The organism is Hugenholtzia roseola DSM 9546, from assembly GCF_000422585.1.
GTDB classification, from domain to species: Bacteria; Bacteroidota; Bacteroidia; order Cytophagales; family Bernardetiaceae; genus Hugenholtzia; species Hugenholtzia roseola.
On the sequence record NZ_KE383880.1, the window covers coordinates 1 to 57671 of the forward strand.

Genomic DNA, 57671 nt, shown 5'->3' on the forward strand with positions numbered 1-57671 from the left:
CCCCCGTTGGGCGTAGTCTCCGACTACGACCTATCAGTGCGGCAAATCTTTGATTTGCGTTGTAAGATACTGCAAAAATAGCAAAAAACAAGTACAAAATGCTATTTTGTCTATGTTTTAATAGTAGCAGCCCTGCAAAGCTAAGATTTGCGGAATTGATAAGTCTTAGTCGCAGACTAAGCCTAACATTTAGTTTTGTTTTTTAATTATGGGAACACTACGCACAGCAGAGGGCTATGACCAGCAAAGCTAATAAAAACGTCGCTTTGTTTTAGCCTCTTCATAAGGTAAAAGCCAATTTTTAGGGAAACATCTATAATGAATGTCTTCTATTTTTCCTAAATAACAAAATTTTCCACCAAGCGCACCAAGCGCACGCCAAAGTAACACCTCCATGTAACCCATTTTCATTGGATTGAAATACCTTAAATCTAGTATTGTGTTTTTGTTATAATAAACTATTGAAGCATAACTTTTAGTTTGATTTGATATAAATTCTATCGCAATCTTATTTTTTTCAAGAAAAATATTAGACCAATCTTCTGGCAATTTTTCTATGATAGAATATGCTTCTTCACTATACTTAGCTTCTTGGCAAATAATCTGCATACCTGATAGCTCTTCCATTTTACTTCTAAGAGTAAAAGGGTCTGGTGCTCCTTCTTCAAACCAAACAGCATCAACTATATCTGTAGGAGGTAGGTCGTTCATGATTTTTTAAGTTTATTGTTGTTTAAACCATTCAAAAAGAAGTTTTGGAACTTGATGTACTCCCCGTTGGGCGTAGTCTCCGACTACGACCTATCAGTGCGGCAAATCTTAGATTTGCGTTGTAAGATACTGCAAAAATAGCAAAAAACAAATACAAAATGCTATTTTGTAGATGTTTTAATAGCAGCAGCCCTGCAAATCTAAGATTTGCTGGATTGATAAGTCTTAGTCGCAGACTAAGACTAACATTTGGGCTATTTTTTGGTTATGGGAATAATACGCACAACGGGGGGAGTAGTTATTCATAAACTTTAATTTATGATATTAAAACTAATCTTCTCCCTCCCAACCCTTTGAAGGCACTCTCCACGAGCCAAAGTCAGGCGGATTTTCTCTTAAGTATTTTCTTTCAGTATACCCGTGATTGAATAGGCTATTATTAAAGCCACGAGTTTGCTCTCGCCAGCCGAAAGTAATAACTTCTATAACTTCAGGGTCTTCGGTGTCTGAAATTATGTAATAGGGAGTACGAGGGTCTAAGGTAAAGCCCTTTATGCGTTTTGTAGTTTGAACAATAGTATCGCTACCTATTACATAGGTAGAAACAACTGTATCTTCGCCTACATTATAAGAGCGTATAAGTATAGATTCTCCAACATATTTATCGTTTTCTTTGGCGACCTCCTTGTCTTCATAGTTTTTAAATATAAAGGCAGCAAGAGGAGTATAACCATGATAAATATCATGGCTATATAAATAGTATTTTTTTTGACTATTTTTCCACTTGCGCAATTCTCTGACCCTATATGCAGGATATTTTTTTGTATCCACTTCATAGGAGTAATACTTGCTTTCACAAGATGTAAAAATAATAATTAAACCTAATAGTATTAGGTTTTGTTTTATCAAATAGTTGATAATATTATTAATTTTGTGGTTTATCTCTTTGTCCATAATTTTTAGCTCTGTGTTTGTATTTTCCTGATTCCCAATAAGGAGAATGTGTATCATCCCGTTTATTATATTGAGAGTAAACCGTTATCCTTCTTTTGGGATTTTCGTTTCTGTTTGGTGTAACAATAGAGAAATTTCCCCTCCCCCGTTGGGCGTAGTCTCCGACTACGACCTATCAGTGCGGCAAATCTTAGATTTGCGTTGTAAGATACTGCAAAAATAGCAAAAAACAAATACAAAATGCTGTTTTTTAGATGTTTTAATAGTAGCAGCCTTCCCCGTTGGGTACAGCAATGTATAAGTTCTACAAAAAGCCTTGTTTTGTCAAATTAGAAACAAAATAAAATTTGGTTTTGACACCCTCCCTTTGGAGGAGGGCAGGGTGGGGTTCATTCCTTTTTTATTTCAATCCAACTTCGGAAAAGGCAATGCCTTGTCCCTACAAATGTCCGCAATTTTTAAAAAGTCCTGACAAAGAAAACCACCTAACCAACCCTATTTCTATTTCACTATTTCACAATGCCCTGCATCATTTGAGCGCAAATCAAAGCCCTATACGTACCCAAAGCGTACCCCAAGACCGCCAAAAGTGCGCCCACAGGAGCAAGAGCAGGGTGAAAAGCCGAGGCAACCACAGGCGCGGAAGCCGCCCCCCCCAATATTCGCCTGACTGCCCACCGCCACAAAAAAGAACGGAGCGCGTATGAGATATGCCGTAAGCAAAAGAACAAGAATATGCACCAACATCCAAATAAGCCCCAAACTAATTACCCCCCAATTTTTGGCTACCTCGCCCAAATCCATCTTCATGCCGATACTTGCTACTAAAATATAAATAAAAATACTACCAACTTTTGAAGCACCTGCCCCTTCGAGCTTGCGAATAGGTGAAAAGGAATAAAGGACACCGATTGTTGTTGCCAAAACGACAAGCCAAAAGAAACCATCGGCAAACGTTGTGAGTCGCCACTGTGAAAGGGTCTCGATGTGAGTCTGCATATAGGGAGCAATCAGGTCTGCGCCCCAATGCGAAAGAGCCGTTGCACCAAAGGCTGCCGCCAAAATCTGGAAGTAGTCGGTAGTAGTCGGATTTTTCGCCACCTGCTTTTGATAATTCGTCAGGTCGGCTTTCAAAGACTCAATGGCACTGTTATCAGCTTTTAGCCAACGGTCTATTTTGTCGCTAATGCTTGCCCCATACAAGACCACTCCCATCCAGATATTCGCCACAAAGACATCGACGACTATCATAGCGGCAAAAAGATTATCGCTCGCCTGATAAATTTCCTTCATAGCCGCCTGATTTGCGCCCCCTCCAATCCAACTACCTGCAATCGTCGCCATGCCACGCCAAAGTTCCGTACCACCCGCCTGCTCTACCACTTCGGGAAAAAAAGCGTGCATTACCCAAAGCGAAATAGGTCCTCCTATCATCACACTGACCGTTCCTGCCAAAAACATCACAATAGCACGCCAGCCCAAATTGAGAACGCCTTTCAAATCGATGCCAATGCAAAGCAGCACCAAAGCCGCAGGAAGCAGGTAGCGCGAACTCACAAAATAGAGTTTAGAACTTTCGCCTGAAATGACATTAAAATAGGTGAGCAAGGCAGGCAAGAAATAACAAAGTACCAAGGCAGGCACAAACTTGTAAAACTTCTGAAAGATAGGATGTTGGCTGCGTTCTGTGGTGAAAATGAAGGCTAAAATTGTTATCAAAATTCCAAGAACGATAGCGTCGTTGGTAAAATAAGGTTGATTTTCCATTTTTTCTAAAAAAGGGGCGCGGCAGAAAGCCTATGTTTAGGGTGTTGTTGGGTTAGATTTCAAAGTAAGAAATTTTTTTAACAATAAGCAAGCCTTCACAAAAAAAAGTGCGCTCGGATATGATTTTTTTTTGAGTTGTGATGAAAAAGTCGTTTTTTATTTGGCATAGACAGAAAAACAAGGGGTTATTTCCGTGTGTATTAGATGCTGGTCTACCTGAAACTAATAAGGAGATTGCTTTTTATCAAAATTTCCAGCGATTTACAGCAAAATCTATCAACTCTTTATTTCTTATATTTATTTGATTGTCATCCCAATTTTTATATTGTATAAGGTCGTGTTCAATAATAAGTTTTGATTTTTTGTAAATTTCTTTTTTTATGTTAAATTCTTTATTTGAAAGCACAGAATTATCATAGGTAATGGTGAGATTGCCCAACTTATGTAAATTTTTGGAAGGTTCTCGATTGAGTGGATTTTGTGGTTCTATGTGTTCAACACTTAATTTTTTAGTCTTAAAATCATTACAAAAATCAGTAAAACTAAAAGGAAAAAAGTCAGAGTTTTTATATTTATGTAAGTAACATTCATACTCAAAAAAGAAATATGCTATTTCATCACTTTGTTGGTCATTAGCAAAATTGATACTTTGTAATGCCAGCCTAAAATTTTGAGTTGTGGCATATTCATTATTACATAGCAGTTCCTTTATGGTTTTTAACTCAGCCTTTTGAGAGTAGATTTGAAAGGCTAATTTATGAAAAATTGTCTGGGCGGCTTGCCCTTTTCTATTTCCTATTTTGTAAACTCTAAAAGAAAAAACTTCTAATATACGCAATATTTCCAATAATTCTATTTCTTTATATCTACTAAATAAAGAAATTAATAAAGGAATAAAATTTGTATCATTTCCAAGCCATGTAATTTTGCTTACAATATTTTTAACTTCTTCACTATGAAATTCCTTTCTTATTATTTTAGAATAAAAAGATGTAACATTAAATAAAAAATCTACGTAATTTTTTACATCATTCTTAGTACAGTTGTCTTTTATATTTAAATCTGATTTAATTTGTGCATGAATATCTGAATCATTAACACCTTTATATATAATATAAGAATATCGTAGTATATCATTTTCTGTTGTTGGAGTAGCTTTAATTCGCATCATTTCTTTAAATATATTTCCAAATGTATTATTTATATAATATGATAAATTTTCATCTTGTAATCTTGCTGAAAGAAATATAAGATAGTTTTTAACTTTATCTATTTGAGTTAAAGGTAGTCCTCTATTATTCATAGTTTCAAAAACCACTCCTACATCAGAATCTTTTGCTAAAGTATAAAAATTAACTTTAAATTTTGTCATCAAACAACTATAGAATTTTTGCAATTTTGTTATATCTTTATGACTTTCTAAAAAACGACTAATTTGCTTTTTAGCTTCGGCAAGATTTTCTTGAGATTTATTTTCATACTTATTTGGTAAATTAGAAACAGTGTTATTAATTATGTATTTTTTATAAAAATCATCACTATCACTATTCAAAGTTAGTATAGGATTATTCTGATATATAATATTTTTTAGTATATCTTCTAAAACGTCTTTATCTACTTTTAATGCGTTAAATCTATTATAGATGGCTTGAACAAAAATAGTAAATGTTGTAAATCTTTGCTGTCCATCAACTACATCAAATAGTTTAAATGTTTTTGGAAAAATCTCTCTACTCCCTTTTTCAATCAAGGTAATTGTCCCAGTGTAGTGTTCCTTAACCTTGTCGTCTTCTGCCGCTTCTTGCAAATCTTCCAAAAACTCTTTAACTTGTTGTGCCTGCCAAGCATAACCACGCTGATAGTTAGGAACATTAAACATTCCTTGTTGAAAAAATGCCTGTACTGTTATTAAATCCATTTTAAGTATTTGAGTTAATTAAACTGAGTTGAAATAGTAACGTTAGAACATAATCTTTATGCAAGTTACAACCATTATCTCATTATTCCAAATAAAAAATCTAAAAGCCTCAACCCTGCTCGAAAGTAGCATTTTCGAAGAGGATTGAGGCAATTTTATTAAAATTTTAAAAACTTATGATTTTGTTTATTCTAATCTATTTTTTAAATCTAAATCAAACCTTTCAGCATAGTTTTGCGCAATTTCATAACCAGCATCTGCATGGCGGATAACGCCCATAGCAGGGTCGTTGTGCAACACTCTTTTAAGGCGTTTTTTGGCTTCCTTTGTGCCATCTGCCAAAATGACCATGCCTGCATGAATCGAGTAACCCATACCGACTCCGCCGCCATGATGCAAAGAAACCCAAGTTGCGCCGCCTGCGGTATTGATAAGGGCATTTAGCACTGCCCAGTCTGCAATCGCATCAGAGCCGTCCTTCATGGCTTCGGTTTCGCGGTTAGGTGAAGCTACCGAGCCTGTATCGAGGTGGTCGCGCCCAATGACAATCGGGGCTTTCACAATTCCCTTTTTCACGAGCTTGTTCAAAGCCAAAGCCGCCTTCTGACGCTCCCCCATGCGCAGCCAACAGATACGCGCAGGAAGCCCCTGAAAGGCAATGCGCTCCTGTGCCATTTTTATCCAACGGTGCAAAGACTCATCTTCGGGGAAAAGTTCTAATAGCACTTTATCACATTCGTAGATATCCTGTGGGTCGCCTGAAAGGGCTGCAAAGCGGAAAGGACCCTTGCCCTCACAAAAGAGGGGGCGAATGTAGGCAGGCACAAAGCCGGGGAAAGCAAAGGCATTGTCGATGTGGCGTTGGTCGTGCGCTTGTCCGCGTAGGTTGTTGCCATAGTCGAAGACCACAGCTCCCCTTTTTTGCAATTCTACCATCTGCAAGACGTGACGCGCCATTGTATCCAAAGAGAGTTTGACATATTGCTGCGGATTTTCATTTCGCAAAACTGCTGCCTGCTCTACACTGATATTTTCGGGAAAATAGCCATTCAGTGGGTCGTGAGCGGAAGTCTGGTCGGTAAGCACATCGGGGGTGAGATTTCTATCTAAAAGACGCTGTAGCAAATCCACAATATTGCAAACTACCCCAATAGAAAGGGCTTCGCCGTTGGCTTTTGCAGCTAAGGCAGCATCAATGGCAGCATCTATGTCGTGTATTTTTTGGTCTAAATAGCGCGTTTCAAGGCGTTTATCGATGCGCCACTCTTCCATTTCGGCTGCCAAACATACGCCGCCATTCATCGTAACGGCTAAGGGTTGCGCTCCGCCCATACCTCCTAAACCTGCCGTAACGCTTAGTGTATTTTTAAGGCTGCCGCCAAAATGCTGCTGCGCAACGGCAGCAAAGGTTTCATACGTGCCTTGCACAATTCCCTGCGAACCAATATAAATCCACGAGCCTGCCGTCATCTGACCATACATAATCAGCCCTTTTTTATCTAATTCGTGAAAAGTGTCCCAATTTGCCCATCTTGGCACGAGCATAGAATTAGAAATCAAGACACGCGGCGCGTTTTTATGAGTAGGCAAAATCGCAACAGGCTTGCCCGACTGTATCAATAAAGTTTCGTCATCTTCTAAATCTTTGAGTGCCTTGACTATCAAATCAAAAGCCTCCCAGTTGCGTGCCGCCTTTCCAATGCCGCCATAAACGATAAGGTCTTCGGGTTTTTCGGCAACTTCGGGGTCTAAGTTATTGTAAAGCATGCGCAGGGCAGCCTCCTGCTGCCAACCTTTGGTATTGAGCAGATTGCCTTTTGGGGTCGCACCCATTTTAGAGATGTCGGTGATAGTATTCGAATCTAATTTTGAATCTAAGGTAGTGTCCATTTGTTTGTGGTGTGAATGGGTTTTGGAATCTAAATTTTGGAATAGCCAAAAATACACATTTTCATTCGAACCCTCAAAATAGCGCAAAAGTTTTCCTACTGCACCCCAAAAGCCGAAACGCCTCCCAAAGCCCTGCAATCGGGTTTAGGAGGCATCTTCTTGTTTGCTTTTGTAAGAAACGCTAATCAAGTCTTACTTTTTAAAAGTTTTGGCAAACCACAGTTGCGCCTTCGAAGGCTTGTTTTCGGGTCTTAAAAGCGGCTCCTGCTCTAAGGCAGCTTGTTCGGTCAGGTTGCTCACTTTGGGCATCAAAAGCCAAAGTAAAAGATAAACAGGCAGCGTCGCACCTTTCACCAAAAGCCCCCCTAAGAAAAGCGCACGTACTAAGGTTTCATCTATCCCTAAATATTTTGCCAAGCCCGAAGCTACTCCTGCAATTTTGCTATCTGTGGCACTGCGGCGCAATCGCTTGACATTGAAATCGCCCAAATCGGCAGAGGAAGGCGCAGCCATCCAAGCTACCAAATACGCCAATAGTGCGAAGCCCCCTGTCATAAATAGCCCTCCCACAAAGGCGAGGCGCGTCCAGAGCGGGTCTATTCCCAAATAGTGCGCCAGACCAGAGGCTACGCCGCCCAACTTTTTATGGCTTCGGTCTAAATAAAATTTGGTATTTTGTCGCATAGGCTTTGAATATGCCTGCTGACTGTTTATCGCTTGTTTGCCTTTCCATTGACGTTGTCTTTCAAAATAGAGCGCGTCTAAATCTATGCCTTCTGATAGGGCAATTTCGCGCGGCGTGCCTACCTGCAAAATCATCAATTCTATATCCTGCGCATCGATGGTGTATTTGGGCGGATTGAGGCGCAAAAGGAAAATTTCGGCGATACGGTTTTCCAAATCTTCCAGAATATTATCCAAATCTCCGCCTTGCGAGCCTTCGATTTTTTGGAAGGCTTGTTGTAGGCTAAAAAGATAGTTTTTGAGCGTTTCGTAATCGCGTGGCTCTATGTAAAAAGTGATGCCACCAATTTGAATTTCGTAGGGCGTAGCGTCCATAAAAGAAGGGGAATGAGAGGTAGTAATGAGAGGTAGTGAGGAAAAAGAGTGTGAGAACTTTTTTTGGAATAAGTAGAGAAAAAAAGATTTTCTTACAAAGGGCAATTTTTTTATCCGAAATAGCGCACAAAAAAGCAAAAACGATAAATTGTTTGTTTTTTTTGGGCTTTCACCTAATTTTCTACTTCGAAGAAGGCTAATTGAAGCTCGACTTTAAACCGAATTTTATCCTAAAATTTAGCCTAAAATTCAAGCCAAAATCCTACTTAGTTTTGGGTCAGATTTAAGATGCAAACTTAGCCGCTCTTTCAGTGCTTGGTTCGCTTGCCGTTTGAGGGGTCAGAATTTGAGCGGTAGCATTTTGAAGTTGTGTCCAACTTTGCAGCAACCCCAGATATACGGCTCTGCCCTGCGGCGTAATTTGGTAATATTTGCGCGGCGGTGCGCCTACGGCTTCGCGCCAAGCGTATGTGAGCAAGCCTGCCTTTTGCAGCCGATTGAGCAATGGATAAAGCGTGCCTTCCACCACAATTAGCGTCGCTGCCTTCAATTCTACGAGCATATCACCTGCATAAGTTTCCTGTCGCGCCAAGATTGATAAGACACACAGTTCTAAAATGCCTTTGCGCATCTGCACTTGCGCATTTTCTAAGGTGTTTAGATTGGTGTTTAGGTTCGTCGGTTCGGTTGTGTTCATAAAAAAGAAAGGACAAAAGGTAGAGTAAGAAGGTGCGAAAAGCAAAGCCCCTTGCATTTTTGTACGCAACCTTGTATAAAAAGTTACTTGGCAATACAAGGTAGTGAAATTTTTTTTCTCTTTTTTTTGTTTTGATAAAAAAAGCTGCTACCTTTGCAGAACCAAAAGGGGAATTAGCTCAGCTGGCTAGAGCGCTTGCATGGCATGCAAGAGGTCGTCGGTTCGACTCCGATATTCTCCACTCTTTTAAATAAACTGAAAAAACTTCTTTTTTAGCTCCAAAGGCAAAAAAGAAGTTTTTTTTATGACTTTTTCCAAAGTTTTTTTCCAAAAATTAGGTACAAATGTAGGGACAAGGCACTGCCTTGTCCCTACAATACATTTGCGAAAAGCTACTCCGTTCCTAATTTAGATTGGGCAATTACTTGGCTCAAATTTGTGCCTTTTAGCAAATTGGAAAAGACTTCGGCAATGCTTTTCCCTCCTAAAATAGCAAGTGGGGACATAGATTCCGCCATTTTTTCGGCTAAGGCTTTATCGCCAAAGGCTTGCAGGGCTGCTACCAAATCGGGCGACACTGCCTCGGCTTTCGCCACTACCGCCTCTACTTCCGACTTGACTTTGAGCAACTGCTGTTCTAATTTGCGCTGTGCAATCGCAATCTCCAAATCGCTGGCTTTCTGCTGACGCAGAAGTTCGGCATCTTGGATAGTATTGAGCGACTCTTGCTCGGAAAGTTTGGCTTTTAGGTGCAATTCGTCTGTTTCTAAATCAGATTTGATTTCAGCTATCTGCACTTCCAACTGCTTTCGTATTTCCTGAATTTTCAAATCCAACTTATTTTGGGTCGTTTCCGATTGCGTCTGTGCAATTTGACGGTTGATGTGTTCGCTTTCCTGTGTAAATTCGAGTTTGCGCTTTTCGCCTGCAATGCGCAAGGTCTGTTTGACAACTTCCTGCTGCGAAGAAATAAGCAAGCTCTCTATTGCCGTATCAGTAAGGCGCAAATCCAGCACTTCTACGTCGTAGATGCGCATGCCATTTTCGGCAAAAGCGCGTCCTGCCCGCTTGCCCTCTTCGTTGGGCTGCCCCAAAATCGCATCTCTTAGAATGTTGATGCCATTGGCGTAAAATTCCATGATGGGGTAGCGTTTGACGATATTGCGGATAAAAGAGCGCAGGTGGTCGGTAAGGAATTTGACGTAATTTTCCACATCAAACCAAACATCTGGATTGCCCTCGAAATTAACGCGATAGGAAAGCAGGATATTCACTTGGGTAAAATCTGCCGACTCTGCCACTACCAAATCCGAAACCTTATTATACAAGACGCGCAAATAGACCGACTTTTCCGTAGCGGAGCTATTTTTCGGGATTCCTGTCGAAAATTCCATAGCCTCCAAACTCTCCTCATACTCCAAAGAATAGGATTGAGGACCTACAATGACCTTTCGCGTGCCTGTTTTGCTCACAACTAAAATGGCATATCCTGTCCAGACCGAAATCGTAACTGCACCTTCGTATTTGGTATCGAGCGTGATAGTGCGCGGCGGCATATATTGTGTGCCTCTGTTAAATTCATCACCTGCAATTTCGTCTGAAATGCGCTCTTTGCGCTTGGGTGCAGCTAAGGCGCGTTCGGAAGGGGCAGGCGGCGGAGTTTGTTTGAGTTGTTGGTCTTCTACAAAATTTTCCGAACCTGCCATCGCTTGTAGGGCTTGGTTGTAGGCTAAGGCTTCGTTGTTACCCGGAAACCAAAGGGCTACCTGTTTGGGCGAAAGCACCCTTCTGACCAAAACAAATTCCCTTGGGTCGGGCAAAAACATAGCGGGACCTTTCATGAGCGAAACCGTACCTGTTTTTCGGTTCAAATAATAACGCCCTTCACCCGCAGGAATCGCAATGGCATGGTAGCGTTCTTTGTTGCCGTACTTGATAAGGGCGTGTTCGGGGCGCGGATAGTACATCATTTGGTCTTTGCCTGTGATAAAAATTTCGTCGCCTTCTTTGTAGGAAACGCCATTTTCTTCATAAGGCGCGATAACCTTGATATAAAGACCGCTCATCTCATTTAGCTCGATGGCTCTAAACTTTCTTGCGCCGTCTTTGTGGATAAATTCTTCGGTAGGTTCGGGAAAAACCACTTTGGGACCTTGAATGTAGCGTTTGTTGCCGTCTTCATTCAAAAGAATACAATACTCTAAGCGTTCTAAGGTTACGGCTTCGCGCACATAACTGCCATTTTCGTCGCGCACTACCTCTATACCTGTGGGCGGAATGTAGAAAGACACCTCGTCGCCACGAATGACCAACATCTTGCCTAAGGTAAGGTCGGGAATTTCCTCCTGTACGGTATCTTCGGCAGGCTCACCCGTTTTGGTTTTCATAACGGCATTTGTCCAATTTTTTCGCGCCTCTATTTCATCATAGACGCGCACCAAAAGGTATTGATTTGAGCGCAAGTCGTGTCCCTGCACAACCCTTGCCATCTGCCCTGCCCAAAGTGCAAAGGAAACAGGACCGGGCAAATTCACCTTCCTACCCACATTGAGTTCCGCCAAATTATTAGAAGTGCCAATTTTAGGCGGCAAATTGTCCTTAGATGGATTTTTCAAAACTACATACCAGCCTTCAGGCGCAATCACAAAGGGGCGAATGGAATCCTCCAAATTGCACTTTTCAAAGCGTTTGGTGTAATCGTCGAACATCACAGGACGGTCGGTATTAGCAAGGCTCGTCTTGTAAGGACCGACATAAACATTGATATTGCCTTTGGTTTGGTCGGAAATAAAGGCGTATTCGTTGGGGGCAAGCACTAAATCGCGCTCTCGGCTATTTTCTGACATAAAGAAAGAGGGTTAAAAGTGTGAATAAAAAAGGTGGTCGCTTAGTGTATAAAAAACACTTTCCTTATTTTGCTTAACGTAAAAAATACACGAAGGTTTGTTTTCCGCCTTTAAAGTAGGGTTTTTTTTTCTATCCAAAAAATAATAAGCCCTGCCAATGACGACAAGAGATTTGTTTGGGCATTGTAGAATGGTTATTTTTTGCTCCTCGAGCTTGAAGACAAGCCTTTCTTAAATTATATTTTTCATATCTTTGTCAAAATGGGCTTACAGAAGCATCTTTTATGAGCTGGTAAGCAAGATACTTTATGTACGGAAAACGTATTATCTTATTTACAACTAAGTATTAGAAAAACGCCCTTGTGAAATTCTCGCACTGTTTGGACAAAGCAGACTTTGTCCCTACTAAGTAAGATTGGGGCAGGAGTTCCTAAGATAAGAGATTTCTGTATGTTCTCAAAAGTTTTTGTTTTTAAATAAAATATCTTTTTGCGCATTTATGACAAATGAGAAACCTCTTTTCCGTACATTTTTGCAGTCGCCACAGCAGTATGGCAGGTTAGAGGCGTGGTGGAAAAAGCAATTTGTAGCCTATTTTCCAGATTGTCCCGATTGTAAAATAAATTGGCACAAGGCTCAATATGCTAACGGCACACCACTACGCGACGGAAATCCTATTTTTACTGTTTATATTCCTAAAATAGGTAAAAATATTCGCATTGTGCAAGAAGCCCTCGAAGATGAACAGGATATTCACCTCGACACTTGGACTGATAAGAAATATTATCAAGACAAACTCGTTCCCGAACTCGTGATTGCGCTGACCCTTACCAAAGAAACCGCAAAAGAGGCTTTTGCTTGTATGGCAGAATGGCAGCGCGGACAATTCCAACAAGTATAGCACCAGTTTTGGAAACCAAAACCCAAATTCCCAACTTTACTACTCCCTTTATTATGGCTATTGCAAAACCTTTCAACTTACAAGCGTGGATAGACGAAAACCGCCACTTGCTCAAACCGCCCGTCGGCAATCAGCAGATTTATCACCAAAACCAAGATTATATCGTTATGGTGGTAGGCGGTCCTAATTCCCGAAAAGATTACCACTACAACGAAGGCGAAGAACTTTTCTACCAACTCGAAGGCGACATCGTGGTCAAAATTATTCAACCCGACGGCACACCTGCCGACATTGCCATCAAAGCAGGCGAAATGTTTTTGCTTCCTGCCAAAATCCCCCATTCACCGCAACGCCCTGCGGGGTCGGTAGGATTGGTCATAGAAAGATACCGAAAGGCAGAGGAAAAAGACGGTTTTCTGTGGTTTTGTGAAAATTGTGGGCATAAACTCTACGAGGAATATTTTACCCTGACCGATATAGTGGTACAACTTCCCAAAGTAATGCAGACTTTTTACAATTCCGAAGACCTGCGCACCTGCCAAAAATGTAATACCCAAATGCAAAAACCCTAATGCTTTTGCAGCCTTTCTATTCGCAAGTTTCGGAATAAAACAACTCTGTTCGGTTCTGTAATATCAATGGCTCACGTAGGGACAAGGCAGTGTCTTGTCCCTGCACTAAACAAAAACTTTTGAAGTCTAAACTTACTGCGCCCTGCCTTTTTGCGAGAACGACAGGAAGAAAAAATCAAAAACACAAAAAAAGCCTTCTCTTTTGGAGAAGGCTTTTAGTGGGCGCAATAGGATTCGAACCTATGACCCCCTGCTTGTAAGGCAGGTGCTCTGAACCAGCTGAGCTATGCGCCCGATTTAAACGGCATTTAAACTATGTTTAAAAGGTGAGAAAGGTTTTGCTAAATCAAGTTCGCTACGGCTATAATATCTGTGCTGTAATGCTTGCTTTTATTAGCGTCTGCCTTCTTTGTTCTGTTTTGGTGATGCAAAGATGCAGGCTTTTTTTCGAACTTCCAAATGAGAACGCCTTTTTTTTCGTCTTTTTTTTGATGTTTTTTCTAAGTGTTTCATTTTCAAGGCTCTAAAAAAGGAAAAAAATAGAAACTTTGGCTACTTATTTTTCAAATTGCGGAAAAATACGCGCCTCAATCGCATTTTCTATCCCCTCGTAAAAACAGAAATATTGAAAGTCGGCATCAAGATTTTTTTTCATGTCAGGCAAAACGCCTTTCCAAAAGTTGGCAAAGGGCGACACAAAGGTTTCCGCTTTCGTAGGGTCAATAAGGCACAAGACAAGGGCTTCTTGCTGCCACTGCATAGGATTTTGATTAAAATTTTGTGCAAGCATAGGCACTAAGCTCTCCAAAAAATGGGCTTTTTCGGGAAACAGCTCTTTGATTTTACCAAAAACAAAAAGTAGATAAAGGCGTAGCGTCTTGGCAGGTGCAAAATCGAGGTAGTCAGGGTTATGCCAAATGGCACTTTTTTGTCCCTTTTCGAGCCAAAAAAGGTAGGTTTCTGAAAAAGACGCGCCCTTTTCCAAGAGATGAAGTATCGCAAGCGAAAGCAATCCTATCCAGTCATAACCTTTCGGACTTTCCCATAGAAACATCAGGGCTGCAAAGGTTTGCTCAAACCGCACTTTTAGGGCTGCAAGTAGGGCTTTTTCCTGCACTACTTTTTCGGCATATTCGCCTTTTTGATAGTCATGACCCCACGACTCAAATATTTCTTGGTGCTGCAAATAGTAGGTGCTGCCCTTCGAAAAAGCATAAAGCAACTCGACAATTTCTTTGGCTTGCGGCTTTTCGAGGTGCCAAATAAGCCTTGTCAGAAAGGGAATAGCAGCAACAGAAGCCTCATAAATTGTACCCTGATGCACAAGCAGGGAGGCAAGCTCATTAAAATTTTTGTTGAAAACTTTTTCAACTTTTTTGTTCTTTTTAAACTCTAATTCCGTTGGGCTGCCTTGCAGATTTTGGTCTTTTTCGGGGCTAAGTTTCCAAAAAAGAAGCAAAATGTCGGCAATCTGTGAAGACTCACTTTGATAGGCATTGGGCAAATGCTGCCACGCAACGGCACGAAGGGCAATTTCAAAATCGGCAAGCAGGTTGGAAGGCAGGTCGGAAGGCAGGTCGGAAAGCATGAGCGCGTTTTCAAGGTTTTATAGTCGGAAAGGTGCAAGCTAAGAAAAAAAATGGTAACCCAAGCGCAAAATTGGTTAGGCTTTTCGAAGCAAACTAAGCCAAAACCAAGTGGATTTCGGCGTTTCCGAAGGGCGCGTTTGGCGTGCCTCCCTGACTAAATCGTCTATCAATTTTTCAGCCATCGCAGGATAGGGCGCGTGAACGCCTTTTTCCAAAGCCAACCAATAGTGGATATGCCCGTAGTGCTTTTTCTTCAAACTTTTCAAGACCTGCACCCCCATTTTTTTCAGGGCGGCGGCGTTGTAGTGCTGTTCAAGTTGGTCTTTCATAGGGACAACCAGCAACTTTTTGCCCAAAAAAAGAGCTTCGGCAGGCGTTTCAAAACCTGCACCAGCAATGACGCCGCGCGAAGTGCGGAGGCTTTCGGTAAAATTTTCTAAGTCGATGGGGAAGATAGAAAAATTATCTATCTTTCTGATAGTCAGGGCAGTTTTTGAGAAAATGTGCCACTTTTCAAAGGGAAAATGCTTGCACATCTTGACTACCTTTTCATCACTATAAGCAGGCAGATAGACCGTATAATGTTCACCTTCTTCAATTTGTGCTTGTCGGATTCCCTTTCGGATAAGAGGGGGATATATTTTTTCGCCCAAGTCTAAAAAATGGAAACCATACCGCTCGCGTGTAGGCGCGTAATTTTTTAGCACCCACTCGCCAATTTGCACCGCCCACCGCCACCGCTCTAAATCGGGTTTGGGAACTTCGGGGTGAAAAAGTGCCGCCTGATTGCTTAGGGCAAAGCAAGTTTTGCCACGCAGCCGCGCCGCCCAAGCGGAAATGGGTTCGAAGTCGGAAATGATAAGGTCGTACTGACCAAGTGGCAACCTTTGAATGTCGCGCCAAAGTCGCCATAATTTGGCTTTTTGCAGCGTTTTAAAAAGGTCGATGCCGCCCTTTTTGCCAAAGGCGAAACTTAGCCCATGCGCACGATAGCGCACCTGATAGGGTAGTACCAAATCGGAAGAAGTGCCACTTAGCAAAATATCTACTTCGCCTTTTTTTTTCAGAATCGGAATTAGCTCGCAGGCACGCGCAATATGTCCGTTTCCTGTGGCTTGGGTTGCGTATAGGATTCTCATTTTTTTGTTTTGGTCTAATTATTTTATTTTTTCAAATTCTGCACCTACTACCTCGCCTACCATTTGTCCGAATAAGACTTTTAAGTCCATATTTTCCATAAGCGGCTCTATATCAATCGCTTGCGTTTCCAAATCCTGCCCATATTGATAGAGATGCCAACTGCCCTGACGGTATTCCAAAGCCGTTAGGTTTTCTACCCAATCGCCCGAATTAAGATAGCAGACCTGTTTTCCTTCTCTTTGAAAAGTGCGCATCAAAGGCTGATGCGTGTGTCCGCAGATGACGTAATCGTAGCCCTGTGCTAAGGCGATGTCGGCGGCAGTTTGCTCAAAACTGTGTTTGATTTGTTTGGAAGATTTCACTCTTTTCTTGACACTTTCCTTGATTCTTTTGGAAAGTGAAATTTTGCCAAAGCCTAATTTTTTTGAAAAAAAATTGACGATTTTATTGAGAAAAATAAGAAAGGCATAGCCCTTTGCGCCCCATTGGGCAATCCACTTGGAATGTTGCATGGTTACGTCGAAGACATCGCCATGGAAAAACCACGCCGTTTTGCCGTCTAAATTGAGTTTGACTTTGTTGCAAATTTCTACATTGACTAAGCGCAAGCCAATAAATTTGCGCATCATCTCGTCGTGATTGCCTGCCACATAGTACATGCGCTTGCCCTGTGCAGCCCAATCCAAAAGTTGGCGCAAGACCTGCACATGGGCTTTTGGAAAATAACTGCGGCTAAATTGCCAGCCGTCGATAAGGTCGCCATTGAGGACTACTACCTGCGGCTCTATCGAGTGTAAATACTGCAATAGGGCTTCCGCCTTTGCGCCATACGTACCCAAATGGACATCGGAAAATACCAAAAGTTCTACCTTACGCCTCATAAAAGTTGTGTTTGAAAAGGTGATACGATAAACCGAATAAGTCTTTTAATAGAAGCAAGATAGGCTAAGGCTTTCAACGTGTAATGTAAAAAAAATGAAAAAGCGGTGAAATTTGGGCTTAGAAAGTGAATAAATTACAAAGGCTACGCTTTTTTTCGTATCTTGTCTTCCTTTTTCTCAAAATTTGAAGCTCATTTTCAACCCTATCCATTATGCCCGACATCAAGACTATCGTAAGCCTTTTCGAGGTATATGAGCGCGAAAACGACCTAAAAGCCGCCGACCTTGCCCTCTTGCAGGCAGCCCGCACTGCCAGTGCCACTGCTTACGCGCCCTACTCCCAATTTTGGGTAGGGGCAGCCATTCGCTATTCTACCCCTGAAAAAGGTTTGGATTTGACCAAAAGTCAGATTTTTATAGGCAGCAATCAGGAGAATGCCGCCTATCCTTCGGGTCTTTGTGCAGAAAGGACGGCGATTTTTGCACTTTCGGCACAGCAGCCACAAAACCATATTTGGGCGGTTGCGATTGCCGCTCGCAAGTCGGGGACAGAGGTATTTCTGCCGATTTCGCCCTGTGGCGCATGCAGGCAGTCGCTTTTAGAGTATGAAAAAAAACAAGGGCAGCCCATTCGCCTGATTATGGAAACAGAAGGGGGGCAGATTCTGATTGCGCCTTCTATTGCGAGCCTGCTGCCTGTGCAATTTTCGGCTGAAAGTTTGCACTAAAAGCGTTTTTTTTCGAAAAATAAACGATATTTGGGCTTTATCTGTCCTTTATCTGTCCTTTGCAGGGGGTAGGCTGATTTTTATTTCATACCTAAAAATTCCGATGCAAGCAACACGCCAATACGCACAACAAGCCGACGCAAACGATACTTTGCGCTCTTTTCGCCAAGCCTTCTACTTTCCACAATTTAAAGGGCGCGATGTCCTCTATTTTTGTGGCAATTCCTTAGGATTGCAGCCCAAAACGGCACTTTCCTACCTGATGCAAGAGATGGAAGATTGGAAAAACTTGGGAGTAGAGGGGCATTTTCAGGGACGCAATCCATGGTTTGAATACCACAAATTTGTAAGTCCGAAGGCTGCCCGTTTGGTAGGCGCAAAGGAGGTTGAAGTGGTGGTGATGAACAATCTAACGGTCAATTTGCACCTGATGCTTATCTCTTTTTACCGCCCTACTGCCCAGCGTTACAAAATTATGGTAGAAGGCGGAGCTTTTCCTTCCGACTATTATGCAGTGGAATCACAACTGCGCCTGCATGGATTTTCGCCCGAAACCGCCATGGTGGAATTAGAACCGCGTGCAGGCGAGCATACGCTTCGCACCGAAGACATCTTGGCGGCGATAGAAAAAGAGGGCGATTCCTTAGCCTTAGTCTTGCTTGGTGGTGTGAATTATTACACAGGGCAGTTTTTTGATTTAAAGCGCATTACCGAAAAAGCCCATCAGGTAGGGGCAAAGGCGGGCTATGATTTGGCGCATGCAGCAGGCAACGTGCCACTTTCGCTGCACGAGTGGCAGGTAGATTTTGCCGTCTGGTGTACGTATAAATACCTCAATTCGGGTGCTGGTGGCACTTCGGGCGTTTTTGTGCATGAAAAATACGCGCAAGACCCTACCTTGCACCGCTTGGCAGGCTGGTGGGGCTACGACGAAAGCAAGCGTTTTCAGATGCAGAAAGGTTTTATCCCCATGCAAGGGGCGGCAGGTTGGCAACTTAGCAACGCCCAAATTTTGCCGATGGCACTGCATTGGGCTTCCTTAGAGATTTTCGAGCAGGCAGGCATGGATAGATTGCGCCAAAAGAGCCTTGCCCTTACCGCTTATACCGAATTTTTGGTACAACAATTCAACCAAGAACAAGATAAAATCAGGATACAAATTATTACACCTGCCGAAAAAGAGGCACGCGGTTGCCAACTTTCCTTAGTGGTGGCGCAAAAAGGGAAAGACTTGCATCAATTTCTAACCGAAAATGGCGTAATTGCCGACTGGCGCGAACCTGACGTAATTAGAATTGCGCCTGTGCCACTCTACAATTCCTTCGAAGATGTTTATGATTTTTACCAACTCTTGCAGCAATATACACAATCATAAGCCGCGCTTTTGCAAAAAGTAGCGTTTGGGCGAGGTAGTGCCTTGTCCAAACGCAAAAATTTCTTAACTTAATGATTTGATTAGAAAAAGAACCTTCCGAGCCAACTTATTTTCCTGTTTCAATTTTTTCCTATGCAAGCCATTCTCGAAACTTTTCAAAAAGTAGTCATTCAAATCGCAACCCCCTACGGCGCAGGGACGGGGTTTTATTTAGCCGATTTTGAACTTATCGTAACCAACTATCACGTAGTAGCAGGCTGTCGGCAGGTGGCAATCAGTGGTAAGTATCTGAAAAAGAGCTTGGCAGAGGTAGTTTTTATCAATGTGGGGAAGGATTTGGCGTTTATTAAGATGCCAGAAGAAACCCGCTATGACTTTCCCAAAGTAGAATTGGCACATAAAAACGTGCAAGATGGGGACACCATTACGGCTATCGGACACCCCTACGGGCTTAGTTTTACGGCAACGCGCGGCATTGTTTCGAAGGCGAAACGTTTATACAAAAATACATACTACATTCAATTAGATGCGGCTATCAATCCGGGCAATAGTGGCGGTCCCTTAGTGAATGAGGCGGGAGAGATTGTAGGCGTAAATACTTTTATTTTGTCGGAAGGGAAAGATTTGGGTTTTGCCCTGCATGCGCAATATTTAAAAGAAGACCTCGAAGAGTTTGTCAAATTAGAAAGAAAGGAGAGTTTGCGTTGCCCCTCTTGTGCCAATATGGTGGTAGAAGCTACGCTTACGAATGATTATTGTCCGCATTGTGGCACAGCCCTAACACGCCTAAGTCAGGAGGATTTTCAGCCCACAGGCGTTGCCAAAATTATAGAAGATTTGCTCTATGAGTTGGGTAAAAATGCCGTTTTAGCGCGTGTAGGCGCAAATCGTTGGGAAATTGTAGAAGGCAGTGCCAAGATATTTCTGCACTATCAGCCCGAAACAGGCTATATCTTTGCCGACTCTCAACTTTGCAGCCTGCCCAAATCGAATATCAGCGATATTTATAGCTACCTTTTGCACGAAAATTATCAGTTACAGGGCTTGCGTTTTAGCGTGCATGAGCAAGATGTTGTGCTTTCGATGGCTCTTTTTGCCCAATATCTCGAACCTGCATCGGCGCGTAAGCAGTTGTATTATCTAATCAAAAAGTCAGACGAATACGATAACATCTTGGTACAAGACTACGGTGCGTCTTGGCGCGAATCGGAAGTCTTTTAAAGGGTGCTGGGCAGGGAAATTTGAAAATAAGGGTTAAAAAAGGGGTTTTCAGACCTTTTAAGGTACGTTATACGATTTTATTTGCTAATTTTGCCAAAGGTCTGATTTAGCACCTTGCGCCTGCAATTTTGCGCACTATGTTTTATAGAAAAATTTTGCTGCTTTTGCCTCTTTATTTGCCGAGTCCATTTCCAAACATCTTTACTCGAATGCGATACCTGCCCTATTTTGGCTTTGCGCTCTTGCTTATTCTTGCCGACCAAGCCCTCAAACTCTACATTCATTTCAATATTCCCTTAGATGGGGAGATTCCTGTTTTTGGCGACTGGTTCAAATTGCACCACACCCTAAACCCTGGCATGGCGTTTGGCATCGAATTGGGTTCGGAATATGGGAAATTGGGGCTTACGCTTTTTCGCACGCTGGCAGTCTTGGTCATTGGTTATTTCTTGGCACGTGCCGTCAGGGAAAAGCAGCCGCGCGGCTTGCTTGTGTCGGGCGCAGCGATTTGGGGCGGCGCGTTGGGCAATGTCGTAGATAGCACTTTTTATGGTGTTTTCATCGAGGGCAATGCCACACCAATCGGCGCGATAGAACCCCCTTTCTATCCTTGGTTTCATGGGCAGGTGATAGATATGTTCTATTTTGATATATGGAAAGGTTATTTTCCTGAATATGTACCCCTTTGGGGCGGCAAATACTTCTCTTTTTTCCCTATCTTCAATATCGCTGATGCGGCTATCTTCTGTGGCGTAGTGGCGGTGCTAATTTGGCACAAAAAGTTTTTCCCACACGTAACGGAAGAGGAGGAACGAAAAAAAGAAAATCAGCCCACACAAGAGGTAGAATAGAATTTGAAACCGCCATTTGAAAAAAGCATAGAAGCCTACAATCCTTCTGTGCTTTTTTCGAGCTATGCTTTTTTCGAGTTTGAAGCCCCAAAGACCGTTTTTTCAGATGTTATGATATTTTTACGCTTTTTCTTTTAAAAAGATGATAAAATATTTTTTCCTTTGCACGTTGTTTCTTTTGATGATGCCACTTTCGGCACAGCAATATCTTTTTAAAGAATACGGTTTGGGGCATGGGCTGCCTCAATCGGAACTTCCAAGCCCACAGGCGATTTGTGTAGATAGTCAGGGGCGCATTTGGGTCGTAACCAATGGGGGCGGCATGGCAATTTTAGAACAAGAAAAGTATCGCCTCTTCAAAGAAAAAGACGGACTCAATAGCAACCTTTTAATGGGACTTATAGAAAGCCCTGAAAAAGAACTTTGGATACTTTCACAAAACAAAAGCATTTCCCGATATGATGGGCATAACTTTTATTCCTACCCCGAATTAGAGGGCAAATTGCGCTTAGGTGGCACTCTCGCCTGCGATAAAAGAGGCAATGTTTGGGTCTTGGTCTTTGGTGGAGGCGTGGGTATCAATCAGACGCTCTATTGGAAACCGCGCCAAAGTCAGACCTTCGTACCTTTCGAGCAAGCCGATTCGCTTACTGCCCCTTCGCCTACGTTGGGTCTGACACATACCTTAGATTATGACCCAATTTTGTCGCAAAACGGGAAATTATATGCTTTTGATGGGAAAGTTTTTGTAGAAAAAAAATACCCTTCCGATTCGCTTCTGGTAGGCAAAAACCTGTTTTTCAATTACAAAGACTTCGAGGGAAATGAATGGCTCACCGCCATAGACCCTAACACAGGCAATGCGCACCTTCTTTTTTTCGAGGTAAGAAAAAAGCGTTTCACAAAAATTGAAGTGCCGCAGCCTTTTATTTGGGGTTTGGGGTGGCAGGTACGCTATTTTACAAATAAAAAATTGTATTTAGTAAATCCAAACCTAAACCAAATTTTAATATATCAAAACAAAAAATTTGTCAAATCTTATGGCTTTGCCAATGGTTTGCAGGGCGCACTAACGGGCTGTGGAGCAGTAGTGGAAGATTCGGTAGGCTCGGTTTGGGTAGGAACGCGCGGCGCAGGACTTATTAAATTGCCCAACGATTATTTTAGCAATTTTACCCAACAAGATGGCTTGCAAGGCAATATGACTTTTGGTATCTATGAAGATAGCAAAAAAAGAGTGTGGCTTGGCAGCAGTGCCGCAGGCATTACGCTTTACGAAGGCGGCAGGCTCAAAACCGTCCTTGCCAGCAACCAGCAAGCCGCCGTAGGGCGCGTATCGCATTTTTTTGAAAAGGGCGACACCATTTTTGCCGCCACAGGAGGAGGTATTATTTCAATTATAGAATCAGAAAAAGACAAATTTTCTTGGCAATTCAGCCATCAAAGGTTTCATATTCCTGCGGGCTATTACAGAACCATCAGGCGCATAGATGATATTGTTTGGTTTTGTTCGCAAGCAAATGGCGTTTTTGGGTACGATATAGTCGCCGATAGTTTGTTGTATCAATTCAATTTGAATGAAGTGGGTTCGAGTACGATACTCGATGTCAAGAAAGATAAAAAAGGCAACTATTGGTTTGCTACCTTCAACGGACTTAGCAAATGGGACGGCAAAAAGTTTGAACTTTTCAATACCAAACAAGGGCTTAAAAATAATTTTATCCTCCAAATTCATATCGATAGGAAAGACCACATCTGGGCAGTGGCTTACAATGGTGGCTTGGCGCGTTTCGATGGCAAAAATTTTACTACCTATCAAAGCGGCGAAGGGCTTTCTTCGGATATTATTTACTCTATTCTGCCCGTTTCGAAGGTTCAAAATCAATATTGGATAGGCACACAAAGAGGCTTAGACAAAGCCACTTTCGACGACAGAGGCAATCTCGTCAAAGTAGAATATTTCAACAAAGAACTTGGCTATTTGGGTGAAGAATCAAACGGCAAGGCGATAATGGAAGATAGCGAAGGCGGCATTTGGGTTGGGCATCTTACAGGGGTTACGAGGTGCGATTTTGGCTCTGCCGTTGCTCCAAAAGCTCACAAGACTTTTATCACTGCCGTCAATTTGTCGCTTAATCAGACCAACTGGCGCGATTCTACCTATCAGAAATGGTATGAAAGTCTGACCACTTGGGAAAATCTACCCCAAAAGTTGCGCCTGCCTGCCGAAGAAAATTCGCTCGTCATTCGTTTCTACACCACAGACTTTTCTAACCCCAAAGGCGCAACCTATCAATGGCAATTAGAAGGACTGCACAGCGATTTCCAACCGCCTACCTACCGCTCGGAAGCCAACTTTTCAAACCTGCCCGCAGGCACTTACACCTTCAAAGTGCGCTCTCGTGTGCAGGAGAATCAGGCTTGGAGTCAAACGGCTACTTTTGAGTTTGAGGTCTTGCCGAAATGGTGGCAAAAAATTGAGGTGCAGATAATTGGCTTTCTGTTCTCAACTTTGATGATTTTTGGTCTTATCAAATGGCGTACTAAGAGTTTGGAAGCCAGCAAGATTGCCTTAGAAAAGTTGGTAAAGGAGCGCACCCAAGAGGTAGTCAGACAAAAAGATGAGATTTTAGAAAAAAATAAGACCTTAGAAGTGCAGCAAGAGAAACTTTCACAGGCTTATGACGAAATTCAAGAGAAAAATCAGAACATTACGGCGAGCATTACCTACGCCAAGCGCATACAAGAGGCGATGCTACCTTCGCAGGAGCGCATTTGGCGCATTTTGCCACAAAGTTTCGTCTTTTATCAGCCGCGCGACATTGTTTCAGGAGATTTTTATTGGCTTTCCGAAATCGACCATCAGATTATTATTGCAGCCGTAGATTGCACAGGGCATGGCGTGCCGGGGGCGTTTATGTCGGTCATTGGTAGCAATATTTTGTATGAAGTCATTGAAAGTCAGCGCATTTTAGAGCCTGCCGCTATTTTATACGCCCTGCACGAAAATGTGCGCCGCCACCTCAATCAAGACCAAACACACAACCGCGACGGCATGGACATCGCCCTTTGTATCATCGACAAAAACGAGCGGTTGCTACATTTTGCAGGGGCAAAAAATCCGCTCTTGCATGTGCGCCAGGGCAGTTTTGAACTTATCAAAGGCAGCAAATATCCCATTGGCGGCATTGGCAGCAGCCAGAATCCTATCTTTACACAAAAATCTATTCCGATAGCCGAAGATAGCACCTTTTACATCTATTCAGACGGTTTTCAAGACCAATTTGGCGGCAAAGAGGGGCGCAAGTACATGTCCCAACGCTTTCAAGCCCTTTTGGTGAGCCTATCAAAGCGTCCGCTACAAGCGCAAAAAGAAGCATTGGCAGAAGAACTCACGCTTTGGCAGCAGGCAGGCAAAGAAGAACAGGTAGATGATATTTTGGTGATAGGGTTTAAATTTTAATTTTTTTATTTTTTAAAATTTGTTTTTGAAAATACTTAATTAAAATCTTTTTTTCACTTTAAAAAGACAAAATATGACCACTATCACCGAACTAAAACGTCCGAATTGGTATCTTGCTATCGGAATCCCCTTGCTTATCGCCATCAGTAGCTTTTGTATCACCCAAACAGAGGCTTTTAGCAACAACGCCGAACTACTTTCCCAAGCCATCTTGGTTGATATGCTCCTGCTTGCGCCTTTTCTCTACTACCTTGTGATAAGAAAAAGTACGGCAGGCAAGCATACCTTGTTAAGGCTTTGGTTGCTTAGTTTGTTGGTCTTAGAATTGATTTTAGGCAATCAGGCAGGAGAAAACCTAACGGCTTGGCAATATGTGAAAACTTTTGTCTATCCGCTACTCGAAATCGGCTTGCTGCTTTGGTTAGGATATAGTTTTTATGTGGCAAGGAAAGAGCTAAAAACGCAACAAGTAGATTTTCCAAATCTGACGCGCCAGATGTTGGGCAAAATTATGGGTCAGAGTAAAGCCACTAATTTTGTCGCTGCCGAAATAATTTGCCTCTACTACGTTTTTGCGTGGGAAAAAAAGGCAAAACCAAATTATCAAACCTCTTTTAGCACCTACCAAGAAAGTGGCGGTATCGGACTTTTGTATGGCTTACTCTTTATTTTGCTGGTGGAAACGCTTGTCCTGCACCTGCTTTTGGCACAGTGGAATCCAACAGTGGCGTGGGTTGCGACAGGGCTAAGTCTTTATGCTTGCTTGCAAATTTTTGCACACACAAGGGCTATCAAGATGCGCCCGATTGTTTTGGATACCAATAACCTACAAATTTACAACGGACTTGCTGCGGAAGCCATTTTTAGTTATGATAAAATAGAAAAAGTAGAACTTTCAAATGAAACTCCTTCTGACAAAAAAGCAATAAAAATGGTGCTGCTGCCTGATTTAGAAACCCATAATTGCGCTATTTTTCTCAAAGAGGAAGTAGCGGTAAGCAAGTTTTTTGGCATCAAACAGAAAACAAACCTGCTACTTTTTTATACCGACCGCCCCCAAGATTTTCTTCATCAGCTTGCACTTAGGAAAGCACAGATTTTGTAAAGTGGCGTTGTTACAACGGTCAGAATGTCAAAAAACGGGGTTTTGTGCTTCGCGCAAACCTCCTGAACCCCCACCCTGCCCCAGTGATGTTAAGTTCTGTGAAAAGTCTTGTTTTATCAAATTTGACACGAAATAAAATTTGGACTGAACCCTATTTTTGGGTCTGAAAATTCTTTTTTATTTCAATCTCACTACGGACAAGGCAATGCCTTGTCCCCACAACGGTAGCGCGAAGCTCCAGATTCGCCTTTGTACTGTGTTTTTTGGCATCTTCCCGTTTTGGGGCTTTTTAGAGAAGTGCCTAAAAGTTGAAATCGTAAATATTCGCCCCTTTATCGACAAATGCAGTGCCTTCATCTTTATGCCCTGATTTTGAGCAAAGAATTTGAAAAGAAGGGTACAACACTATCCTATCAATTCATTCCTTCTTTCAAACCTCAACTTTGCAGGACAATGAACGCGACACAAAAAATCCAAGAAATAGAAAATTACTTAGGCAGTCTATTTTTCAATCCTTATCGCCGCAAAAGCTATGCTTACGCTCACGACTACCAAGAACTTTTGGCAGCCATCGAGCTACACCTTGCACAGGGCAAGCGACACGCCAAAGCGCGTAATTGGCAGGCTGCTATTCACGAATACGACACCATCTTGCTTTGGCAACGCAATCATACAGAGGCACTTTTTTTGTTAGCCGATGCCTATAAAAACCGTTGGCTCGACTACGGAAACAAGCGCGACAAAGAGAAATCGCTTGCTTATGCACAACACTGTTTGCAGGTAGCACCCCACCATGCAGAAGCCAATGAGCTTGTCCATCAGATTTATACCACCAGTCAGCTCGAAAACATTTGGGAAAGCAAGCATACCTACCAAGTTGCGTTTGCCACACTTATTGCTACGGCGATGCTTGCCTGCGGCGTTTGGGCGTATCATTATTTCGGCTTCCAACTTTATCAAACAGAAAGCGCACCCCTGACTTTTTCTGCCTTAGACTTGATTCAGCAAGAGCCTGCCGCCCCCAACAACCAAAACACGTGGCTGCCCACCGAAGCCACACAAGCGGCACAGCGCACAATGCAGCAAGTTCCCGTAGAGTTTTTGTATCAGCATCAAAATCAGCACTTACAACTGCACCTAAGCGTAGAACAATCTTTGTATCGCGCCTATCAGGAAGCCTATTCCTACAATCTTTTGGCAGATGTGGCGGTGCAGGGCGCAAATGTTGCCCTTCTCAAACTCAAAGTGGATTTAGTTGATGCCGCAGGTACGATTTTGCGCACCGATTGGATAGACTTAGTGCAGCCACACGAGCAATTAGCACACGCTGGCGAGGTCTTGCCCTTGCATTATTTGGAATACGAAGAAGGGCAAAATTTAGACTTGGCAAAGATTCAGATTACAGTTGCCGAAATACAATGGATAGAGCAAAACGAAACGGCTTTCATACAAGAGAAAGAATTGCTTTGGCAGACAGCACCACTTGAAGGAACAGAAATTGTTATCAAAGAGCGCAAAAATGAGCTACTCGATGCTCAAGGCGATGGCACTTATCACCATATCGAGTGGCAAATCGGCAACAAAGGCGAAAATCCTGTTCAGTCCTTGCAAGTAGAAATTGCTTGGTACAATCAGAAGGGGCAAATTGTAGAAGCGCGTACTACCTACCTGACGCACTCCTCACAGCCGAGTTTGAAAAGCAAGCAAAAGCGTAGTGAAAATCGTACCTACCGCTTGGCAAACATCAAAGCCGAAGACATCGCAACTTACACCCTAACGGTGATAGATGCCCATTAAAAGCGTCCTTTTTGGTTTGTTGTCTTGTGATATACCGTTTTTTTAGATAGTTTTTAGGATAGGATAACAGAAACGCTACCCTCTTTGAGGGTAGTGTTTCTCTTTTTTAAGCCCTTTTCAGAAAACTACAAAAACGAAATAAAATTTGGTTTTGACACCCTCGCTTTGGGGGAGGGCAGGGTGGGGTTCATTCCTTTTTTATTTCAATCGTACTGCGGACAAGGCAATGCCTTGTTCTATGCCCCAAACCCTAAGGGTCTTGAAGACCCTTAGGGTTTAAGTCCAAATTTTATTTCGTTCCTAATTTTACAAGACAAGTCCTTTCACAGAACTTAACATTACTGGGGCAGGGTGGGGGTTCAGTGGATTTGCGCAAAGCACAAAACCCTGCTTTTTAAACTTCTGACCGTTACAACGCTTGTTTGAATTTGAAAAATAAAACGGTTGTAGCACTTTATGGCACTACTGAAAAACCTTTGTGAAGTCAAATTTTTGTCCATCAAAAAGCCCTTTGTCGCTCATTTTCAGATAGGGAATAACCAAAAGTGCCATAAAAGAAAGGGTCATGAAGGGTGCACGTAAAGGCGGGTGACAAAGATTTTTAGCATACGTATCGATTTGTGTGTATGCCTGCGCTACCGATAAGCCATCTTTATCCGACATCAAACCTGCAATAGGCAAAGGCAATACCTGCGGCTTTTCAAAAGGTGAAACGGCTGCAATGCCCCCCTGCGTTTCTATCAGCAAATTGATAACCTCTGCCAAACTTTCGTCGCTTGTCCCGACGGCGATAAGATTGTGCGAATCGTGTGCGACAGTGGAAGCGATTGCCCCTTTTTTCAGACCAAAATTCTTGACATAGCCTATCGCAATCGGCGCATCTTCTACATAACGGTTCAAGACCACTATTTTGAGAATGTCCTCAAAAAGTATTGCCTCGAAGTTATCGCCATTTTTCAAGCCCGTCATTTGTCTTATTTTTTTCATTTTATAGACCAAACTGCGCGTAATCAGCTCGCCATCAAGGACTTCAATTACCTGCAAGCGGCGCACCCATTTCGGAATAGGAAAGGCAAAATCTTCTGCTTTTCTTTTTCGGGCTTTAAAAGAATTAAGTTGGGAAACAACCTCCTTTTCCAGCGGTTTGGCATTTAGAAAGGTCTCTTTTTGGGCTTTGTCATAGACCAAATTGCCTTCGATATAAGTCTGCAAGACTTCAAAGTTTTCCAAATCCTCGACGATAATAAAATCCGCCGCCTTTCCTACCTCCAAGCCGCCTACAGATAAGCCATAATGCGCAATCGGATTCAGACAAGCTACCTGCAAGACCTTAAACAAATCGAGTCCCTTTTTTACGGCACGGCTCACTAATTGATTGATATGTCCAAGGGCTAAATCGTCGGGGTGTTTATCGTCCGAACAGAACATCATATTGGGATAGTGCGCGTCTAAAAGTCCGATAAGGGCTTCAAAATTTTTAGCCGCGCTTCCTTCGCGTATCAAGATTTTCATACCCAAAGCCAACTTTTCGGCTGCCTCCTCCTCTGTAAAGGCTTCGTGGTCGGTATAAATGCCTGCCTCTATGTATTTTTTCAAATCCGCGCCGCGCAAGGCAGGGGCATGCCCATCTACGGGTTTTCCCAAACGGTGTGCCTGCTCTATTTTCGCCATCACCTCTGGTTGGCGGGCAATGACGGCAGGGAAATTCATCATTTCAGCCAAATACAAAACTTCGGGCAGGGCTAATAATTGGGCTACTTCTTCTACTCCCAAAGTCGCGCCTGCGGTTTCGAAGGGCGTGGCAGGCACACAACTGGGCGCACCGAAGTAGAATTTTAAAGGCGTTTGTTTGGCGTTTTCTATCATAAAAAGCACCCCTTTGATGCCCAAGACGTTGGCTATCTCGTGTGGGTCGGAAACGGTCGCGACAGTGCCTTGTGCCAAAGCCAAGGGCGCAAAACTGCTCGGCACTAACATCGAACTTTCTATATGCACGTGTGCATCTATAAAGCCAGAGAGGGCAAAATGTGCCACTCGCGCCTCTTTTTCAAGTGGCTTCAAAGCGGCAATCTTTCCGTTTTCTATCAGAATTTCAACGGGGTAGATGCGCTTTTCCGCAATATTTACTAAGTTTGTGCGTATTGTAGTCATAGGGCTTTTAAAAAAAGTGAGCAGCCGTAGTTTCTACGCGCTCGGATAAAGGTCATAGACAAAAGTAACATAAAAAATTGTACCTCAAAAATCTTACAAACTCATGAAATTTCGCCTCATCGCGCTTCTAATTTGTGTCCTTGCTTTTTTTAGCTTCGAATCTTGTATTCACGCGCCGCGTCAGGCTTGGACACCCAAAAATGACAAAGTAAAATTGGCACGCTCAAAGCCTAAAAATCCGAAAGAAGAGAAGAAGATTCATCACGTAAAGGCTTGGTAGCAATCCCTATTTTGGCACTACTTTTGTCTATTCTATCTTAAAAAAATACTAATTCCGATGAAAAAAATACGTTCCCACGCCTCTAAATGGGTGCTTTTTCTCCTATTCCTTTGGTTTGGCAGCCTTGTGAGCAGTTGTATTCACTCGCCCAAGCAGCCTTGGACACCCAAATACAAGAGCTATAAACAATCTAAAAAGAAAAAATAGACCTCTCTCTTTTTCACCAAGTTTATTTCATGATGCGATTGCTGCCCCAATTTTTCACGTTCCGATTGGCACGCCTACTGTGTTTGGTAGGACTCTTGCTGCTCCCTTTGTTTCTTGTATCCTGTCAGAGCCACAAGCCCAAATACGGAAAAGGCAAGACCATGAAGCGTGGAAAGGCGATTCCTTGCCCGATGAAAGACTGTTAGGGTTTGAAGTGGTTTAGAAAACAAGCAAATAACTAACAGTTATTTGAAAACTGTTAGTTATGATAACTCATTTTTTCGCCGTTGTCTTTGCACATAGGCAAGATACTATCTACATTTTTGTATATAAACCACCTTTATTTCTTTATTTTCTACACTATCCATATAAATTTCGTTTTCATTCGTTTCGTCAGTAGGAACATTGAAAAAATTATCCCTATTAAAACTTACATAAGTTGTTTTTTTGTTTTCGCTTGTTTTATTTTTTTGCACAATTTTAGGCACTACCGTATCAAATAGGGTTATGATTGTATCTAAATCTTGAACAGTATACTTATAACCGTACTCTAACACAGGAAAAGCACCCAAAGAAATGTGCCTGAAACACTCCTCTTTATTTTCAGGGTTTTCAAAGAAAAAATGTATTTCTGGAACGTACCCTTTTTTGTAAAAATCAATTCCCCTTGAAGAATTATGATAAATCACATGAATATAAAAGTCATTTTTCTTGTAAATATTTGTTACTTTTAAAGAGTCTATTTTTTTACCCATTTTTATTTCATTTTTACTTATTTTGGGATATCGAGGAGGAATAACTGTATGAAGACTTCGCATATCTATTACTGTATTTCTATTGTTTGTTATTTGAAAATTAGAGTTTTCATTGTGTACGCTTTTTATTTCCCAATGCGGAGGCATTTTAAAAGAAAAGTAAGGATGCTCGATATGACACCAGTTGTCTGTATTGATGTTTTGAATGTTTAGATTTTGTTCTTCTGCTGAATTGCAGGCAGTTAGGAGTATTACGATAAATAATACAATATTTTTTTTCATTTTTTTTCATTTTCCATGAAGTTGTCATAACAATTTTTGGCTTATCCTTTCTACCCTACAAAGATAAAAAATTATCTTGAAAATGCTTGTGTTTTGAGTGCTTTTTTTGAGATTTATTTTATGCCTGTGTAATACAGGCAAGGGCAAGCAGTAGCCACTAATTTAAGCGTATAAATAAAAAAGAAAACAGCAAACTCTTTTTCTACGCCATCGAGGAAGCGATTAAAATTTGATGCAAAGCCGCCACTTGCGCCTTGATGTCTGCCCAAGGGCTGTTATCGAGATGATAGGTTGCCAACTTTTCTTTCTCTGCATCAGGCATCTGCTTGGCGATGATGGCTAAAATCTGCTCCCTTGTTCGATGGGGGTCTCTTTTCTGCACACGCTCAAGGCGCGTTTCGAGCGGCGCACTTACCAAAATGGTTGCATCTAATTGTAAATACGACCCTGTTTCGAAAAGCAATGCAGCCTCCTTCAAAACATAGGGCGCAGCCTTTTGTGAAGCCACCCAAGCGGCATAGTCGCGTGCGACGGCAGGGTGTACCAAATTCTCTAATTGTTTTATTTTTGAAGTCTGATTGAAAACTACTTCGGCTAAGTAGGCGCGATTGAGCTTTCCCTCGTCGATGTAAGATTTTGAGCCAAAAAGAGAAATTATAGCCGCCTTCAAGTCTGAATCTTCTTCCATCACCTGATGAGCGCGTTTATCGGCTTCGTAAATAGGTATCTGATAGGCAGCAAAAAGTTGGCATACATAACTTTTACCACTACCAATACCGCCCGTAATGCCAATTTGTCGTGGCTTTGTCTTCATAAAAACAATGGGGATAGAAAAGGAATTGAAAAATAGAATTTTGAAGGGCTTTCCTACAAAAGTAAGGAAAATATTTCTTTTTTTCCAAACTTCGAAAACTTTTTTAGCAGGCTACAAAAATGACCAAAGGTCAGTTTCTTTCTGATGGTTTTTTGTGCATTTGAAACCTGCATTTGCAAAACATGTTCAAATAGGATTTTTTTTAGGATAAGATAGACAAAAAATAGATTTTAGATTTTTTATGAAAACAATATAAACTACTGCCTTTTTGCGTTTTTTCGGAATAAAATTCTAAAAAAACGAATTTGAAGGCATACAAAAAGAGTATTCACGATTTTTTAACACAGAAAACCAAATTAGGATAGTGGGCTTAGTGCCTGATTTTCAAGGTATAAGGTTTGGAGTTGTGTTTTTTTTCCTAATTTTGCACCCATTCACCAACAAGTTCTTTGAATGGATACATTTCACAAGCGACTTCTTTTGCCTACTCTGTTGCTCTGTCTATGCGTTTTTGGTGCTTTCCAAAGTCCTAATTGGGCAGAAGTTCGTTCTGCTTTGCACCAAACCTTTACGCCCGATTCGCTTTTAGCAGATACCCTATCTGAAAGCGAAGCCCTTGCAACAGCCAGCGAAGAAGCACAGTTTTCGTGGGAGGATTTGAAAGATTATATTCGCGCCCATGAAACGCTGCTTACCAAACCGCGTGCTTGTTCGGGCGGTTATATGAGTATCGGCTACGGACATGTGCTAACGGCAAAAGACAAAGCCCTTTACAAAGGGATTACAGCCGCACAAGCCGACTCACTCTTGGAGCATGACCTTGGCTTGGCTCGCTCTTGGGTAGAAAGTCAGTTAGACCTTGCCCCACAGGAGCTAATGGCAATCACACACTTTTGTTATGCCTTTGGTTCGAGCAAATTGCGCAAGAGTACCTTGTTTCAGAAGCTCAAAAATGGAGAGCCAATAGAGCAAGAGTTAGCCCGTTGGGTGCATGTCAATGGACGACCCAATGCGTATTTGAAAAAACAACGCGAATTTGAGGCGAATCTCTTTTATGGGCGTATGCCCAAGCCGCTGCGCCCTGTCGAGCCTTTGCTTGATGAGCAGGACGGTATGCAAGAAGAGCAGACCCAAAGCCAAGCAGCTGCCGAAGACACAGAAAAGGCAGACTCGCTGGAAACGACGCAAGCACAAATGCTTGACAACAAGCACTAATAGCCCTTCGCTCTACAACGAAAAAGCGAAGCAGAGGCACAAAAAAGGTGCGATACAAGTAGATTTTTAGTTTAGAAAGGGCTTTTCCAAATTGCCCACCCACTGCCTCTTTTTTCGGAAAGAGGCAGTTTTTTTGTGTTCCAAATTTATGCCGCCTTGAAAATAAAAATAAAAAAGACCCGATTTGCCTAACAAGTGTAAGTTTTTTCGAATTTCTGCCAAAAAAATTGCGTATCAAGAAGGGAAATCGTATCTTTGTGGCACAGTTTTCTATCTAAAAAGCCAAAAGACGCATCTTTGCCTTTATAGGCTACCCTTGTACCTTTTCGAGGTTGTGATTTGCCACATGACGGCTTTTTAGAAGCAATCTGAACCTTAGAAAAAAAACTTGCTACCACCTTTTTGCTTTACTTCAAAAAAAATAGAGATAAAATGGCGTGGTGCTGCCCCCTAACTTGACAATTACAAGATTAGGTCTTATCTTGTGTAGCGTTTTGGGCGGAAGGTCTGATTTGAGCGTCTTTGCGCCTCTCTTCTCTCGATAAGCCGCTGCCCAAAGTCTTTATCTTTTCACACGCAATCTTGTTGTATCTGAAACGCTATTATTCTTTTATTCTTTCATCTGCTATTCCCTCATCTGTTATTCTCTTTTATACCATTTCCTCTTCGCCTCTTTTTTGCAAGTAGAGAGCCGCTAAAAAGCCCCCAAACTATTGGGATATGTTGCAATTTCTCTATTTGTTTTGGATACAAAGGGCAACTACCTTCTCTTGGTTTCGTCCTTTTATCCCCAATCTTTTTCATTCACAAAAAAGCCAAAACAATATGAACTGGAAAATATGCCTTCTTTTACCTCTCCTAAGCCTTTCCTTTTCGGTGTTTGCGCAAACTGCCTTAGACGACTTTGTAAAAGGTAAGAACCTCCGCAGCCAAAGGCAGTATAAACAAGCCATCGAGCAATTTGACATCGCCATCTCAAAAGATGCCTCCGTTCCCAACTATCATTACGAAAAGGCACTCTGCCACATGATGATGCAGCAGGGCGACCAAGCTATCGCAAGTTTCGAAAAGACGGTTGCTTTGAAACCCGACTATGTAGATGCTCATTCGCGTTTGGCTGTTCTTTACAAAAAAAATAAGCAATACGACCAAGCCATCGTCGCCTACGACAACGCCTACAAGCACGAAACTGATGCCAATAAGCGACTTTCTTACAAGCTCAATATCATCACCATTTTGGCACGCAACCGCAAAATTCAGGAAGCAGGGCAGCATATCGCTGATGCTAAAAAAATTGCGCCCGAAGATTTGCAGGTCTTGTATTTTGATGCTAAATACAATAACACCGTCAATAAGTACGAGGAGGCTAAAAATAGCGCACTCAAAGCCGTAGGCAAACTGACCAGCGACGCACCACAGGACATCGCACGCTATTATTTCGAATTGGGATATGCCTATCACTACTTAGCCAAGTATGACGAAAAAGAAGAAGCCTTCAAAAAAGCACAATGGGGACCTTATGTAAAGCCTATCATCGAGCTTTCGCCCCAGTTCTATCACGCCATTGCCCTTTCTTATTTCAAAATCTATGAAATGGACAAAAGCAAGGAATTGGTAGAAACGGCATTGAAGATGCGCAAAGACTTCCCACAAGCACACGACCTTTTGGTGAAAATTGCCTCCTCTTCTACTGATAAATCTGCCGTTATTGAACACCAAAAAACGGCGATTCAGACCGAACCCAACGCCATCAAACGCGCCTACAAGTTTGCAGACTTAGCAGAATTAGAGCTTGAATCAGGACGCTATGAAGATGCCATCAAGTCGGCAGACGAATGTTTGCAACAGCAGCCTAAAAACTATGCCGTTGTCTTTATCAAAGCCATTGCCCAGCACAAGCTCAAAAATACGGCGCAGTCTATCAAAACCTTAGACGAACTCTTGCAGTTTCCCGGCATCGACCCCGAAACAAAGGCGCAGTACAACTTTGCAATGGGCGTTTTCTTCGAGAAAATCAACGAGAAAGACAAAGCCTTAGAAGCCTACAAACGCGCCGTATATGGCACTTATAAATACGCTTCTTTGCAGCAAATAGACCGCCTCAAGCCCGCAGACCAGCCAGACGAAACAACACCTGACACCAAAGATGCGGTAGGTGAAGAATAGGTCATAGGTCAAGAATAAGCGAGGAATAGGTCAGAAAAAACGCCTTGAACCTCTCCTTATTCCTACCCTTTCACAGTTTTGCTTAGAATTTGAATCTCCAAAACGCTTGCAACTAAATACTGCAAGCGTTTTTTTGTTCGAATTGGCTCGCCGACTTGTTTTTTCGTTTTTTTTCGTATCTTTTGCTTTCAAATTAAAATAGCTCACCTTTTTTATCTCCCTGCCACATGCTGGACGCAAATCTGCCTGCTGCCCCTAAAAATCAACCCAAAGTTTTGAACGCTTGGGCTTCTTTTGATTGGGCAAATTCGGTTTATAATTTGGTGATTACCACTACCATTTTTCCCATTTTCTTCAACCAAGCCTCGCGTGCTGCCTATGGTAGTGACGTAGTTTCCTTTTTTGGCTTTTCGGTAGAAAATACCGTCTTGTACTCTTACGCGCTTTCGGTAGCCTATCTTTTCATTACCTTGCTTTCGCCCTTTCTTTCAGGCATTGCCGATTATGGCGGCAAGAAGAAGTTTTTTATGCAGTTTTTCACCTATTTAGGTGCGTTTTCTTGTATGATTTTGTTTTTCTTCAAAGGTAGCAATGTCGAGCTTGCAATTATTTCAGCCGCCCTTGCCAGCATTGGCTATGCAGGAGGCATGGTCTTTTACAATGCCTTTTTACCAGAAATTGCAACCGAAGACCGCTATGATAGCGTCAGTGCGCGTGGCTTTGCGATGGGCTATATCGGGAGTGTGATTTTGCAAATCGTCAATATTTTAATGGTGGAAAAGCCCGAATGGTTTGGCATAGAAGATGCTGCTATGGGTGCGCGTTATTCCTTTCTGACAGTAGGCGTTTGGTGGCTTGTTTTTTCTCAAATTGCCTTTTTCTACCTACGCGACACGCGCCACACCTTAGAAAGTTTGGGCAGCGTCGCCAAAAGAGGCATAGAAGAACTCAAAGAAGTAGGGCGGCTTATTTTGAAGATGCCACGCCTATTGCGCTTTCTTATCGCCTTTTCTTTCTACAACATGGGCGTGCAAACAGTGATGTTTATGGCTTCGCTTTTTGGTGAGAAAGAGCTACAACTACCTACTTCCGAGCTTATCGGGATTATTTTGGTGATACAATTAGTGGCGGCGATTGGTGCTTTTGTGTTTTCTAAAATTTCGGCACGTTTTGGCAACTTATCCGCCCTTCTGATAATGGTCGTGATGTGGATAGGCATCTGTGTAGCCGCTTATTTTGTGCGCAAAGGCACGTATGATTTCCACATCTTGGCAATATGGGTCGGGCTGATTATGGGGGGCATACAATCCCTTTCGCGCTCTACATTTTCTAAGTATTTACCCGAAGATACGGCAAATACCGCTTCTTTTTTTAGCTTTTTCAACATTGCCGAAAGATTTTCTACCTCCTTGGGCATGCTTGCCTACGGACTCATCGAGCAACTTACAGGCAATATGCGCAACTCCGCTATCGGTTTGATGCTCTTTTTCTTGGTCGGATTGGTCGCTTTGTGGAGCTTGCGAAAGGTAAGCCGCGAGGGAAGTCCGCAATAAGCCTTTTAGCAGACCAAACAATACCAAACGCAAACGCTTCTTTTTCAGACCTTTAATAGCCAGACTTGCTTTTTTTTGAAAAAAAACGGAAAATAAGTTTGGAGGGTTGAAAAAAAAAGCCTACCTTTGTATCGCTTTCTAACGGAAGCAAGCGCACTACACTTGTAACTCTATACTGATTGTTAGCACTTCACAGTTCGACAATTTCGTCAAAACTGGTTCTAACGCATCAGGTTTGACACAAAAGGTTACGTGGCCGAGTGGCTAGGCAAGGCTCTGCAAAAGCCTGTACAGCGGTTCGAATCCGCTCGTAACCTCTTGTTTTCATAAGCATAGATTAAGACACCTGCTTTTTAGTAGGTGTTTTTTTTGTGAAAAATAAAAAAAGTAGGCGAAAGTCCCGTTTTGAGTCTGAAAACCCTTTTTATTTCAATTTCACTACATTGTAGCGTGAAGCTCCAGCTTCGCGCGTTTGATTGCAGCAAAGTAATATTAAGTTCTGTGGAAAATCTTACATTTTAAATTTTAAACAAAATAAGATTTGGCAAAAGTCCCGTTTTGAGTCAAGGCAATACCTTGTCCCTACATTTTCCTTTTTTTTAGCATTTAACTTAACATCATTGGAATTTGGGTGGGTTGCGTTTCAGACTTTTGCAACAAAGCCAAACGCAACCCCTTTGATACCACAAAACTTATTTAGAAAGGCTATTTTATCGTACCTAAAAAATTACTTTCCAAATCGCCTTTTTCGCACGCCATACCAAATCAGACCAAAGCAAAGAATGACAATTAGGGGCAAAACTAAGTTGAAGGTCTGCCAAAAAAGTTGGTCATCTTGCACCTGAAAGGGGTCTAATTGGCGAATGACAATTTCTTTTGAGCGTGCTGCAATGATACCTTCGGCATCAAGCATATAGGCTAAAACATTGAGCAGCAAATCTTTATGACTATAAGTCTGTCCGCTAATGGGTTCATAGCCCAAAGGCAACGGATTGCCCGTTTTCTTATCCATTTCGCTCAATAGGACATCGCCGTCGGCACAAATAAAGACCTTTCCGTATTGCCCCTTTTCTATAAAATCGTCCTTCGAAAAAGGCTCTGGTGGGAAACGCCCTGCAAAAGCAGAGTTAAAATTGCCCTCTAAAAGGTAAGCGAGCGGCAGATGAGGCGTTTGGTATAATTCAGGGACAAGGTCGGATTTTAGCTCTTCGAGCGAAATAAGGGTAGGAGCGCGTTTGATACGACTGTATTCGGAAGAAAAAATAAGGGGCGTTTTTTGGATAGGGGCAGCCGTTCGGACGGTATCCAAACTGCCTGCAAAGCGCAAATAAACCGCTCCTAAATTTTTAGTAATTGGGTGGTCTTCAAATTTGTTCGCGACAACGTAATAAGGGAAAGGCACGCGCTGCAAGTTGGGGCGGTTTCCGATATTTCCTACATTGACCACAATATTGCCCGATTGCACATCTTGTACCATGTCCTGATTGAGGCGCACGCCATAGCGGAAGACCATCTCCAAAAGTTTTAAATCATAAGCAAAAGCATACGTACCTTCGAGGGCAATGCTATCGAGGTTCATCTGGATTTGGTCTATAAAAAGGAGCAGATTTCCGCCCTGCATCAGGTATTGGTCTAAAAGGTAGGTTTCCTTTTCAGAAAAGGCTTTTTTGGGCTGCGCCAAGATAATGGCATCATACTCTTGTAGGGCAGCCTTCTGTTCGAAACGGCTTAGATTGAGCCTTTCTACGGCATAAAATTCGGATAGACTGCGCTCGGCATCAATCATCTGGGTAGGGCTAAGTTCGTCGTGTCCTTCGATAATGCCTATGAGTTGCTTCTGTTTTTGGCTCATCTTTTTGATGGCAGCCATCAATTCATATTCCAAATTTTCTATGGACTGATTGAGCTGCTCCTGCGGACTTGCATTTTGATTGCCCTTTAAAAGTAATACGCCTGTTTCTTTGTTTTTGTAGGAAAGAATGGCACCGGGAAAGATGATTTTCTGTATTTTCTTGCCGTCTTGGGTATCGAAAAGGTTGGTAGGGGGAACGCCTCTACGCGCTAAATCGCTATAAAATTGATTTTTATCGTCGGGCGCAATGCTTTCGGGGTCTATAAAGCGAAATTGTATCTTGCTGCCTGCATGGGTTTTAAATTCTTCTAAGGTTTCTTTCAAGTTTTTTTGCAGCCTTTTGAAAGAGGCATTTAGGTCGCCTTCCAAATAAACATCAATATAAACAGGCTCTTCCAAGTTTTCCAAAATCTGAATAGAAGCCTGACTAAGGGTATAGCGTTTCTCCTGCGTGAGGTCTATTCTAAAAAAATAACGCTGCGCCGCTAAGTTTAGCAAAATCAAAACCAAAATCAGAACCAAAATTTCTAAAAAGGCTTCCCATTTCAGTTTTTGAGAGAGTTGCATAAGGCTTTTTTTTAGGGTCGTTTGAAAGTTTTTGATAGTGGGCGATAGCAAGCCCTATCCAAGCAAAGTTTTTTTGTAGGAAAACGGCTTGTTGTCTATTTTCGAAACACAAAGATAAGCAAACATAGAACACCCTGCACTCTTTGAAACTCACTTTTGCGGCGGCAAATTTGAGGCAGAGGGCAGGGTGCTTATTAAAGACAAGGGAAAGGCTTAGTTTTCCCAAAGGTTGCTTTCGTACTCGATTTGCTTGTATTCGTACTGCTCACTTCCGATAAGCGAACGCTGTGTATCGCCGTCGTTCATGTCGATAATCATTTCGTCGTCTAAGTTATCGTACTTGATGATTTTGCCTGTAAAGAGGCGCAAGTCGAAGGCTTCTTCGAGGTTTCTATGATGTGCGTTGTTGTTGGTATTGTACCAGATGGCTTTTGGGTTGTCGCGGAAAAGGTTAGAAACCAATTCTTTGTAGCTAAAGAAAGCCAAAGGTTTTTCCATACCTGTCTTGGTGTCGAGTTCGGCAGGAATCCAGAAACCGATAGACTGAATGTCGTGAATCATGCGCGAGCGTTTTTTATCAAAAAGCAAATCTTCGCGGATTTCCATGATAGAAATTTGCTGTGGCATAAATTCTGCCGCTTCGGGAGCTGCCGAGCCACCGCCGCCATCGCCGCCGCCCCAATCGCCGCCGCTACCCCAGTCGTCGCCGCCGCCGCCGCCGCCCCAACCGAGGTCGTCTGCGCCGAAGCCCATCGCGATTTCTTCTTCGGTAAGTTCGGGTCCGTCAGAAGGGATTTTGAGCTTTTCTAAGAAGGTTTCTGTAGACATGCGCGTGGTGAGCGAATCGTTTTCGTAAGGTCTGATGATGCCCATTTTGGCAGCTTCAAAGATTACCTTCGTAATTTCGTTGGCGCGAGCGAAGAAAGGCTTGTTTTGCTTTTCTTTGAGCAAGACTTTAAACCAGAGGGTCTTTTTATACATAATCTGCGACTCGTGAATCGGGCGCAAAGAGTTGTGATTATAGCCGTCGTTGGCAAACTCCATGCCGTATTCCTGCGCCTGCACCGATAAGGCTATCAGCGAAAAAAAGGCAATAGAAAAGAGATGCAAGAGGTTTTTTTTCATAATCTCTTAGGATTTATTAGATTGGAATTGAGAAGTTTCGTTTTCCTTCCAGGCGAAAGGAAAGCGTTATGGTATTGATGCCTTTTAGGGCAAAGTTCCACATTTTTTTTCAGTTTTTTTAGATTTCTTTCAAGCGTATCTCTATGTTCTGTTAGTTGCCATCAATTGGGGCTTATCTTATACGGATTCAGACCACTATTAGCAGATGGCGATTGGTAGAGCGCAACTTGCAAGCAAAAGCAAAGCCTTTGCAAAAGTAACGTTTTTGTTCTAATCAAATTGTTTGAAGGTGAAAAAAAGTGAAAGGGCAGTAAGCATGCAATAAGATAGTAGGGCAATTTTAATCGCTAAACGCTTGATTTTGAAACCATAGGCATAAGTAAGCGGCGCGGCAGTAGAAAGAAACTGTGCGCTTGCGCGAAAAAAATATTGGGGAAGTCTGTGAAAAGGGTTATATTGCCTCCAAATTGGGAAAGGGCTGTCTTCTACCCTTTACAAAAACGGTGCTTTCCCCTGATTTTAGACTATGCAAGCGACTACATCACGACAGGTAATCAAATATACTGCTTTCTTAGGGGCTTTTCTGGGCTGGTGTTTGCTCGTCGGCTATGAAACCTTAGAGATTTATTATTGGACAAACGGACAGAGTGAAAAAGGGCTTCCTTTTTTTTTAAAGGGACTTTTTCTCAATCTCTTTATCTTAGGTGCTTGGCTCTTTACCCACAAATCGGATACGCAACAAGCCCATGACGAAGATTTCTACGGGCGGATTCATAAGACCTTTGCGATTACGACCTTTTGTGGCATTTTTTCGCTTATCCTACGTGGCATGCTCTGGATGACGAGCCGCTTTTGGCTCGAACACATTTTTCTCTACAATGTGCTATATCACCTCGACTTGGCACTTTTTAGCATCTTCCTAATTACTATGTTTTTCAAATGGCGGCACATGATTTTATACAAATCAAACCGCCTCAATCGCCGTATTTGGCGCGGCTTTTATACGCTGCTGCTTATTTCTACGGTGATGCACTTGGCGCGTCCGCAGCAAGTACCGCCGCTATTGAGCCTTCTGCTTTTGGTGGTCTTAATTATCGGTTTTTTGCCCTTAGTGGTCAATCTCAAATGGATAGCCATTCTTAGCTACCAACACAAACTCAATAGTTTGGCTTATCTGGGTATTACGCTGCTGATACAATCTTATTTTGTCTATGAAATTCTTTCCTACCAACAAATTGGCACAGACCGCATAGAGGAAGTTTCTACCCTCATCACCAACTTAGAACGCAGCGTCTTTTTTATCGGACTCTATCTCTTTACGGCTCTTTATGGCTTATCTGCCTTTTTTGCCATTCTTTTTAATTTGCCCACTGCTTCGGTCTTTGAAAAAAAGATGGGCGAATTAGACAAGGTACAACAACTTTCCGCCGCCATTTCAGGGGGCGACAACGAACAGCAAATCTATCGCCTGCTCCTCAATAGTGCGCAACAAATTTTGGGTACAGATGCCGCTTGGATAGAAGTAGAAGACCAAGAAGACAAGCTCATTCTGCACAATATTTCATACGAAAAAGCCCTCCGCTACCAAAGAGGCTTAGAACTTAAAAACCTGCACAGCCAAGACGACCCCTTCAAAGCGCGAAAGTTTCAAGCCAAACAGCTTTTCGAAACGCCCACAACACAAATGGAATATCATTCCTTGCTCTCCATTCCACTTGAAAATCAGCGGCAGCGTTTGGGTACGCTCGTCCTGCTCAAAAGACAAGAAAATGCTTTCGATGGTTTGGCTTTGGCTACCCTGCACCCTTTTGTTTCGCAGGCAAGTGTTACGCTCCACAATTTCAAACTCTTGGCAGAGGCAGTAAAGGTACAACAGTATAAAAATGAGCTTGAATTGGCGCGAAAGGTAAAAAACAGACTCCTGCCCAAACGCTTAGAACAAAATGAAGCCTTCGACATCTTTGCCCTTACAGGCTCTTCGAGCGAAGTAGGCGGCGATTATTACGACTTTTATCAGGTCAATCCTACAAAATACGTCGTCATGATTGCAGACGTGGCAGGGCATGGCACTTCGGTAGCCTTCTACGTGGCACAGGTAAAAGGCGTATTTCAGAGTTTGGTGCAAATGGACTTAGCCCCCGACTTATTTATGGAATATGCCAATATCGCCCTTTCCAGCTGCTTAGAGCGCGGCATCTTTGTTTCGGCTACCTATCTGACCATCGATACCGAAAAAAAATCTATCTATCAGGCGCGAGCAGGACACTGCCCTACCATTTTCTACAAAAATTTAGACTACCAGACCGAACTTTGGGAGGGAAAGGGCTTAGGTTTGAATATTCTCAAAAGCAACCTATACAATCAGCATATAGAAACTACCTACCACGAATTTGAAGAAGAGGACATCTTACTGCTTTATACTGATGGCATCATAGAGGCGCGAAACCCCGTTTCGGGTGAAGAATACGGCACAGAACGCCTGCGCGAAGTCCTGACCGATAGCGTGCATTGTTCGGCTTTGCAGCAAATCGCTGAAACAATTTTAGCCAACGTCAATGACTTTACCGATGATGTAGATTTTAAAGACGATTACACGCTTTTGCTCATCCGCTTTTTCTAAAAAAAACGCCCACAGAGGACATTCTGAACCCATAAGCCGCCGATTTGCTGACGTTTGTCATTTTTTGCTTTGCCCAAATAAGGCTAACTTTGCAGCCACAAAATCTTGCGCAAATCTGGACGAGGATTTTATGCTTGTAATTTTGTTATCGTTTTAAGTTTTTTATAACTTTCTAACCACTTAGTAGAACCTAAGAACGGAATTTTTATGAACACAACCCCTAATCTTTCGCCCTCACTCGAAAGTGAGCCGCTGCCCTATCGCGTCTTGCTCTACTACTGTTTCACCCCCATCGAAGACCCCACTGCGCTACGCAACGAGCAACATGCCCTCTGCATCGAACTCAATTTGCGCGGCAGGATTATCGTCGCTTCCGAAGGACTCAACGGAACGGTATCAGGTACGATTGCCGACTGTGAAGCCTACATGGAGCGCGTAAGCCAAGACCCACGTTTTAAGGGCATCGATTTTAAAATTGAAGGTGCGCAAGGGCATACCTTCCGAAAAATCAACGTGCGCGTCAAAGAGGAAATCGTCCATGCGGGATTGCCTCATTTGAAGCCCTACCAAAAAACAGGCAAGCATCTGACCCCTGCCGAATTTAAGAGTCTGATGCAAAACGACCCCAACGTCGTTGTGGTAGATATGCGCTCGAACTACGAACACAATTTAGGCAAATTTAAAAATGCCCTCACCTTCGACATGGAAAATTTCAGGGAGCTGCCAGAACACCTCGCCGAAATTGAACACCTAAAAGATAAAAAAATCCTGACCTACTGCACAGGCGGAATCAAATGCGAAAAAGCAACCGCCCTGCTGCTCGAAGCAGGCTTCCAAGACGTGTATCAACTTCATGGCGGCATCATCAAATACGGGGCAGAAGCAGGTGGCGAAGACTTTGAAGGCAAGTGTTACGTCTTCGACGGGCGGGTAGCCGTAGATGTCAATCAGGTAAATCCTACCATTCTGACCGAATGTTATGTCTGTGGTACAAAATCGGATAACATGGTGAATTGTGCCAATCCTACCTGCAACCGACATACCGTTATTTGTCAGACTTGTCTGGAAAATCTTGACGGCGGCTGCTCGATAGAATGTAAGACGCACCCCGAAAAACGCCCCTATGATGGCAGCGGCAAATATGAGCGCGTTTCAAATGGCTATAATCCAGAGATAGGATTTAGGCAGCAGGCTCGCGAATTGCGAAAAAGCAAGGAAGAAACACATTAAATTAAACTTTTTTTGTAGGGACAAGGCATTGTCTTGTCCCTATCTTTACTTCTAATTTTTAGAACTTAGCACCAATAAGTTTTAAGTCGTATAATTTTAGGCGACAATTCGCCACGCTATACCGCCGCTTCTACTTCCAAATCCTTCTCTACCTTTAAGTTATCGATAATAAAACGCTGACGGTCGGTCGTATTTTTACCCATGTAGTAAGCAAGCAAATCCTGAATAGAGGTATTTTTGCTCAAAATAATGGGTTGTAGGCGCATGTCCTCGCCAATAAAACGCCCAAACTCGTCGGGTGAAATTTCGCCTAACCCTTTGAAGCGGGTAATCTCGTAGCCCTTGCCAAGTTTGCGCATCGCTTTCTGCTTTTCTTCTTCCGAATAGCAATAAATGGTATCTTTTTTATTGCGTACCCTAAAAAGTGGCGTTTCTAAGATATAAACGTGTCCTTTTTTGACTAAATCGGGGAAAAAGTGTAAGAAAAAAGTCATCAGCAGCAAACGAATGTGCATGCCATCTACGTCGGCATCAGTAGCGATAACGACGCGGTGGTAACGTAAATTTTCAATTCCCTCCTCGATATTGAGGGCATGCTGCAAAAGGTTGAACTCCTCGTTTTCATACACTACCTTTTTGGTCAGGTTGAAGCAATTAAGCGGCTTTCCACGCAAACTAAAAACGGCTTGCGTTTGCACATCACGCGCTTTGGTAAGACTACCACTTGCCGAATCGCCCTCGGTGATAAAAATAGTAGTTCGTTTTCTGATAATTTCGTCGCCCTTTTCGTCGTTGGCATGTACCCTACAATCACGCAACTTTTTGTTGTGAAGGTTCGCTTTTTTGGCGCGTTCATTGGCTATTTTTTTGATACCTGCCATGTCCTTGCGCTCGCGTTCCGACTGCATGATGCGTTTGAGCAGAGCCTCCGCCACTTGCGGATTTTTGTGTAGGTAGTTATCTAATTCTGTTTTTAAAAAGTCATTGATAAAGCTACGCACCGTTGGGCTATTGGGGTCGGGTGCGATATGGGTAGAGCCTAATTTGGTCTTGGTTTGCGATTCGAAGACAGGCTCCTGCACTTTCAAAGAAACCGCCGCCACAATGGACTGTCGGATGTCGGCAGCCTCGAAATTTTTGCCATAAAAATCGCGCACCGTCTTGACTACCGCCTCGCGAAACGCCGCCAAATGCGTGCCGCCCTGTGTGGTATATTGCCCATTGACGAAAGAATAATAATCCTCGCCATACTCGTCGTTGTGGCTCAAAGCCACTTCGATATCCTGACTTTTGAGATGAATGATAGGGTAGCGCAATTTTTCTTCATCTACCTTTCGGAGCAATAAATCATAAAGCCCTCGCTCGGAAACATACTTTTGCCCATTGTAAATCAGGGCAAGCCCTGCATTCAAAAAGGCATAGTTCCAAAGTTGCTCCTCTAAAAATTCGGGGATAAAGCGATAATTTTTAAAAATGCTATTATCAGGCTCGAAAATGACAAGCGTACCATTTTTTTCATTGGTAGCGGCAAGGGGCTGCTCCTCGCGCAATTCGCCCTTTTCAAAGATGGCTACTTTGGTCTGCCCCTCCCGAAAAGATTGCACACGAAAATAAGTAGAGAGCGCATTGACCGCCTTTGTACCCACGCCGTTGAGTCCGACGGCTTTTTTAAAGGCTTCGGAGTCGTATTTTGCCCCTGTATTGATTTTCGAAACGCAGTCGATGACTTTGCCCAAGGGAATCCCCCTGCCATAGTCGCGCACCGTAACGCGGTGTTTTTCAATCTGGATTTCGATTTTTTTGCCGTTGCCCATCACAAATTCATCGATGGAGTTGTCTAAAATTTCCTTGACCAAGACATAGATGCCGTCGTCGGCAGCCGAGCCATCGCCTAACTTACCGATATACATGCCGGGACGCAAACGGATATGTTCGCGCCAATCGAGCGAGCGTATGCTATCTTCGTCATAAGAAACGCCTTGATTGGGCGCAAGAGGCTGATTTTCTGCCATATTTTTCAGTTTTTTTTCAGATTTTTTTCAGATTCGGGGGAGATGCGGTAAAAACCAAAGCAAGTTCGCATTTTTTGGGCAGAAAAACAATTTCTGGTCGGGGGCAGCCCCAAAAATGTCAAAAAAAATAGCAAGTGCAAGATTTTATTGCGCAAACAAAGGATTTTAAGACTCTGCCTTGTCTGCTATCTTTAAAAAAACTTAAAATCATATTTGGGCAATCCCTATTTTCTTGCTAAATTGCCCTACCTTTTCCTGATTTTCAGACTTGTCCTGATTTTCAGATTTGGTGGGTACTACTTTTAGGGTTGGCAATATGAGGATTGTAAAGAAAAGGAAAAGAACGAGTTTGAGCAGTTTTTGTTGGGTTTGGTTACTCCTTTTGGGGCTTGGCTGCACTTTTCAAAAGGCGGCATGGGCGCAGCAGCCCAATTTGAGTGAGAAATTTGTCGCAGAATTGGCAGAGCAAGAGGTACGCATTTACAGTAAGAGTTGGCGCGTTTTATTAGATTCCTTAGAAAAAGGTACATCAGAAACGCGACACCTTTATCTACAAAAATTTGAAAATCTGACCCAAAAAAAAGACCTAAATCCTTCTTTGAAGAAAAAAATTGCCTTTTATTTTTTTATCTATGAAGCGCGAAAAAAGCTATTGCAGGATACCGCTGTGGTCGGTTTATTGGTGGAAGCCAAAGAGCGATTGCACACGATAGAAAGTGCAGGCGAAGCGGCAACAGAGGTTTATGGCTTGTATGAAAGAGGGACTTTGTACGCGCTTTTAGGCAATATTTTAGTGAAAATGTTGAAAGAAGAAGAAGCCATTACTTATTATTTGCAAGCGGCAGAAATGTACCAGCAGGCAGGTTGTTTGTATGAATTAGCCTATCAGTATGATGAAATTGGTACGATTTATTGGCGCATCAAAGATTGGCAGAGGGCTGCCTATTACTTTGAAAAAGAGCTACTTATCGCCGAAAACATCAAAGACCTTTGGCTTACTATGCATGCGCACCTCAATTTTGGACTTGCCAAAGAAAGACAAGGCGCACATCAAATTGCACTTCAACATTTTCATATTGGATTAGAATATGCACAAAAAAGGAAAGATTCGGCTGCCATCGGACTCTTGGTAGGCAATATTGGGGCTGTGTATATCAAAGAAAAAGAATATGAAAAAGCCAAAACTTTTTTAGAGCAAGATTATCTCCTAAGCCGCCGCTTTGGAGAGGTCAAGAGTGCCATCAATGCCCTCAATGCCTTAGTGGAAATTGCTATCATAGAAGGCGATTGGAAGCGTGCCGAACTTTTGGGCGATAGTGCCTTAGTATTGGCAGAAAAGTATGCCGAATTAGAAGTTTCGCGTGCAATCGCTTATAAAAACTTACATCTGCTTTATGCGCAACAAAAAAACTTCGAGAAAGCCTACCACTACCTTCTCATGCACGATAGTTTGTATGAAAATCGCCTCAAAAATCAGAACCACGCCAAGATATACAACGCCGAAGCCGCCTATAATTTGGGCAAAAAAACCACAGAAAACGAACTTTTAAAGGAAAAAAATCAGAATAAAATTATCGTTATTGTCTGTATTTTGATAGGCGCAGCCCTGCTTTTTTTCTTGGCTTATATCCTGCATAAAAGCAACAGCGAAAAAGCACAACTTAATGCGATTTTATTACAAAAAACAAAAGAAATAGAGCTTCAAAATAATGCTTTAATAGAAAAAAATGCAGAAATTTTAAGCCAAAACGAAGAAGTAGAGCTTCTAAACGAACAACTTTCTATCCTCAACAACAACTTAGAACAGACCATTTATGAGCGAACACAGGAATTAGAAAAAACAGTAGGCAAACTTTCGCAAACGCAAAACGAACTCGAAACCTTTATGTATAATGCCGCCCACGACTTGCGTGCGCCTATCCTGCGGATTTTGGGCTTGGTGCGTATCGGGCGCATGGAATTGCAAACGGCAACAGGGGAAAACCTGCCCGAACCCTATTTTTTGTCGCATTTCGAGGAAACTGCCCACCATTTGGATAGGCTCATTCGCAAACTTATCGCCATACACGAAATTCTGACCGCCGAGCCGCACCACGAACCGCTCGAAGCCAAAACCCTGATGGAGGCATTGGCGCATTTTTACGAAAAAAATCCGCTCAAATCGCCCTACATTCAGTTTGCGCTTCACGACTACACCTACCGCCCTTTTTTGGCAGACGAAAAACTTTTGCTCATGGCACTTTTTGCACTATTAGAAAATGCCCTACTTTTTAGAAGCACGCACCACCAGACCCAAGTGACGCTCAACCTCAAACAAGATAAGACTGCTACCTATTTTGAAGTATCGAGCAATGGCGCAACGATAGAAACCGCGCTACACGAAAAGATTTTTGAGATGTTTTTTAGAGGCTCACTCGAACACAAAAACGGACATGGCTTGGGGCTTTATATGGTAAAAAAAATTGCCGAACAATTAGGTGCGACCATCAGCCTACAAGTGCAGGGTCAGAAAAACATCTTCCTTTTCACCCTCTTAGAAAAAGAGCGCGAGGAAAGCCTAAGATAATCATTTAAAGATAATTTTTTGAAGACGGCACTCTTAAAAAAGCCTAAAAGCAAATAAACTTTGCTTTCAAACGCCCCTGCCATGACTTTTTTCGCAAAAAAAATCGTATCTTGCCCCTACAAAGCGAAAAGCTATTTGGTTATGACTTCCTAACTTCAAACTCTTTATTAAAATGATTTCAACTGCTCCTTCTCTTGAAATAGAGATTACCCCCACTGCGTCTTCGCGTCTGCCACACGTTAATTTTCAGGAATTAGGGTTCGGAAAAATCTTTTCCGACCACATGTTGGTAGCCGAATATAAACAAGGGGCATGGCAGAAACCACAAATCCTGCCTTATGGAAATATTCCCATGAGTCCTGCTATGGCAACTTTGCACTATGCACAGGCAATATTTGAAGGTTTGAAATGTTTTTACAATAAAGAAGGCGAATTGGTTGTCTTTCGCCCCGAAGAAAACTACAACCGTCTGATACGCTCTTCCGAGCGCATGTGTATCCCCACACTGCCAAAGGAAATTTTTATGCAGGGCATGCACGAACTTATCAAATTGGATAGAGATTGGGTGCCACAAGAGGCAGGCGGCTCTCTCTACATTCGTCCTTTTATCTTTGCCTCTGAAGCCTTTTTGGGAGTACGCCCTGCCGAGGAGTACAAGTTTATCATCATTACCTCGCCTGTAGGTGCGTATTATTCCGAACCCGTCAAAGTAAAAATTGAAGATTATTACACACGCGCCGCTTCTGGAGGCGTAGGCAATGCCAAAACGTCGGGCAATTATGCCGCTTCGCTCTACCCTGCACAGATGGCACGCAAAGATGGCTACCACCAACTTGTTTGGACAGATGCCAAAAAGCACGAATTTATAGAGGAGTCGGGAACGATGAACATTATGTTTGTCATAAACGACACCCTTATCACGCCTCCTGTGGGCGATTCTATCTTAGATGGTATCACGCGCAAAAGTTTGCTTGTCTTGGCGCAAGATTTGGGTATCAAAGTAGAAGAACGCCCGATTTCGGTAGCAGAAATTATGACCGCCCTTGAAAACAACCAACTTCAAGAGGTCTTTGGCGTAGGAACGGCTGCCGTCATCTCTCAAATTGTATTGATGCACTACAACGGCAAAGATTACCACCTGCCTGCCCTTGAAACGCGCAAAATAAGTGCTGCACTTTTGGCGCAGTTGCAGGGTATCCGCACAGGCGAACTGCCCGATACGCACCATTGGCTTTACAAGATTTAAACCCCATTTAAAAGCCTTTCAAACGCTTTTGCAAGGTTTTGAAAAATGAGGATAAAAACGATACAACCCAAGACTAACAGTTCGCTATGAACTGTTAGTTTTATTTTTTGTAAGTTTTTTTGAAAATAGTGGGAATAAAATTGCGAAAAAATAAAACGCTATCCCTGTTCTTCGTCTAAATCTGCCAAACACTGACCCAATTCAGCTACCAAATCGCCGTAAATTTTTTTAATGTACCATTTGAAGAAAAAACCAAAAAGCACCACCAAAGGCGAAATAATGGCAATATAAATAAGCCAAAATTTGACTTCAAAGAGTAAATCTGCCTCTTTGACCACAAAAAGCAGGGGCAAAAAAAAGGAAAGCAGCACAAAGCCCATGCCACTATAAAAGTAAAGACGCAGATATTGCTTCATAGCCCTGATACTTTGGCTAAGGATACTACGCAGGTCTTTGTCGGGCAAAATTTTAAACTGACGAAGTTGATAGTATTTGATTACATAAAGTGCAATAAAAAAGAAAGTAATAAAAGAAATTAACTCTATTTCATAGGGAATTTGCTCGAAAAAGTGGCGTTTCCAAAAAATAAATCCCAAGAAAACGAAACTGGCAAAGGCTTCCAATATCAAATTGCGCTTAAACTTATCTAAAAGGCTGCTCGCCTTTCCACTAAGCATGCGACGGATTTCAGCCTCTGCTAAGGGCGGCGTAGAAGAAGTCTGATTTTGCCAAATCTCTTTGAAGTCGTCCAGATTCATAAAAGGGAAAACGGGGTAAGAAGGGTGGATAAGGGTCGGCTTTTAATCTTGTTGTTGTTCAACACTTGTTTTAAGTTTTTTCTTGATACGGTTGATTTTTACCCCTACGTTTGTCTTGGAAATACCAATAATTTCGGCGATTTCATCATAGCTTTTGTCTTCTAAATACAACATAATAATCGCACGTTCTACCTTAGAGAGCAGTCGAATAGCGGCATAGAGTATTGCCAATCGCTCCTCGCGCTCTTTCTCGGAGGTGTCTTCAGCAATTTGTAGGGTCTGTTCGGAAAGTGGGGTATCCGAAATTTGTCGTTTGCTCTTGCGTAACCTTGCAATGGCGGTATTAAGCGCAATGCGGTACATCCAAGTTGTGATTTTGGCTTCAGCACGAAAGGAGGGGAAAGAACGCCAAAGTTGGAGGGTTATCTCCTGAAAGAGGTCGCGGCGGTCTTCTTCTTCTTCACAATAAAGACGACAAATTTTGTGAATAATACCCTGATTATTTTGGATAAGTTCGATAAACTTCTGTTCCAAGGGCGTATCAAGTAGAGAGGCTTTGAAAAGATAAGTAGGGCAAAGATGCTAAAAATTACAAGCAAGACAAAAAAGCCTGCCTTAAAAAAGAAAAAACTTAGCAAGACGAAAAGGCTTACTAAGTTTTCAGTTTTCAGAGAAGTGTGAATATCCAAAAAGACTACACGCGGATTTCTACGTCTACGCCGCTTGGCAATTCAAGTTTCATCAAAGCATCTACCGTCTTGGGGCTATTCGAGTGAATATCGATAAGACGCTTGTAGGTAGCTAATTGAAACTGCTCACGCGATTTTTTATTCACGTGTGGTGAGCGAAGGACAGTATAGTATTCCTTTTTTGTAGGAAGTGGAATAGGACCACTGATAACTGCGCCCGCTGCTTTTACCGCCTTTACGATTTTTTCGGCAGACTTATCGACCAAATTGTGGTCGTAAGATTTCAATTTGATGCGGATTTTTTGATTCATAATGTATCGGAAAATGGCAAAATCGCTTCTGCCCAAATGAGAGGACTACTTTGTAAGAAAGAGATTAGACAAAGAGAAGTTGAGAAACGGGGTTTCCCAACTTTTCTTTTATTTTTGACTTTGAAAGCCTATTCTTTCGAGTGGGCTTCAAATAGACTTAGGCAGTCGCGCCTTTCATAGCCTTGACAACATCATTGGCGATATTAGAAGGCACTTCTGAATAGTGCGAGAAAGTAAGCGTAGCTGCACCGCGTCCAGAGGTGATAGTACGCAAAGAAGTTACATAACCAAAGAGTTCAGAAAGTGGCACGTCTGCTTTGATAACGACCCCTGTTCCTTTGATTTGCTGTCCTTTTGGCATACCACGACGGCGGTTCAAGTCGCCGATAACAGCACCTGTAAATTCGTCAGGGCAAACTACCTCTACGTCCATGATAGGTTCGAGGAGTTTCGGATTTGCCTTTCTACCTGCTTCTTTGAAGCCATTGCGAGCTGCTAATTCAAAAGAAAGCGCGTCAGAGTCAACAGAGTGGAAAGAACCAAAGAATAAGCGAATACGCGTACCCAAGACAGGGAAGCCCGCCAAAACGCCTTGTTTGAGAGCCTCTTCAAAGCCTTTCTTGATGGCAGGGATAAATTCTTTTGGAATAACACCACCTTTGATTTCATCAACGAACTCTAAGTAGCCTTCGCGTGCGTTGGCAGTATCCGAAACGGGGCTTAATTCAAACTGAATGTCAGCAAATTTACCTTTACCACCTGTTTGCTTCTTGTAAGTTTCACGGTGTTCTACCGAACCAGTGAAGGCTTCTTTGTAAGCAACCTGCGGTGCGCCTTGGTTGATTTCTACCTTAAATTCGCGCTTCAAACGGTCGATGATAATCTCCAAGTGAAGTTCGCCCATACCGCGCAAGATGGTTTGTCCTGTTTCTTGGTCAGTATTGACGCGAAGGGTAGGGTCTTCTTCTACCAATTTAGCAATCGCCATGCCGAGTTTGTCTTGGTCGGCTTGCTTCTTAGGCTCGATGGCGTAGCCGATAACAGGCTCAGGGAACACCATTTCTTCTAAGATAAGCGGATTGTTTTCCAAAGTAAGGGTATCACCTGTCTTGATGTCTTTAAAACCAACACCTGCACAGATGTCGCCTGCTTCTACTCTTTCGATAGGATTTTGGCGATTGGCGTGCATTTGCATAAGGCGCGAGATACGCTCCTTTTTGCCTGTACGGTTATTGAGGATATAAGAACCACCATCAAGCGCACCCGAATAAACGCGAATAAAGCAAAGACGACCTACATAAGGGTCTGTTGCAATCTTGAACGCCAAAGCGGTGAAAGGGTCTTCTACCGTAGGGCGGCGCGTTTCCTCTGCACCTGAATCAGGGTTTGTACCCTTTACAGGAGGAAGGTCTAATGGAGAAGGTAAGAAAGAGCAAACGCCATCTAATACCGCCTGTACGCCTTTGTTTTTGAAGGCACTTCCGCAGAAGATGGGGAAAATTTGCATCTCTACCGTAGCCTTGCGGACGGCAGCACGCACTTCTTCGGGCGTGATAGAAGCAGGGTCATCAGCAAACTTCATAAAGAGTTCTTCGTCTGTAACGGCGATTTCCTCTAAAAGATTGTTGCGATACTGTTCGGCTTCTTCTTTCAAATCAGCAGGGATTTCGATGTAATCGAACTTCATACCTTGTGAGGCTTCGTCCCAAATTACGCCCTTCATTTCGATAAGGTCGATAACGCCTTTGAAGCCTTCTTCTGCACCAATAGGAATTTGAAGCGGCACACCGTTAGCTCCTAATTTCTCTTTGATGTCTTTGACCACGTAATAAAAATCCGCACCTGCTCTGTCCATCTTGTTGATGAAGCAAAGACGTGGCACTTTGTACTTATCGGCTTGTCTCCAAACTGTTTCCGACTGCGGCTCTACCCCAGAAACGGCACAAAACAAAGCGACAGCTCCGTCGAGTACGCGCAAAGAACGCTCTACCTCTACGGTAAAGTCTACGTGTCCGGGGGTGTCAATCAAATTGATTTGATAAGAGTTGGTTTGTCCTTCGATGGCTTCACCTTGGGTGTCGGTAGGATAATTCCAGTTGGTAGTAGTAGCAGCAGAGGTAATGGTAATGCCTCGCTCCTGCTCTTGCTCCATCCAGTCCATAGTAGCGGCACCATCGTGTACTTCACCAATTTTGTGAGTCAGACCAGTGTAGTAGAGAATGCGCTCACTCGTTGTGGTTTTTCCCGCATCGATGTGCGCCATGATGCCGATGTTCCTGCGGTATTTAAGGTCTTTCTTTGACATTGTTGTAGAGAAGATAAATAAAATGAAAGAGCTAAGGGGGAAGCCCATAGCGATTTGGATAGCCAAACGGCTTTCCTATCAACCGCTATTTGCTTCCATAAATTCCCTTGGTAGGTTTCGTTGAGAAAAAGAATATTAGAAGCGGAAATGCGAGAAGGCTTTGTTTGCCTCTGCCATACGGTGCGTATCGTCTTTTTTCTTCACCGCCGCGCCTTCACCTTTTGAAGCGGCAATGATTTCATTTGCCAACTTATCCATCATAGTACGCTCGTTACGACGGCGTGCATACAAGATAAGCCATTTCATAGCCAAAGACTGCTTGCGTTCGGGACGCACTTCGGTAGGCACTTGGAAGTTAGCTCCCCCTACGCGACGGCTCTTTACCTCTACGGCAGGCGTAACGTTTGCTAAGGCTTTTTTGAAGATTTCCAAACCGCTGATGGTAGGGTCGTCTTTGCGAAGTTTTTCCTCGGCACGCTCTAAGGCACTATAAAAAATAGAGTAGGCAATACTCTTTTTGCCTGATTCCATCAAATTGTTGACGAATTTGGTAACGACCATGTCGCCAAATTTTGGGTCGGGAAGGATTTCCCTCTTTTTTGGTTTTCTCTTTCTCATTATTGATAGAGCTTAAAAGAATTCAATTGAAATGAAGATTTTAAGTTCGGCTGCTGACTGCATAGCCTTAGCCTGTCTATAAACCTGTTTGGGAACAAGTAAATTTGCATCTGTTTGAAACCCAAACGATTTAACAGGCAAAATTGTGGTCAAGATAAGCGATAAGACAAAAGGCGCGATATAGCGGCTTAGGCTTACTTCTTCTTACCTTTTGCGGGTGCGCCTTTGCCTTTTGCGGCAGGTGCTGCGCCCGGCTTAGGACGTTTTGTACCGTATTTAGAGCGTGATTGCTTACGACCTTCTACACCAGAAGTATCCAAAGCACCGCGCACGATGTGATAGCGCACACCGGGAAGGTCTTTCACACGACCGCCACGAATCAAGACGATAGAGTGTTCCTGCAAATTGTGTCCTTCGCCGGGGATATAGGCGATAACTTCGGTTTGATTGGTAAGGCGCACTTTGGCAACTTTACGCATCGCCGAATTTGGCTTCTTAGGCGTAGTGGTATAAACCTTCGTGCAAACGCCGCGTCTTTGCGGGCAGCTATCCAAAGCAGGCGATTTTGATTTCTTGATAATCTCGACGCGCCCTTTACGAACTAACTGTTGAATAGTAGGCATTGAACAAACAATTTTGAGCTAATAAAACGCTTTTAGAAAGCGAAGAAAAGGTAGTCAGCAACGGTATTTCTAATGAGAAAGATGCAAAGAAAGTGCGTAGGAAGGCGGCTTATTCTCTTTAAAAAGCAAAGCGAGGACGAGCTTTCAGAGATTTTGAGCGGCGTTTTTCAAAATGACACCACGCTTTCATACCTGATTTTGAGCCAGATACGGGATAGAATCCATAAGTCCACACTGCCCCTTACACGATTTTTCTATCTTACCCAATTTTTTAGAGTTGCAAAGTTAGAGAAACAAGCGCAGTTTCCAAAATTTTTTCTGCTTTTTTTTTCAAAATGGCTACCGCCTTTCGGATTTTAAGGCTTGAAAATTAGGGAGTTGATAAAAGGTGGTCTATTGCGCCCCAAAGTGGTAGGTAAAGCGGCTCTATAAAAAGTTGGGACTTAAAAAAAGGTTGCTCTTTTTGATAAGTATGAAGGCGTTTTTTGTTTTTCTGATATGAATAAGCTACATTAGCAAGTCTATCGCAGAGTTTGACAAAGGTTGCGCCTTCTGTTTGGCGAATCCCTGCATAATAGCCAACGCCAGCACGCTCGGAGCGCGTTCTGCCCTTTTCTTGCGTCAGGGCGTAGGTAATTTGAGCCACTTGCTCGCCACATTGCGCCGCAATATCGCCATAAGTCTGCCTACAATCTTCTATCAAGTCGTGCGTCCAGGCAGCACATAAGACGCTACCTTGCAACTGCCTTTCCACCATATCAAGGCACTGAAAGGCATACTCAAAGACCATCAAGAGGTGAAATTCATACGGCTCTTCGCCATAGAAATGTTGCGTCTGACGGTGAGAAAGAACGGCATATCGAGCGGCAGCCAAGACCTGCTCACGCTCTAAGGCAGTAGCCTGCCAATTTTCTATGTGTCTTTCTAAGATAGAAAACGTTTGCATCAAAGTTAAAATTTAAACACTACATTTGGATACTAAATTTAAAAACGAACTTCTCTCCCTGCTCGGCTTCAAACAAAAAGACGCGCCTCTGGTTTTTAAATTGCCCTTCTTTGCCCTTTTTCCCTTTTGCGAATGACTCATTTTTCATACCTCCAAAAAATCGGCACTGCCGCCGCCCCCTTTGCCGTTTCACAAAATAAGATTTGCGAATTTATGGTGCATTATTTAGCTCAAAATGAAGCCGAAAAGCGCAAAATTCGCCTCTTTTATACAGCCACACGCATCGAAAAACGTCATTCGGTTGTTCCCGATTTTGGTTTTTTTGGAGAAGATACGGCTTCTGATTTAGAACTTTTCAAAGAAATTACACAAAATTCTGCACACTCCAGAAGCGAACCCTCTACCGCTTTACGCCTACAAATTTACAAAGAAAAAGCACACGATTTGGCACAAGAGGCGATAAAAGATGCCGTAGGTAAAGATTTTGATTTTCAGACCATTACGCACCTTATTACCGTTTCCTGCACAGGCTTTTATGCCCCAAGTTGGGATATAGAGTTGGTAGAAAGCCTCGCTTTGAAGCCCGAAGTGGAGCGCACGCATATCGGTTTTATGGGTTGTTATGCTGCCTTCAATGCCCTTAAAATTGCAGATTATATCGTCAGGGCAAACCCTATGGCGCAGGTCTTGGTCGTCAATCTCGAACTTTGCACCCTGCACCTACAAAGAAGCCTTGATGACGAACAACTTTTGGCGGGTGCAATTTTTGCAGATGGCGCAAGTGCCATGCTCATTGGCGCAAAGCCACTACCTAATAGTCTGAAAATCAAGCAATTTTATAGCGAATTTATACCCGCAGGCAAAACTGAAATGGGTTGGCATATCGGCGATACAGGCTTCGAAATGCAACTTAGTTCGCAGGTTGCGCCGCTTATTGCAGAAAATATCACTACAATTTTAGAAAAATCGCCTTTTGCCCAAACCGCTTTTGATGAATATGCTATCCACCCAGGCGGCAAAAAAATTTTAGCAGTGGTAGAAAAAGGGCTACACATTTCGAACCAACAAAACCGTTTTGCACATCAAATTTGGCAGCAATACGGCAATATGTCTTCGGCTACGATTGTCTTTGTGTGGAAAATGTTTTTAGAAAATTATCAAAATCATACCGAAAATATAAACCTACTTAGTATGGGTTTCGGACCGGGACTAACCGTAGAGATGGCAGCAATGGAGCGCATTGTCTAACTTTGAAATAATTTTCATAGTTATTTCTAATCATTTTTTCTAAAAAATATTTTAATCACTGCACAGA

General features: G+C 42.7%; 45 protein-coding genes, 3 tRNA genes and 1 pseudogene. 23 read left to right on the plus strand and 26 right to left on the minus strand.

Annotated features, from left to right (window positions below; genetic code table 11):
- Positions 1–249: 249 nt before the first annotated feature.
- The 8 genes and pseudogenes from G500_RS0112140 to G500_RS0112180 form a co-directional block, all read right to left on the minus strand.
- Complete coding sequence (locus G500_RS0112140) at positions 250–711, minus strand: hypothetical protein (RefSeq protein WP_027002753.1); 462 nt, start codon at positions 709–711, stop codon at positions 250–252.
- Positions 712–1041: 330 nt separating this feature from the next.
- Positions 1042–1722, minus strand: a complete 681-nt coding sequence (locus tag G500_RS0112145) for a hypothetical protein (RefSeq protein ID WP_154657144.1) — start codon at positions 1720–1722, stop codon at positions 1042–1044.
- A 452-nt stretch (positions 1723–2174) separates the two neighbouring features.
- On the minus strand, positions 2175–2300 hold the full coding sequence (locus G500_RS26555) for a DUF819 family protein (RefSeq protein ID WP_342664606.1): 126 nt from the start codon (positions 2298–2300) through the stop codon (positions 2175–2177).
- Positions 2301–2373: 73 nt separating this feature from the next.
- Positions 2374–3432 (minus strand): annotated as a pseudogene (locus tag G500_RS23380) (DUF819 family protein); the annotation flags it as partial.
- 244 nt (positions 3433–3676) lie between these two features.
- Positions 3677–5350: a DUF262 domain-containing protein gene (locus G500_RS0112160; RefSeq protein ID WP_027002755.1), complete on the minus strand. Its 1674-nt coding sequence runs from the start codon at positions 5348–5350 to the stop codon at positions 3677–3679.
- Positions 5351–5536: 186 nt separating this feature from the next.
- Entirely contained in the window at positions 5537–7183 is a 1647-nt protein-coding gene (gene hutU / locus G500_RS0112165) for a urocanate hydratase (protein ID WP_035757378.1), read from the minus strand.
- Positions 7184–7432: 249 nt separating this feature from the next.
- A complete protein-coding gene (locus tag G500_RS0112170) occupies positions 7433–8299 on the minus strand; it encodes a PspC domain-containing protein (RefSeq protein WP_027002757.1) in 867 nt (288 codons plus the stop codon).
- Between the two features lie 283 nt (positions 8300–8582).
- Positions 8583–8996: a PadR family transcriptional regulator gene (locus G500_RS0112180; protein WP_051203605.1), complete on the minus strand. Its 414-nt coding sequence runs from the start codon at positions 8994–8996 to the stop codon at positions 8583–8585.
- 167 nt (positions 8997–9163) lie between these two features.
- On the opposite strand from G500_RS0112180, the gene G500_RS0112190 reads away from it, so the two are divergent.
- Positions 9164–9237 (plus strand) — tRNA-Ala (locus tag G500_RS0112190).
- 151 nt (positions 9238–9388) lie between these two features.
- Here the strand turns inward: G500_RS0112190 and G500_RS0112195 are convergent.
- Positions 9389–11842, minus strand: coding sequence for a hypothetical protein (locus G500_RS0112195; RefSeq protein WP_027002759.1), 2454 nt, complete (start codon positions 11840–11842; stop codon positions 9389–9391).
- A gap of 499 nt (positions 11843–12341) precedes the next feature.
- Here G500_RS0112195 and G500_RS0112210 point away from each other — a divergent pair, with 499 nt between their 5' ends.
- Both G500_RS0112210 and G500_RS0112215 read left to right on the plus strand, forming a co-directional pair.
- A complete protein-coding gene (locus tag G500_RS0112210; protein ID WP_027002760.1) occupies positions 12342–12743 on the plus strand; it encodes a hypothetical protein in 402 nt (133 codons plus the stop codon).
- Between the two features lie 53 nt (positions 12744–12796).
- Positions 12797–13315: a 3-hydroxyanthranilate 3,4-dioxygenase gene (locus tag G500_RS0112215; RefSeq protein WP_027002761.1), complete on the plus strand. Its 519-nt coding sequence runs from the start codon at positions 12797–12799 to the stop codon at positions 13313–13315.
- Between the two features lie 219 nt (positions 13316–13534).
- Here G500_RS0112215 and G500_RS0112220 read toward each other — a convergent pair.
- From G500_RS0112220 to G500_RS0112235, 4 genes are all read right to left on the minus strand, one after another.
- A tRNA-Val gene (locus tag G500_RS0112220) sits at positions 13535–13609 on the minus strand.
- A 262-nt stretch (positions 13610–13871) separates the two neighbouring features.
- A complete protein-coding gene (locus tag G500_RS0112225) occupies positions 13872–14903 on the minus strand; it encodes a hypothetical protein (RefSeq protein ID WP_027002762.1) in 1032 nt (343 codons plus the stop codon).
- A 75-nt stretch (positions 14904–14978) separates the two neighbouring features.
- Positions 14979–16043, minus strand: coding sequence for a glycosyltransferase family protein (locus G500_RS23385; RefSeq protein WP_051203545.1), 1065 nt, complete (start codon positions 16041–16043; stop codon positions 14979–14981).
- 18 nt (positions 16044–16061) lie between these two features.
- Entirely contained in the window at positions 16062–16925 is an 864-nt protein-coding gene (locus G500_RS0112235) for a UDP-2,3-diacylglucosamine diphosphatase (RefSeq protein ID WP_035757339.1), read from the minus strand.
- A 212-nt stretch (positions 16926–17137) separates the two neighbouring features.
- On the opposite strand from G500_RS0112235, the gene G500_RS0112240 reads away from it, so the two are divergent.
- From G500_RS0112240 to G500_RS0112280, 8 genes are all read left to right on the plus strand, one after another.
- Positions 17138–17653, plus strand: a complete 516-nt coding sequence (locus G500_RS0112240) for a cytidine deaminase (RefSeq protein WP_027002764.1) — start codon at positions 17138–17140, stop codon at positions 17651–17653.
- 103 nt (positions 17654–17756) lie between these two features.
- Entirely contained in the window at positions 17757–19028 is a 1272-nt protein-coding gene (gene kynU, locus G500_RS0112245) for a kynureninase (protein WP_035757342.1), read from the plus strand.
- A gap of 132 nt (positions 19029–19160) precedes the next feature.
- On the plus strand, positions 19161–20249 hold the full coding sequence (locus G500_RS0112250; protein WP_035757345.1) for a trypsin-like peptidase domain-containing protein: 1089 nt from the start codon (positions 19161–19163) through the stop codon (positions 20247–20249).
- 209 nt (positions 20250–20458) lie between these two features.
- Complete coding sequence (locus G500_RS0112255; RefSeq protein ID WP_027002767.1) at positions 20459–21100, plus strand: lipoprotein signal peptidase; 642 nt, start codon at positions 20459–20461, stop codon at positions 21098–21100.
- Positions 21101–21103: 3 nt separating this feature from the next.
- Positions 21104–21238, plus strand: a complete 135-nt coding sequence (locus tag G500_RS26475; protein ID WP_281169329.1) for a hypothetical protein — start codon at positions 21104–21106, stop codon at positions 21236–21238.
- Between the two features lie 4 nt (positions 21239–21242).
- Complete coding sequence (locus tag G500_RS0112265; RefSeq protein ID WP_027002768.1) at positions 21243–24563, plus strand: SpoIIE family protein phosphatase; 3321 nt, start codon at positions 21243–21245, stop codon at positions 24561–24563.
- A gap of 73 nt (positions 24564–24636) precedes the next feature.
- Positions 24637–25668, plus strand: a complete 1032-nt coding sequence (locus tag G500_RS0112270; protein WP_027002769.1) for a hypothetical protein — start codon at positions 24637–24639, stop codon at positions 25666–25668.
- A 342-nt stretch (positions 25669–26010) separates the two neighbouring features.
- On the plus strand, positions 26011–27465 hold the full coding sequence (locus tag G500_RS0112280; protein ID WP_154657145.1) for a hypothetical protein: 1455 nt from the start codon (positions 26011–26013) through the stop codon (positions 27463–27465).
- A gap of 462 nt (positions 27466–27927) precedes the next feature.
- On the opposite strand, the gene ade is transcribed toward G500_RS0112280, so the two are convergent.
- Positions 27928–29616 (minus strand): adenine deaminase, encoded by a 1689-nt coding sequence (gene ade / locus G500_RS0112290; protein ID WP_027002773.1) that lies wholly within the window; start codon positions 29614–29616, stop codon positions 27928–27930.
- Positions 29617–29719: 103 nt separating this feature from the next.
- Here ade and G500_RS25745 point away from each other — a divergent pair, with 103 nt between their 5' ends.
- From G500_RS25745 to G500_RS25750, 3 genes are read left to right on the plus strand one after another with little or no spacing between them, the layout of a single operon-like run.
- Positions 29720–29896: a hypothetical protein gene (locus G500_RS25745; protein WP_154657146.1), complete on the plus strand. Its 177-nt coding sequence runs from the start codon at positions 29720–29722 to the stop codon at positions 29894–29896.
- A gap of 57 nt (positions 29897–29953) precedes the next feature.
- Complete coding sequence (locus G500_RS26010; protein ID WP_161626129.1) at positions 29954–30103, plus strand: hypothetical protein; 150 nt, start codon at positions 29954–29956, stop codon at positions 30101–30103.
- Positions 30104–30132: 29 nt separating this feature from the next.
- Positions 30133–30309 carry a hypothetical protein gene (locus tag G500_RS25750; protein ID WP_154657147.1) on the plus strand — a complete coding sequence of 59 codons (177 nt, stop codon included), beginning with the start codon at positions 30133–30135 and terminating at the stop codon, positions 30307–30309.
- 105 nt (positions 30310–30414) lie between these two features.
- On the opposite strand, the gene G500_RS0112305 is transcribed toward G500_RS25750, so the two are convergent.
- Both G500_RS0112305 and coaE read right to left on the minus strand, forming a co-directional pair.
- Positions 30415–31140 carry a hypothetical protein gene (locus G500_RS0112305; protein WP_027002774.1) on the minus strand — a complete coding sequence of 242 codons (726 nt, stop codon included), beginning with the start codon at positions 31138–31140 and terminating at the stop codon, positions 30415–30417.
- A 202-nt stretch (positions 31141–31342) separates the two neighbouring features.
- Positions 31343–31954, minus strand: coding sequence for a dephospho-CoA kinase (gene coaE, locus G500_RS0112310; protein ID WP_027002775.1), 612 nt, complete (start codon positions 31952–31954; stop codon positions 31343–31345).
- A gap of 453 nt (positions 31955–32407) precedes the next feature.
- Here coaE and G500_RS0112325 point away from each other — a divergent pair, with 453 nt between their 5' ends.
- The 4 genes from G500_RS0112325 to G500_RS0112360 all read left to right on the plus strand — a co-directional run bounded on the left by G500_RS0112325 (position 32408) and on the right by G500_RS0112360 (position 37205).
- On the plus strand, positions 32408–33169 hold the full coding sequence (locus G500_RS0112325) for a lysozyme (RefSeq protein WP_027002776.1): 762 nt from the start codon (positions 32408–32410) through the stop codon (positions 33167–33169).
- 720 nt (positions 33170–33889) lie between these two features.
- The gene (locus G500_RS0112340; RefSeq protein ID WP_027002778.1) at positions 33890–35335 is read left to right on the plus strand and encodes a tetratricopeptide repeat protein; all 1446 of its coding nucleotides are present in this window, start codon (positions 33890–33892) and stop codon (positions 35333–35335) included.
- Between the two features lie 227 nt (positions 35336–35562).
- Positions 35563–36888, plus strand: coding sequence for an MFS transporter (locus G500_RS0112350; protein WP_035757350.1), 1326 nt, complete (start codon positions 35563–35565; stop codon positions 36886–36888).
- Positions 36889–37134: 246 nt separating this feature from the next.
- Positions 37135–37205: transfer RNA gene (locus G500_RS0112360), tRNA-Cys, on the plus strand.
- A gap of 410 nt (positions 37206–37615) precedes the next feature.
- Here the strand turns inward: G500_RS0112360 and gldG are convergent.
- Positions 37616–39307, minus strand: coding sequence for a gliding motility-associated ABC transporter substrate-binding protein GldG (gene gldG / locus G500_RS0112365; RefSeq protein WP_051203607.1), 1692 nt, complete (start codon positions 39305–39307; stop codon positions 37616–37618).
- A gap of 213 nt (positions 39308–39520) precedes the next feature.
- On the minus strand, positions 39521–40432 hold the full coding sequence (gene porN, locus G500_RS0112370) for a type IX secretion system ring subunit PorN/GldN (protein ID WP_027002781.1): 912 nt from the start codon (positions 40430–40432) through the stop codon (positions 39521–39523).
- Positions 40433–40958: 526 nt separating this feature from the next.
- Here porN and G500_RS0112375 point away from each other — a divergent pair.
- Both G500_RS0112375 and trhO read left to right on the plus strand, forming a co-directional pair.
- Positions 40959–43052, plus strand: a complete 2094-nt coding sequence (locus G500_RS0112375; protein ID WP_027002782.1) for a GAF domain-containing SpoIIE family protein phosphatase — start codon at positions 40959–40961, stop codon at positions 43050–43052.
- Positions 43053–43259: 207 nt separating this feature from the next.
- A complete protein-coding gene (trhO, locus tag G500_RS23390; protein ID WP_051203550.1) occupies positions 43260–44282 on the plus strand; it encodes an oxygen-dependent tRNA uridine(34) hydroxylase TrhO in 1023 nt (340 codons plus the stop codon).
- Between the two features lie 116 nt (positions 44283–44398).
- Here trhO and G500_RS0112385 read toward each other — a convergent pair whose 3' ends face one another.
- On the minus strand, positions 44399–46294 hold the full coding sequence (locus G500_RS0112385; RefSeq protein WP_027002783.1) for a DNA topoisomerase IV subunit B: 1896 nt from the start codon (positions 46292–46294) through the stop codon (positions 44399–44401).
- Positions 46295–46643: 349 nt separating this feature from the next.
- Between G500_RS0112385 and G500_RS0112400 the strand changes: the two genes are divergently transcribed.
- Complete coding sequence (locus G500_RS0112400) at positions 46644–48860, plus strand: sensor histidine kinase (protein WP_027002784.1); 2217 nt, start codon at positions 46644–46646, stop codon at positions 48858–48860.
- Between the two features lie 172 nt (positions 48861–49032).
- On the plus strand, positions 49033–50106 hold the full coding sequence (locus tag G500_RS0112405; RefSeq protein ID WP_027002785.1) for a branched-chain amino acid aminotransferase: 1074 nt from the start codon (positions 49033–49035) through the stop codon (positions 50104–50106).
- A gap of 158 nt (positions 50107–50264) precedes the next feature.
- Here G500_RS0112405 and G500_RS0112410 read toward each other — a convergent pair whose 3' ends face one another.
- From G500_RS0112410 to G500_RS0112445, 7 genes are all read right to left on the minus strand, one after another.
- Entirely contained in the window at positions 50265–50864 is a 600-nt protein-coding gene (locus G500_RS0112410; protein WP_027002786.1) for a hypothetical protein, read from the minus strand.
- Between the two features lie 42 nt (positions 50865–50906).
- Positions 50907–51398 (minus strand): RNA polymerase sigma factor, encoded by a 492-nt coding sequence (locus tag G500_RS0112415; protein WP_027002787.1) that lies wholly within the window; start codon positions 51396–51398, stop codon positions 50907–50909.
- A 160-nt stretch (positions 51399–51558) separates the two neighbouring features.
- Positions 51559–51864, minus strand: coding sequence for a 30S ribosomal protein S10 (gene rpsJ, locus G500_RS0112420; RefSeq protein ID WP_027002788.1), 306 nt, complete (start codon positions 51862–51864; stop codon positions 51559–51561).
- Positions 51865–52021: 157 nt separating this feature from the next.
- Positions 52022–54169 carry an elongation factor G gene (fusA, locus tag G500_RS0112425; protein ID WP_027002789.1) on the minus strand — a complete coding sequence of 716 codons (2148 nt, stop codon included), beginning with the start codon at positions 54167–54169 and terminating at the stop codon, positions 52022–52024.
- A gap of 135 nt (positions 54170–54304) precedes the next feature.
- Complete coding sequence (gene rpsG / locus G500_RS0112430) at positions 54305–54787, minus strand: 30S ribosomal protein S7 (protein WP_027002790.1); 483 nt, start codon at positions 54785–54787, stop codon at positions 54305–54307.
- 194 nt (positions 54788–54981) lie between these two features.
- The gene (gene rpsL / locus G500_RS0112435) at positions 54982–55410 is read right to left on the minus strand and encodes a 30S ribosomal protein S12 (RefSeq protein WP_027002791.1); all 429 of its coding nucleotides are present in this window, start codon (positions 55408–55410) and stop codon (positions 54982–54984) included.
- A gap of 370 nt (positions 55411–55780) precedes the next feature.
- Entirely contained in the window at positions 55781–56356 is a 576-nt protein-coding gene (locus G500_RS0112445) for an HD domain-containing protein (RefSeq protein WP_051203553.1), read from the minus strand.
- A 132-nt stretch (positions 56357–56488) separates the two neighbouring features.
- Here G500_RS0112445 and G500_RS0112455 point away from each other — a divergent pair, with 132 nt between their 5' ends.
- Positions 56489–57604, plus strand: coding sequence for a type III polyketide synthase (locus G500_RS0112455; protein WP_027002794.1), 1116 nt, complete (start codon positions 56489–56491; stop codon positions 57602–57604).
- The last annotated feature ends 67 nt before the right edge of the window (positions 57605–57671 follow it).

Coding starts and splice junctions, on each gene's coding strand:
- G500_RS0112140 (WP_027002753.1), bottom strand. CDS start 711: ATGAACGACCTACCTCCTACAGATATAGTTGATGCTGTTTGGTTTGAA.
- G500_RS0112145 (WP_154657144.1), bottom strand. CDS start 1,722: ATGATACACATTCTCCTTATTGGGAATCAGGAAAATACAAACACAGAG.
- G500_RS0112160 (WP_027002755.1), bottom strand. CDS start 5,350: ATGGATTTAATAACAGTACAGGCATTTTTTCAACAAGGAATGTTTAAT.
- hutU (WP_035757378.1), bottom strand. CDS start 7,183: ATGGGTGCGACCCCAAAAGGCAATCTGCTCAATACCAAAGGTTGGCAG.
- G500_RS0112170 (WP_027002757.1), bottom strand. CDS start 8,299: ATGGACGCTACGCCCTACGAAATTCAAATTGGTGGCATCACTTTTTAC.
- G500_RS0112180 (WP_051203605.1), bottom strand. CDS start 8,996: ATGAACACAACCGAACCGACGAACCTAAACACCAATCTAAACACCTTA.
- G500_RS0112195 (WP_027002759.1), bottom strand. CDS start 11,842: ATGTCAGAAAATAGCCGAGAGCGCGATTTAGTGCTTGCCCCCAACGAA.
- G500_RS0112210 (WP_027002760.1), top strand. CDS start 12,342: ATGACAAATGAGAAACCTCTTTTCCGTACATTTTTGCAGTCGCCACAG.
- G500_RS0112215 (WP_027002761.1), top strand. CDS start 12,797: ATGGCTATTGCAAAACCTTTCAACTTACAAGCGTGGATAGACGAAAAC.
- G500_RS0112225 (WP_027002762.1), bottom strand. CDS start 14,903: ATGCTTTCCGACCTGCCTTCCGACCTGCCTTCCAACCTGCTTGCCGAT.
- G500_RS23385 (WP_051203545.1), bottom strand. CDS start 16,043: ATGAGAATCCTATACGCAACCCAAGCCACAGGAAACGGACATATTGCG.
- G500_RS0112235 (WP_035757339.1), bottom strand. CDS start 16,925: ATGAGGCGTAAGGTAGAACTTTTGGTATTTTCCGATGTCCATTTGGGT.
- G500_RS0112240 (WP_027002764.1), top strand. CDS start 17,138: ATGCCCGACATCAAGACTATCGTAAGCCTTTTCGAGGTATATGAGCGC.
- kynU (WP_035757342.1), top strand. CDS start 17,757: ATGCAAGCAACACGCCAATACGCACAACAAGCCGACGCAAACGATACT.
- G500_RS0112250 (WP_035757345.1), top strand. CDS start 19,161: ATGCAAGCCATTCTCGAAACTTTTCAAAAAGTAGTCATTCAAATCGCA.
- G500_RS0112255 (WP_027002767.1), top strand. CDS start 20,459: ATGCGATACCTGCCCTATTTTGGCTTTGCGCTCTTGCTTATTCTTGCC.
- G500_RS0112265 (WP_027002768.1), top strand. CDS start 21,243: ATGATAAAATATTTTTTCCTTTGCACGTTGTTTCTTTTGATGATGCCA.
- G500_RS0112270 (WP_027002769.1), top strand. CDS start 24,637: ATGACCACTATCACCGAACTAAAACGTCCGAATTGGTATCTTGCTATC.
- G500_RS0112280 (WP_154657145.1), top strand. CDS start 26,011: ATGCAGTGCCTTCATCTTTATGCCCTGATTTTGAGCAAAGAATTTGAA.
- ade (WP_027002773.1), bottom strand. CDS start 29,616: ATGACTACAATACGCACAAACTTAGTAAATATTGCGGAAAAGCGCATC.
- G500_RS25745 (WP_154657146.1), top strand. CDS start 29,720: ATGAAATTTCGCCTCATCGCGCTTCTAATTTGTGTCCTTGCTTTTTTT.
- G500_RS26010 (WP_161626129.1), top strand. CDS start 29,954: ATGAAAAAAATACGTTCCCACGCCTCTAAATGGGTGCTTTTTCTCCTA.
- G500_RS25750 (WP_154657147.1), top strand. CDS start 30,133: ATGATGCGATTGCTGCCCCAATTTTTCACGTTCCGATTGGCACGCCTA.
- G500_RS0112305 (WP_027002774.1), bottom strand. CDS start 31,140: ATGAAAAAAAATATTGTATTATTTATCGTAATACTCCTAACTGCCTGC.
- coaE (WP_027002775.1), bottom strand. CDS start 31,954: ATGAAGACAAAGCCACGACAAATTGGCATTACGGGCGGTATTGGTAGT.
- G500_RS0112325 (WP_027002776.1), top strand. CDS start 32,408: ATGGATACATTTCACAAGCGACTTCTTTTGCCTACTCTGTTGCTCTGT.
- G500_RS0112340 (WP_027002778.1), top strand. CDS start 33,890: ATGTTGCAATTTCTCTATTTGTTTTGGATACAAAGGGCAACTACCTTC.
- G500_RS0112350 (WP_035757350.1), top strand. CDS start 35,563: ATGCTGGACGCAAATCTGCCTGCTGCCCCTAAAAATCAACCCAAAGTT.
- gldG (WP_051203607.1), bottom strand. CDS start 39,307: ATGCAACTCTCTCAAAAACTGAAATGGGAAGCCTTTTTAGAAATTTTG.
- porN (WP_027002781.1), bottom strand. CDS start 40,432: ATGAAAAAAAACCTCTTGCATCTCTTTTCTATTGCCTTTTTTTCGCTG.
- G500_RS0112375 (WP_027002782.1), top strand. CDS start 40,959: ATGCAAGCGACTACATCACGACAGGTAATCAAATATACTGCTTTCTTA.
- trhO (WP_051203550.1), top strand. CDS start 43,260: ATGAACACAACCCCTAATCTTTCGCCCTCACTCGAAAGTGAGCCGCTG.
- G500_RS0112385 (WP_027002783.1), bottom strand. CDS start 46,294: ATGGCAGAAAATCAGCCTCTTGCGCCCAATCAAGGCGTTTCTTATGAC.
- G500_RS0112405 (WP_027002785.1), top strand. CDS start 49,033: ATGATTTCAACTGCTCCTTCTCTTGAAATAGAGATTACCCCCACTGCG.
- G500_RS0112410 (WP_027002786.1), bottom strand. CDS start 50,864: ATGAATCTGGACGACTTCAAAGAGATTTGGCAAAATCAGACTTCTTCT.
- rpsJ (WP_027002788.1), bottom strand. CDS start 51,864: ATGAATCAAAAAATCCGCATCAAATTGAAATCTTACGACCACAATTTG.
- fusA (WP_027002789.1), bottom strand. CDS start 54,169: ATGTCAAAGAAAGACCTTAAATACCGCAGGAACATCGGCATCATGGCG.
- rpsG (WP_027002790.1), bottom strand. CDS start 54,787: ATGAGAAAGAGAAAACCAAAAAAGAGGGAAATCCTTCCCGACCCAAAA.
- rpsL (WP_027002791.1), bottom strand. CDS start 55,410: ATGCCTACTATTCAACAGTTAGTTCGTAAAGGGCGCGTCGAGATTATC.
- G500_RS0112445 (WP_051203553.1), bottom strand. CDS start 56,356: ATGCAAACGTTTTCTATCTTAGAAAGACACATAGAAAATTGGCAGGCT.
- G500_RS0112455 (WP_027002794.1), top strand. CDS start 56,489: ATGACTCATTTTTCATACCTCCAAAAAATCGGCACTGCCGCCGCCCCC.